General features: G+C 36.2%; 56 protein-coding genes and 1 pseudogene (1 of these 57 running past the window's edge). 15 read left to right on the top strand and 42 right to left on the bottom strand.

Annotated features, from left to right (window positions below):
• From GQR56_RS06135 to GQR56_RS06040, 20 genes are all read right to left on the bottom strand, one after another.
• Positions 1 to 424: the beginning of an NAD(P)/FAD-dependent oxidoreductase gene (locus GQR56_RS06135; RefSeq protein ID WP_024611392.1), read on the bottom strand. It extends 851 nt beyond the left edge of the window; only the first 424 of its 1,275 coding nucleotides appear in the window; it begins with the start codon at positions 422 to 424; the stop codon falls past the left edge of the window.
• Entirely contained in the window at positions 424 to 2,766 is a 2,343-nt protein-coding gene (locus GQR56_RS06130; RefSeq protein ID WP_166109555.1) for an MMPL family transporter, read from the bottom strand. The genes GQR56_RS06135 and GQR56_RS06130 overlap by 1 nt, the downstream gene beginning before the upstream one ends.
• Complete coding sequence (locus GQR56_RS06125; RefSeq protein WP_166109554.1) at positions 2,735 to 3,298, bottom strand: hypothetical protein; 564 nt, start codon at positions 3,296 to 3,298, stop codon at positions 2,735 to 2,737. The genes GQR56_RS06130 and GQR56_RS06125 overlap by 32 nt, the downstream gene beginning before the upstream one ends.
• A complete protein-coding gene (locus GQR56_RS06120) occupies positions 3,288 to 3,716 on the bottom strand; it encodes an acyl-CoA thioesterase (protein WP_024611395.1) in 429 nt (142 codons plus the stop codon). Before GQR56_RS06120 ends, GQR56_RS06125 begins: the two co-directional genes overlap by 11 nt.
• Positions 3,717 to 3,725: 9 nt before the next feature.
• Positions 3,726 to 5,282 carry an aromatic amino acid ammonia-lyase gene (locus tag GQR56_RS06115; protein WP_166109552.1) on the bottom strand — a complete coding sequence of 519 codons (1,557 nt, stop codon included), beginning with the start codon at positions 5,280 to 5,282 and terminating at the stop codon, positions 3,726 to 3,728.
• A 19-nt stretch (positions 5,283 to 5,301) separates the two neighbouring features.
• Positions 5,302 to 6,291 carry a family 2 glycosyl transferase gene (locus GQR56_RS06110; protein ID WP_166109549.1) on the bottom strand — a complete coding sequence of 330 codons (990 nt, stop codon included), beginning with the start codon at positions 6,289 to 6,291 and terminating at the stop codon, positions 5,302 to 5,304.
• 13 nt (positions 6,292 to 6,304) lie between these two features.
• Positions 6,305 to 7,042, bottom strand: a complete 738-nt coding sequence (locus GQR56_RS06105) for a glycosyltransferase family 2 protein (protein ID WP_166109547.1) — start codon at positions 7,040 to 7,042, stop codon at positions 6,305 to 6,307.
• 12 nt (positions 7,043 to 7,054) lie between these two features.
• Complete coding sequence (locus GQR56_RS06100; protein ID WP_166109545.1) at positions 7,055 to 7,411, bottom strand: acyl-CoA synthetase; 357 nt, start codon at positions 7,409 to 7,411, stop codon at positions 7,055 to 7,057.
• The gene (locus GQR56_RS06095) at positions 7,404 to 8,732 is read right to left on the bottom strand and encodes an AMP-binding protein (protein ID WP_166109543.1); all 1,329 of its coding nucleotides are present in this window, start codon (positions 8,730 to 8,732) and stop codon (positions 7,404 to 7,406) included. Before GQR56_RS06095 ends, GQR56_RS06100 begins: the two co-directional genes overlap by 8 nt.
• Positions 8,716 to 9,282 carry a hypothetical protein gene (locus GQR56_RS06090; protein ID WP_010553037.1) on the bottom strand — a complete coding sequence of 189 codons (567 nt, stop codon included), beginning with the start codon at positions 9,280 to 9,282 and terminating at the stop codon, positions 8,716 to 8,718. Before GQR56_RS06090 ends, GQR56_RS06095 begins: the two co-directional genes overlap by 17 nt.
• Complete coding sequence (locus GQR56_RS06085) at positions 9,282 to 9,536, bottom strand: acyl carrier protein (RefSeq protein WP_024611399.1); 255 nt, start codon at positions 9,534 to 9,536, stop codon at positions 9,282 to 9,284. Before GQR56_RS06085 ends, GQR56_RS06090 begins: the two co-directional genes overlap by 1 nt.
• Before the next feature lie 57 nt (positions 9,537 to 9,593).
• Positions 9,594 to 9,851 (bottom strand): phosphopantetheine-binding protein, encoded by a 258-nt coding sequence (locus GQR56_RS06080; RefSeq protein ID WP_024611400.1) that lies wholly within the window; start codon positions 9,849 to 9,851, stop codon positions 9,594 to 9,596.
• A complete protein-coding gene (locus GQR56_RS06075) occupies positions 9,844 to 10,620 on the bottom strand; it encodes a lysophospholipid acyltransferase family protein (protein WP_240920913.1) in 777 nt (258 codons plus the stop codon). The genes GQR56_RS06080 and GQR56_RS06075 overlap by 8 nt, the downstream gene beginning before the upstream one ends.
• Positions 10,620 to 11,348 (bottom strand): beta-ketoacyl synthase chain length factor, encoded by a 729-nt coding sequence (locus GQR56_RS06070; RefSeq protein WP_166109539.1) that lies wholly within the window; start codon positions 11,346 to 11,348, stop codon positions 10,620 to 10,622. Before GQR56_RS06070 ends, GQR56_RS06075 begins: the two co-directional genes overlap by 1 nt.
• 81 nt (positions 11,349 to 11,429) lie before the next feature.
• Positions 11,430 to 11,951, bottom strand: coding sequence for a hypothetical protein (locus tag GQR56_RS06065; RefSeq protein ID WP_166109537.1), 522 nt, complete (start codon positions 11,949 to 11,951; stop codon positions 11,430 to 11,432).
• Positions 11,948 to 13,051 (bottom strand): beta-ketoacyl synthase N-terminal-like domain-containing protein, encoded by a 1,104-nt coding sequence (locus GQR56_RS06060; RefSeq protein WP_166109535.1) that lies wholly within the window; start codon positions 13,049 to 13,051, stop codon positions 11,948 to 11,950. The genes GQR56_RS06065 and GQR56_RS06060 overlap by 4 nt, the downstream gene beginning before the upstream one ends.
• A complete protein-coding gene (locus GQR56_RS06055) occupies positions 13,051 to 13,323 on the bottom strand; it encodes an acyl carrier protein (protein WP_010553044.1) in 273 nt (90 codons plus the stop codon). Before GQR56_RS06055 ends, GQR56_RS06060 begins: the two co-directional genes overlap by 1 nt.
• Positions 13,314 to 14,465: an ABC transporter permease gene (locus tag GQR56_RS06050; protein WP_166109533.1), complete on the bottom strand. Its 1,152-nt coding sequence runs from the start codon at positions 14,463 to 14,465 to the stop codon at positions 13,314 to 13,316. The genes GQR56_RS06055 and GQR56_RS06050 overlap by 10 nt, the downstream gene beginning before the upstream one ends.
• On the bottom strand, positions 14,459 to 15,382 hold the full coding sequence (locus tag GQR56_RS06045) for an ABC transporter ATP-binding protein (protein WP_166109531.1): 924 nt from the start codon (positions 15,380 to 15,382) through the stop codon (positions 14,459 to 14,461). The genes GQR56_RS06050 and GQR56_RS06045 overlap by 7 nt, the downstream gene beginning before the upstream one ends.
• 68 nt (positions 15,383 to 15,450) lie before the next feature.
• Positions 15,451 to 17,475, bottom strand: coding sequence for an NADPH-dependent 2,4-dienoyl-CoA reductase (locus GQR56_RS06040; protein ID WP_166109529.1), 2,025 nt, complete (start codon positions 17,473 to 17,475; stop codon positions 15,451 to 15,453).
• 266 nt (positions 17,476 to 17,741) lie between these two features.
• Between GQR56_RS06040 and GQR56_RS06035 the strand changes: the two genes are divergently transcribed.
• A complete protein-coding gene (locus GQR56_RS06035; protein WP_166109527.1) occupies positions 17,742 to 18,563 on the top strand; it encodes a HEAT repeat domain-containing protein in 822 nt (273 codons plus the stop codon).
• 29 nt (positions 18,564 to 18,592) lie between these two features.
• On the opposite strand, the gene GQR56_RS06030 is transcribed toward GQR56_RS06035, so the two are convergent.
• A complete protein-coding gene (locus GQR56_RS06030; RefSeq protein ID WP_166109525.1) occupies positions 18,593 to 19,039 on the bottom strand; it encodes a DUF2141 domain-containing protein in 447 nt (148 codons plus the stop codon).
• An 84-nt stretch (positions 19,040 to 19,123) separates the two neighbouring features.
• Here GQR56_RS06030 and GQR56_RS06025 point away from each other — a divergent pair, with 84 nt between their 5' ends.
• The 4 genes from GQR56_RS06025 to GQR56_RS06010 are packed head-to-tail and all read left to right on the top strand — an operon-like array spanning position 19,124 to position 22,638.
• On the top strand, positions 19,124 to 20,044 hold the full coding sequence (locus GQR56_RS06025) for a dialkylrecorsinol condensing enzyme (RefSeq protein ID WP_166109523.1): 921 nt from the start codon (positions 19,124 to 19,126) through the stop codon (positions 20,042 to 20,044).
• Positions 20,045 to 20,053: 9 nt separating this feature from the next.
• On the top strand, positions 20,054 to 21,208 hold the full coding sequence (locus GQR56_RS06020) for a beta-ketoacyl-ACP synthase III (protein WP_166109521.1): 1,155 nt from the start codon (positions 20,054 to 20,056) through the stop codon (positions 21,206 to 21,208).
• A gap of 13 nt (positions 21,209 to 21,221) precedes the next feature.
• Positions 21,222 to 21,623 carry a hypothetical protein gene (locus GQR56_RS06015; protein WP_024611412.1) on the top strand — a complete coding sequence of 134 codons (402 nt, stop codon included), beginning with the start codon at positions 21,222 to 21,224 and terminating at the stop codon, positions 21,621 to 21,623.
• A gap of 10 nt (positions 21,624 to 21,633) precedes the next feature.
• A complete protein-coding gene (locus GQR56_RS06010; protein ID WP_166109519.1) occupies positions 21,634 to 22,638 on the top strand; it encodes a BtrH N-terminal domain-containing protein in 1,005 nt (334 codons plus the stop codon).
• A gap of 59 nt (positions 22,639 to 22,697) precedes the next feature.
• Here GQR56_RS06010 and dapA read toward each other — a convergent pair whose 3' ends face one another.
• On the bottom strand, positions 22,698 to 23,615 hold the full coding sequence (dapA, locus tag GQR56_RS06005) for a 4-hydroxy-tetrahydrodipicolinate synthase (RefSeq protein WP_166109517.1): 918 nt from the start codon (positions 23,613 to 23,615) through the stop codon (positions 22,698 to 22,700).
• Positions 23,616 to 23,787: 172 nt separating this feature from the next.
• Here dapA and GQR56_RS06000 point away from each other — a divergent pair, with 172 nt between their 5' ends.
• Positions 23,788 to 24,441 carry a DUF6058 family natural product biosynthesis protein gene (locus tag GQR56_RS06000; protein WP_166109515.1) on the top strand — a complete coding sequence of 218 codons (654 nt, stop codon included), beginning with the start codon at positions 23,788 to 23,790 and terminating at the stop codon, positions 24,439 to 24,441.
• Positions 24,442 to 24,584: 143 nt separating this feature from the next.
• On the opposite strand, the gene GQR56_RS05995 is transcribed toward GQR56_RS06000, so the two are convergent.
• Both GQR56_RS05995 and GQR56_RS05990 read right to left on the bottom strand, forming a co-directional pair.
• Positions 24,585 to 25,349 (bottom strand): 2-keto-4-pentenoate hydratase, encoded by a 765-nt coding sequence (locus GQR56_RS05995; protein ID WP_166109513.1) that lies wholly within the window; start codon positions 25,347 to 25,349, stop codon positions 24,585 to 24,587.
• A gap of 119 nt (positions 25,350 to 25,468) precedes the next feature.
• Positions 25,469 to 25,873: a hypothetical protein gene (locus tag GQR56_RS05990; RefSeq protein ID WP_002958658.1), complete on the bottom strand. Its 405-nt coding sequence runs from the start codon at positions 25,871 to 25,873 to the stop codon at positions 25,469 to 25,471.
• 840 nt (positions 25,874 to 26,713) lie between these two features.
• Between GQR56_RS05990 and GQR56_RS05985 the strand changes: the two genes are divergently transcribed.
• A complete protein-coding gene (locus GQR56_RS05985) occupies positions 26,714 to 29,653 on the top strand; it encodes a TonB-dependent receptor (protein ID WP_166109511.1) in 2,940 nt (979 codons plus the stop codon).
• Between the two features lie 300 nt (positions 29,654 to 29,953).
• Here the strand turns inward: GQR56_RS05985 and GQR56_RS05980 are convergent, their stop codons facing one another.
• From GQR56_RS05980 to GQR56_RS05965, 4 genes are all read right to left on the bottom strand, one after another.
• A complete protein-coding gene (locus GQR56_RS05980) occupies positions 29,954 to 30,241 on the bottom strand; it encodes a putative quinol monooxygenase (protein ID WP_166109509.1) in 288 nt (95 codons plus the stop codon).
• A gap of 81 nt (positions 30,242 to 30,322) precedes the next feature.
• Complete coding sequence (dkgB, locus tag GQR56_RS05975) at positions 30,323 to 31,138, bottom strand: 2,5-didehydrogluconate reductase DkgB (RefSeq protein ID WP_166109507.1); 816 nt, start codon at positions 31,136 to 31,138, stop codon at positions 30,323 to 30,325.
• A gap of 467 nt (positions 31,139 to 31,605) precedes the next feature.
• Positions 31,606 to 31,914 (bottom strand): hypothetical protein, encoded by a 309-nt coding sequence (locus GQR56_RS05970; RefSeq protein ID WP_024611420.1) that lies wholly within the window; start codon positions 31,912 to 31,914, stop codon positions 31,606 to 31,608.
• A 122-nt stretch (positions 31,915 to 32,036) separates the two neighbouring features.
• A complete protein-coding gene (locus tag GQR56_RS05965; protein ID WP_166109505.1) occupies positions 32,037 to 33,002 on the bottom strand; it encodes a sensor domain-containing diguanylate cyclase in 966 nt (321 codons plus the stop codon).
• 441 nt (positions 33,003 to 33,443) lie between these two features.
• Between GQR56_RS05965 and GQR56_RS05960 the strand changes: the two genes are divergently transcribed.
• From GQR56_RS05960 to GQR56_RS05950, 3 genes are all read left to right on the top strand, one after another.
• Positions 33,444 to 33,653, top strand: coding sequence for a cold-shock protein (locus GQR56_RS05960; RefSeq protein WP_024611422.1), 210 nt, complete (start codon positions 33,444 to 33,446; stop codon positions 33,651 to 33,653).
• A gap of 185 nt (positions 33,654 to 33,838) precedes the next feature.
• Positions 33,839 to 34,045: a cold-shock protein gene (locus tag GQR56_RS05955; RefSeq protein ID WP_029880466.1), complete on the top strand. Its 207-nt coding sequence runs from the start codon at positions 33,839 to 33,841 to the stop codon at positions 34,043 to 34,045.
• A 184-nt stretch (positions 34,046 to 34,229) separates the two neighbouring features.
• Positions 34,230 to 34,439, top strand: coding sequence for a cold-shock protein (locus tag GQR56_RS05950; protein WP_006792548.1), 210 nt, complete (start codon positions 34,230 to 34,232; stop codon positions 34,437 to 34,439).
• 740 nt (positions 34,440 to 35,179) lie between these two features.
• Here GQR56_RS05950 and GQR56_RS05945 read toward each other — a convergent pair.
• A complete protein-coding gene (locus GQR56_RS05945; protein ID WP_024611424.1) occupies positions 35,180 to 35,449 on the bottom strand; it encodes a hypothetical protein in 270 nt (89 codons plus the stop codon).
• 242 nt (positions 35,450 to 35,691) lie between these two features.
• On the opposite strand from GQR56_RS05945, the gene GQR56_RS05940 reads away from it, so the two are divergent.
• Together GQR56_RS05940 and ykgO are read left to right on the top strand one after the other, a co-directional pair.
• On the top strand, positions 35,692 to 35,955 hold the full coding sequence (locus tag GQR56_RS05940) for a type B 50S ribosomal protein L31 (protein ID WP_024611425.1): 264 nt from the start codon (positions 35,692 to 35,694) through the stop codon (positions 35,953 to 35,955).
• Positions 35,956 to 35,957: 2 nt separating this feature from the next.
• The gene (gene ykgO, locus GQR56_RS05935) at positions 35,958 to 36,092 is read left to right on the top strand and encodes a type B 50S ribosomal protein L36 (protein ID WP_002958669.1); all 135 of its coding nucleotides are present in this window, start codon (positions 35,958 to 35,960) and stop codon (positions 36,090 to 36,092) included.
• 54 nt (positions 36,093 to 36,146) lie between these two features.
• On the opposite strand, the gene GQR56_RS05930 is transcribed toward ykgO, so the two are convergent.
• On the bottom strand, positions 36,147 to 36,533 hold the full coding sequence (locus GQR56_RS05930) for an OsmC family protein (RefSeq protein ID WP_024611426.1): 387 nt from the start codon (positions 36,531 to 36,533) through the stop codon (positions 36,147 to 36,149).
• 173 nt (positions 36,534 to 36,706) lie between these two features.
• On the bottom strand, positions 36,707 to 37,096 hold the full coding sequence (locus tag GQR56_RS05925; RefSeq protein WP_166109503.1) for a cytochrome b562: 390 nt from the start codon (positions 37,094 to 37,096) through the stop codon (positions 36,707 to 36,709).
• 545 nt (positions 37,097 to 37,641) lie between these two features.
• On the opposite strand from GQR56_RS05925, the gene GQR56_RS05920 reads away from it, so the two are divergent.
• On the top strand, positions 37,642 to 40,494 hold the full coding sequence (locus GQR56_RS05920; RefSeq protein ID WP_166109501.1) for a TonB-dependent receptor: 2,853 nt from the start codon (positions 37,642 to 37,644) through the stop codon (positions 40,492 to 40,494).
• A 616-nt stretch (positions 40,495 to 41,110) separates the two neighbouring features.
• Positions 41,111 to 43,951: a TonB-dependent receptor gene (locus GQR56_RS05915; protein ID WP_166109499.1), complete on the top strand. Its 2,841-nt coding sequence runs from the start codon at positions 41,111 to 41,113 to the stop codon at positions 43,949 to 43,951.
• A 77-nt stretch (positions 43,952 to 44,028) separates the two neighbouring features.
• Here GQR56_RS05915 and GQR56_RS05910 read toward each other — a convergent pair whose 3' ends face one another.
• The 6 genes from GQR56_RS05910 to GQR56_RS05885 form a co-directional block, all read right to left on the bottom strand.
• The gene (locus tag GQR56_RS05910; protein ID WP_166109497.1) at positions 44,029 to 45,807 is read right to left on the bottom strand and encodes a sugar phosphorylase; all 1,779 of its coding nucleotides are present in this window, start codon (positions 45,805 to 45,807) and stop codon (positions 44,029 to 44,031) included.
• Between the two features lie 57 nt (positions 45,808 to 45,864).
• The gene (locus GQR56_RS05905; protein ID WP_024611431.1) at positions 45,865 to 47,085 is read right to left on the bottom strand and encodes a glycosyl transferase; all 1,221 of its coding nucleotides are present in this window, start codon (positions 47,083 to 47,085) and stop codon (positions 45,865 to 45,867) included.
• Positions 47,078 to 48,823, bottom strand: coding sequence for an HAD-IIB family hydrolase (locus GQR56_RS05900; protein WP_166109495.1), 1,746 nt, complete (start codon positions 48,821 to 48,823; stop codon positions 47,078 to 47,080). Before GQR56_RS05900 ends, GQR56_RS05905 begins: the two co-directional genes overlap by 8 nt.
• Positions 48,824 to 48,968: 145 nt before the next feature.
• Positions 48,969 to 50,207, bottom strand: a complete 1,239-nt coding sequence (locus GQR56_RS05895; RefSeq protein WP_166109493.1) for a uracil-xanthine permease family protein — start codon at positions 50,205 to 50,207, stop codon at positions 48,969 to 48,971.
• A 9-nt stretch (positions 50,208 to 50,216) separates the two neighbouring features.
• The gene (upp, locus tag GQR56_RS05890; protein WP_166109491.1) at positions 50,217 to 50,846 is read right to left on the bottom strand and encodes a uracil phosphoribosyltransferase; all 630 of its coding nucleotides are present in this window, start codon (positions 50,844 to 50,846) and stop codon (positions 50,217 to 50,219) included.
• Positions 50,847 to 50,992: 146 nt separating this feature from the next.
• The gene (locus GQR56_RS05885) at positions 50,993 to 51,949 is read right to left on the bottom strand and encodes a kinase (RefSeq protein ID WP_166109489.1); all 957 of its coding nucleotides are present in this window, start codon (positions 51,947 to 51,949) and stop codon (positions 50,993 to 50,995) included.
• Positions 51,950 to 52,327: 378 nt separating this feature from the next.
• Here GQR56_RS05885 and GQR56_RS05880 point away from each other — a divergent pair, with 378 nt between their 5' ends.
• Complete coding sequence (locus tag GQR56_RS05880) at positions 52,328 to 52,879, top strand: outer membrane beta-barrel protein (protein WP_166109487.1); 552 nt, start codon at positions 52,328 to 52,330, stop codon at positions 52,877 to 52,879.
• Positions 52,880 to 53,907: 1,028 nt separating this feature from the next.
• Here the strand turns inward: GQR56_RS05880 and GQR56_RS05875 are convergent.
• The 5 genes and pseudogenes from GQR56_RS05875 to GQR56_RS05855 form a co-directional block, all read right to left on the bottom strand.
• On the bottom strand, positions 53,908 to 54,633 hold the full coding sequence (locus tag GQR56_RS05875) for a hypothetical protein (RefSeq protein ID WP_166109485.1): 726 nt from the start codon (positions 54,631 to 54,633) through the stop codon (positions 53,908 to 53,910).
• A 439-nt stretch (positions 54,634 to 55,072) separates the two neighbouring features.
• Positions 55,073 to 56,117 (bottom strand): annotated as a pseudogene (locus GQR56_RS05870) (transposase).
• A 99-nt stretch (positions 56,118 to 56,216) separates the two neighbouring features.
• Positions 56,217 to 56,573 carry a hypothetical protein gene (locus GQR56_RS05865; protein WP_166109483.1) on the bottom strand — a complete coding sequence of 119 codons (357 nt, stop codon included), beginning with the start codon at positions 56,571 to 56,573 and terminating at the stop codon, positions 56,217 to 56,219.
• 103 nt (positions 56,574 to 56,676) lie between these two features.
• The gene (locus GQR56_RS05860; protein WP_166109481.1) at positions 56,677 to 57,183 is read right to left on the bottom strand and encodes a hypothetical protein; all 507 of its coding nucleotides are present in this window, start codon (positions 57,181 to 57,183) and stop codon (positions 56,677 to 56,679) included.
• Positions 57,184 to 57,398: 215 nt separating this feature from the next.
• Positions 57,399 to 57,671: transposase (locus tag GQR56_RS05855; protein ID WP_206018107.1), on the bottom strand; the 273-nt coding region annotated here is incomplete at its 5' end.

The following is a 57,671-nucleotide window of genomic DNA, read 5'->3' as shown; positions in this document are numbered from 1 at the left end:
CATTTTCGTTAGTTGTGAAGTTTGTAACACGGTTCCCAAAGCGAATTTCAGCTCCTTGATTAATTGCTTCTTGAGCTAATAAATTATCAAACTCAGCTCGTTTTACTTGATACGTTGTGCCAGGACCTTCACTAAATTTTTCTTCAAAATTAAAATTCGTATGATGACCACTTCGGTAAAATGCAGCGCCGTTTTTAAATTGGAAACCCAGTTTTTCAGCATTTTCAAATAAGGTATCGAGCATATTTGCTTGGCGTAAGTAGTCCATTGATTGTGGTAATAAGCTCTCACCAATAGAAAAACGAGGAAACTCATCTCGCTCTACTAAACATACACTTAAACCATGCTGCATTAATAAACACGCAGCAACTGTTCCTGACGGACCAGCACCAATTATAGTTACATCAAAATCAGTTGATATCATTAAATATTCCTTTTCGATACAAGAGTAAGGCGCGGGGCCATAATGAACACCATAACAACACCTATAAATACAGTGAAACCAAATTGGCTCACTGCGGGTGTTGAGCTAACAATTAAAATTGCAAATACAAATAAAGAACTTAAAGCTGAGATGAGCGTGGTTAATGTTATTTTTTCACAAAGACCATGCTCAGCATAAAATACGCAGTAGTCTAAACCCAATGCCAAAATGAGTATGCCCGCTACATAATTAAACACACTTAAGCTGTCAAAAAACCATGCACTAATAACAAGTGCTATTACCATAGCAATTGCCGGTCGGCTTACGGCAATAAACGCATTAAGCAATCCGTACCGTAGCCAAAAAACAAGCATTGCGGCACCAAGTGCAAAAATATAAATTAAAACCAAATGATGCCTAAACAAACCTACCTGTTCACTTACAGCTGATACTTTATCAACAAAAAAAACATCTTTGTAGTTATTTAAGGTCCTTTCGAGCATCTTTGGATCGTTAATACCTTGTAACTTAATAATACTGTAATAACGATTATTAATTTCGACCCATTGATCTGTAAATAAGTGGGATACTTGACTTTTTTGCCACGTCCGAAAATTTAACTGGCTTAGTTCTGTATTATTTTGCGTTTCTGATAATTCTAATAAAGCTTTTAATTGATTAAACAAACCGTCATTTTCGGCTTGCAACATTAACGCTTGCGACTTTTTCTGCATAGCAATTGAAGGCAACCACTGGCTGATACTTGAATATTTGGAAAAGGCATTATTTTGCTTTAGTTGGCTTAAGTCTTCAGCTAATTGTTCAGAGCGTTCCAATGTTTGCTGAGAAGAATCCCCCGCCACTAAAATATATGGGCTGTCCCATTGTGCATTTAATATTTCTGAAATTTTCTGTTGTTGAGTCACTAAGCTAGCTGAGCTTTTATAAAACGTACGCGGATCATCAACATTATTAACCATACTTAAAGCTACTATCGCTATAACTAAAAAACCAGCCTGCCACCAATAGTTTAAGCGTTTTTTAAGGAGTGCTTTTTGCCAATTATTAAGTTGAGTAACAAAGTGAGGAATTACGCTTGGTTTTTTTACAATAAAACCAACAATACTTGGGTAAACAAGTAATACCGTAAGCAAAGCCCCTAATAAACCAGCCATAGTAAATACGGCAATTTGCTTAAATAATACTAAAGGTGTAAATACTAAAATTAAATAACCGACTGTTGTCGTAATAAAACCCAATAAAAGTGACGAACGAATACTGAGTAAGGGGTTAAACCTGTCAACTTTACTAAAGCGTAATTCGCTCAATGCATGAAAACTATAATCAGCAGCAATACCAATTAATGTAACTGCAAATACCAACGTTAATATATTTACTTCAGTAAAAAATAAACGTAATGCACTATAACCGTAAAGCATACTTATAGAGATGACAAATAACGTACAAAAAATACTTAACGTGCTTCTATAAACAACCAAAATCAACAATAAAGTAGCAATAATGGAAATACTGCCAAATACAGTCATCTCGTTCTGAGCCGTCATACTTGCGTCAGCGGTAAAAAATGCGGCTCCGGTAACAAGATAATGTACACCAGATTTTTTCTCGTCACTTTGTTTTTTTATATCGTTAACTTTTGCAGCTATATCTTTGGCTATATTTAAATCTAAGCCAGTATCAGAACTAACAAAATTAATAAGCACATAGTAAATTTTATCGTCAGAACGACCGTTTTTTATCTCATCTTGAGCAATAAGATAACCTTGGTAGTTTTTAAGCTTCATTGAGGGGGCGTATTGTTGATTAAAAAAATCAGCTAAACCCAAATTAGGATCAGAAGCTAATGTTGCTGCCACCCACGGCGACCCCATTTCATTTAATAAACTAAATTGATAATTAAATACGGCATCCGCAGTTTTATTTTGTAATAAGTGTTTATACTTTTCACTCAAAAATGCATATTTATAAGGTAGGTAATCCTTCACTACAGATTGCAGTTCTGGAAGTGCTCCAAAATGAATATTAACCTCAATGCCATTTATGTCCATTAGCGCAAGTGCCGCTTGCTCTGCGTATTTTATCGCGTTACTACGCTTTTTATGACCGACAAGCATGACATGTTGACGCAACTGTTGTTGCTCAACTTTATTAGTCACTAAGCGCACATCCTCACTTTGCTCCACCGTAAATATCTGGTTAATATCTGCCACAATAGCAAAAGGCTTAAATAACCATAAATAACTCAAACCAGCGAGTAAAATAAGTAGTTGTAATCCCCAAAGGAGTAACTTAGTGCGTGAGTTTAACGACATCCATGTCATTTTTTGTCAGCTCCTTGCTGGTAAATACCATCATTATCTCTGTTTTATTATTCTGCTGGTCTGTTAATACTATACTGCGTTGACTTTCATCAAGTGCACACAAGTTAACATTGGTAAATAATGCAGCAACGTCTTTAAGTTTTGGTATTAAGTTGTAACAACGTTCATTGTCTGAAGCGGTTATGTTCCAATCACTTTCATTAATTTGCCCACTAAGGAGCTTTGCAAGTAAACTATTTATTTGCTTATCTTGAGTAAGCGTTTCATATTCTTTTGATGTTTCTAAGCGACGATAAATCCCACTAGGCAGTAACAGCATTTCACTGCTAACCGGTGATATGGTGTGCCAGTAAACATGTTGATCATAAATAACAAATTCACCTTGCGATTTAATCGCCCGCTTTAAAAATGTAAAATGTTTAGCTTGGCTAAACTGTCCTTTACCCTGCGATACTTTAAAGCGACTAAAGTCATTAGCTGCAGCGTGCGTACTAAAAAAAAATAAAAATACTAAAGCCAGTTTATTCAACATAAACCATCACTTTATCAGTAAATATACTTGGCGATTCAAATTGGAGCTCTTGAGTATGTAAGTCCATCGCAACTTGTATCGTATAAGCTTTGGTCAGAACCTTATCTGTATCAAGGCATTCAATACGGTAATCAATTTTAATCCGCATCTCAAATTCAACCAAAGAGGCGTGAATACGTATACGAGATCCAAATACAGCCGATGCAACATACTTTAATCGCATATCAACAATCGGCCACATAAAGCCTGACTCTTCCATCGCATTATAGTTATAACCAATTTTATCTAGCAATGCGCAACGGGCATCTTCTATGTATTTTACATAGTTACCATGCCACACAATTCGCATTGGGTCTAAATCATAAAATGGGACCACCATATCTATGGAGGCACTAACAATTGCTTTGGATTTTTTCATTATTTACCTTTAGCTATTTTGATAAAGTGCCCAACGTTGAGTTTGAATATACTCAATCGTTTGACGTAATATCATATCTGTTGGGCGATCTTCTTCTAATAAATCAAAGAAACTTGCTACATCATCAATCATTGCAGTAATTTCAGGGTTTAACGCAGAAGCATCAATTTCATTATTTAAAATACGTATTCGAACACCTTGCACAGCAGCAAGTAAAGTTGCCGCGAGTACTTGTTCTGTTAATTGTAAAATACGTAAACAGTCGCGTGCAGCAATGGTCCCCATACTCACTTTATCTTGGTTATGACACTCTGTAGAGCGTGAAAACACACTGGCTGGCATCGTTAATTTAAGTGCTTCAGCAGTCCAGGCAGAACAGCCAATCTGAATAGCTTTAAAACCATGGTTAATAAAGTGACGTTCACTTGAAGCTGCACTTAAATTAGATGGCAAACCATTATTCATTTTAACATCAACCATAGTCGCAATTTGTCGATCTGCTAAATCAGCTAAATTTGCCACACAGTTTTTCATCGAGTCCATGGCCATTGCAATATGCCCACCGTAAAAATGACCTCCATGTAAAACATGCTCGCCAATACCATCAATAATAGGATTATCGTTAGCACTGTTAAGTTCATTTTCAATCATATTTCTTAACCACGGTAGGCTATCTTCAAGCACACCTATGACGTGCGGAGCACATCGAATAGAGTAGCGATCTTGTAAGCGGTCTGAATTACGAGGGTGCTCAACATGGTTTAAGTCATGCTGAATACGTTTAGCAACATTTTGCTGACCGATATGTGGCTTAACACTAAATAAAATATCATCAAAGTGATTGCTATTACCTTTGAGCGCAATACTTGCAAGCGCAGTTATACGCGTCATTAAACGACTCGCATACTCAGAGCGGTCGAATGCCTGACATGCTAGCGCCGTCATAACGGCTGTGCCATTCATAATAGCCAGACCCTCTTTAGGGCGTAACGTAATTGCTTTTAAACCCTCAGCAGAAAATGCGTCTAATGAATTAACAACCTGATCTTTATAGTACGTATCACGCTCACCAATTAAGCTACCAGCAACATATGACAGAGGTGTTAAATCACCACTTGCGCCTACCGATCCTTCTTGTGGAATAACAGGAATAATATCGCGGTTGATCATCTCAACTAATAATTTAAGTAAATCCCAACTTACACCGGAATAACCTTGTGACAAAGACGCCAAACGACTTGCTAAAATAAGCTTACCTTGCTCTGGCGTAAAAAAATCACCCAAGCCACAACCATGAAAACGCGTTAGGTGTATTGGCAGTTCATTAACGAGTGACAAAGGAATTTCAACGGTGCATGAATCACCGTAACCGGTTGTTACACCGTATATATGACCTTCTTCAGCTAATAGCTTATCTAAAAAAGCGACGGCAGAATCAATTTTTTTTGCAAAGTGACTATCACCAGAAAGCGCAACTCCGCGCTTATCTTTTACAACACTGATAATGTCTTCAATTGTTAAACGGCCTGCACCAAATAATAGGTGACTTGATGTATTACTTTCCATTTACTACTTCTCCAGATATTTAGCTAGGCTTTGAATCTTTGTCTGTGGCTTTTGGCCAAAAATTAAAAAAATTGTACCATTGATACGGCGCTTTTTTACAATAAAACTCGAGTCGTTGTGCGAACTTAGTAGCCATTAACTGAAAATACGCTTGACGCTCTTTACGTTTAACCTTGATAGGGTCTGCAAATTTTTCAATGTACGTTTTATAACGTCCTTGCTCATTAATACAAAACATTAAAAATACAGGGCATTCCATAATATTTGCAAGAGCAAATGGACCTACAGCAAACGGAGCATCTTCTCCTAAAAACGGCACATGATGTACACTATTTGGGTTATTAACCGATGTACGGTCAGCAAAAATAATTACGGCTTCACCGTCGTCTAACTTTTGCTTTAATTTAATTGTATCATCTGGACCAAAGTTATTGATATGAATAAAATTAATGGCCGCATCTTGGTTAACTTTCTTTAAAAAATTATTAAATGAAGGTGTATGCTCATTATAAGTAATCACGTTAAGCGGTCGTTTGTTATCTCCCATGCTAAAAATAGCACGACAAATTTCCATATTACCTAAATGAGCACTAAAAATAACAGCGCCTTTAGCCTCTAGTAATTGCTGATAACCTTCTGGTGTAGCAATTTCTAAATCTTTAATATTTACTTTACCAAGCCAAGCATCAAATTTATCTAAAATTGCCATACCAAACGAGAAGTACAACTTAAAACCTTGTTTAAATCGCGCCCAACCAGTGCGTTTATCCTCACCCATACTGACATTAAGATTATCTAAATAATGCCAAATAGCTTGACGAGATAAACGACCTGTAACGTAAAAATAAAACATAACTGGTGTTAAAACTATTTTAAACAGCCACTTACCAAATACCTTGTATATAAATACCAATACTTCGATACCCAGCATAGAACCGCGTTCTTTTAATTGTGACCAATGAAATGGTTTATCAACGTCGTTATGTGGTGCTTTTTTTTGCTCTGACACGCAATAAATCCCTCTATTTAAATTTGTTTACAATTAAACGTGGTAAACGCCACAACATGCCAAAAAAGAGTCTCGTATGCATTTTTGAAATTAACACGTTATCGTCCCACACATTAAAGTGTGATACCCCATTCTCTGGGTAATGAACTTTAGTTTTGATAAATTCAACAGGCGTACCTTGCCAATAAAGCTTTACCATTACCTCTATATCAAAATCCATTTTATTGCCCAAACGAGTACTATTTATAAGCGTTATATAAGCATCTAACGGATATACACGAAAGCCACACATAGTGTCCTTTAATGCAAACGATAACGTTTCTATATAAACCCAAAAATGAGTAATAAAACGTCCATAATAACGTCCTTTTGATATTGACTCATCGTAGATAGGTTGCCCACTCACTAATGCTTTAGGGTAAAGCTTAGAGCGTGCAACAAGTTGGTCTACATCGTTTAAGTCGTGTTGACCATCAGCATCAATTTGAATTGCATGACTCCAACCTGCTTGATGCGCATGAACAAGACCCGTTTGTACAGCGGCTCCTTTGCCACCATTTTCAATGCGACGTACCAATGTAACCAAAGCAAACTCTGCATCTATTTCTTCAAGCACATTTTGCGTTTGTTCGTTGCTTCCATCATCAACCAATATAATAGGTAGATTAAAATCAACTAAAGCAGATATCGTATCGTGAATCACTAAATCGTGATTGTAATTTGGGATGACAAATCCATATTTACTCGACATTATAAAGCACTCTTATTCATCATTTAGCACTACTTTGCCTGATGCATGCTGCCCATGCTCTGAGCTGTAACTAAAGCTAAATTTAGTATTTTTAATTTGTTTTAATAATAAATCTACTTCGTAATTTGGTTTAACTATAATCTGAAACTTTAATGCATCAACTGAAATTGCTTTTTGGCAATCTACATTCAAATATTTAGTCAAATAATGCATCACCCAATCAAGTTGAGCTACACCGGGTAAAATTGGTGCTAGCGCAAAGTGACCTTGAAAATAAAATAGGTTTTCTGGTATTTTCAAACGCAAAAGCACATGTTCAGCGCTTTGTTCTATTACTTCACAAATAGGTTTATATACAAAATCAGTCAAACATTTTCTCCAATTGCATTTTTTCGAGTTTACCTTGCGTGTTATAAGGCAATGCCGACAAATAACGAAACTTACGTGGTATCACTAAAGGTTCAAAAAATGCTTTTAAATGACTCTTAAGAGCCTGTGAAAACTTAAATTTACCGTGCTCTGCCAATACAGCTTCACCCTCTTGGGTTAGCACTAATACTGCGGCAATTTCACTTCGTTTGTTTTGCTGCTCACTTTCAAGAAGTAATACATAGCATTCGTTAACCAAAGTGTATTGATTTATCTTTTGTGTTATCTCATCTAATGAACAACGTTTTTCTTCAATTTTAACAATGCGATCTGCTCGACCTAATAAGGAAAACTGATTACTGTTGGTTAATTGCGCTCTATCATCTGTTTGATACCACTGACGCTGATCAACATAAGGCGATGAGATAATAAGTCTTTGTAAGTCATCCGTTTTTATTTTTATAGGCGTAAATGCTTGCCAGATTATAGACTCACTTTGTTGACGCCAAGCTATTCCGCCAGTTTCAGTACTTCCAAGCACTTCAACCGGTGCATAACCAAACTGCTCGCTTAGTAAATTAGCAGCAACTGATTGTAGTGGTCCACCAGATGAAAAACAGCAGCGTAATTTATCTTTAACAGATACTAATACGTTATCTTGAACCAATCGATGATAGTAAGCTGGGCTACTAATTAAAGTAATGTCACTTTTAGCTGTATTTTCAATAAACGAAAGTAAATGCTCTGGGTATTCAAAGCTACTAAAACAAACATTTCGACCAGAGTATAGAGGCCAAAGTACTTTAAATAACAATCCATAAATGTGTTGATGCGACACAGTAGCAACCAAAGTCGTATTTACAATTTGCCCGCCAAATTGTTCTTCAAGTACATCAAGTTCTAAAACTAATTGCTTAAACGTTTTATCTACCGCTTTAGGTTGTCCACTCGAACCCGATGTAAAAAAGCGAATACGTGTAAGCTCGTTAATATCAAGCTCAGCTGTAGTGCTACTTCTTAAATCTGGTGTAAATGTGATGTCAGCAGATGATAAGCTAGCATCACCACAAAATGCATCGGCATAGCTTAAGCATTGCGTGAGCTGGGCAGGTTGTCCATTTTGGGGCAAAACAATTGACTTTTTTGCCACTAATAAAGCAAAAAACAATACGCTAAACTGGTAGCTATCAGCATCAAAAAGCAACCACGTAATTTCAGGTTGCTTAGAAAACTTTTTAGCGTGCCCGTTAACCTGCTCACGCCAAGTTGTAAAGTCATGGTTCTCACCATAAAAATAGTTATTATTATTTGGCCACTTCATTCGATTTATTTTTTGCCTTTTGCCATTTTCTTACAATCAATTCTATGATCATTAATAACCCCATCAGCAGATACGAAATCAAGCCATTATAGGTAAGCCATACTTTTGGATTTGGGTGAAATACGGTTACAGTCGCAATAAAACCATTCAATATAAAAAACACACACCACACTTTAGTTACTGATCGTGTGTAACGCTTTCCATGTTCATCTAGGGTTTCAAATTTGCCTGCAATAATTTCAATTACACTTGGGGGTCTATATAGTGAATAAGCAAACACAGCTAAAAAGCAGCAACTAATAACAACAGGGTAAAACTTTAACGCTAATGCTGAATTTGCAAAAGTAGCAAAAAGTAATAACCCACACCCGCATGCAGTCATAATTTTTAAATGAGGAATTGTTGCTTTACTGTCTTTAACCAACCAATGCCTTAGCAGTAAAACGGCAACAAAAACACCACCAATAATTACCGGTTCGCTGTACTGTAAGCCAAAATATACCGCAAAAGGATAAGTTAATAACAACCCAGCTAACAACGCCTTTTTCATTAAGCCTCAACAACCATTAGCTTTTCAATTGCATCAATTACATCTTGTACAGTACGAACTTGTTTAAAGTCATCAGGTTCTATTTTTTTACCTGTTTGTTCGCGTAATTTTACAACCAAATCTACGGCATCAATACTATCAAGATCTAAATCTTCATATAAACTGGCTGTGCGGGTAATATCCTCAGGCTCTATTTCAAAATATTCCTGTAAAATATCGCTAAGCATAGCAAAAATTTGGTCGCCATTTTTCATGTTTTCATTATTCATATATATATCCAAACACTGTATCGCTTTAAAAAACGCAGTAAGTTACGCCTTTGTTGCAGCTATAAAATCACATAAAGTTTTAACCGAGTAAAAATGCTTTTTACTATCATCGGTATTTCCATCAATTTTCACATCGTATGCTTTTTTAATTGCGACACCCAACTCAAGTGCATCAATTGAATCTAAGCCTAAACCATCAACAAAAAGTGCTTCATCATCATTAATGTCTGCGGCTTCAATATCTTCTAAATCTAAAGTTTCGATAATTAGTTGTTTAACTTCAGTGCTTAAATCACTCATATTTTAATTTTTCCTCGTTAAGATAAGCTTGTAAATCGCGTGTTAGTTTGCGTACCGAATTAGTTATCTGATCGTCTTGTATATAAGGCGCAATCAAATAAGGTGGTAAAACACGCATCTTAAAGGTAAAACGGCGATCAGTTACCTGATACCACTTTTGTCCTTTGGTTAATGTTATTGGGTTTACGTCAATTAAGATTGGTAAAATATCGACTTGAGTTCGAAGCGCAATGTTGCCTGCCCCTCGTTTAAAATGCCAAGGTTTACCTGGTATACTTCGAGTTCCTTCAGGGAACACTATAAGGTTGTTTCCACTTGCAAAGCTTTTTTTGCATTGCCCTAAAAAGTAATCTGGCTCAGCATCATTATTGATATAACCAGTGGCTTTAACTACACCTTTTAGAAAAGGGTTTTTCCATAGATCAGCTTTAACAACACAGTCTGCATGGCGCACAATAGAAATAAGAACAACAACATCAATTAAAGATGGATGATTAGCTATTATTAACTGCCCTTTCGCCCGTTTTATTGCATCGAGCTTATCTATATCCAAGCGTAATATGCCAACTAGGCGCATATAACCAACAAAAAATTTAAATGAATAATGCACAGCAGTACGCGCAGCTTGATTTCGTTTATTTATATCACGACAAATAAGTCGTTGAATTGAAAAAATAATAACAGATAATGCCAAACCACCAGTACTAAACAGTGCAAAGGCACTGCCTGTTGCAATAATACGGTATGCTTTTATCAATTGAGTTTTCATTAGCGCGATAGTTGCCATTGATATCTTTTTGAGTTTATTTCTAACTTATTATTTTTTGAAAAATAAAACTTTAAAAAATCAAGAGCTTGTAAATTAGGTGTTTCGCTTTCTTTTACTTGATGATGACCAGTGCATTTTAACTCAAAACCGTTGCTATTTTCACACGGTTCAATAAGTAACCCTACTGCTATATTGTCAGGTTTTTGTTGTACATAAGGTTGGTAATGTTCAGGTACAGCTTGGTCACTATATACATATAAAATACGCTCATAGCTACGAGTTTTTAGCTTTGCTACAGCATCTACTAATCCCATAAAAAAACTATCCTCGCCGGCGGACATAGCGCAAAGTGGAGCTTTATTTCCAGCATAAATACTAAATAAACCACCCACAGCATTATGAACCGATAATGCAAAGTTAGTTGGAGAGAGCGTATCTTTACTTGCAACATCTGCAATTAATTTAGTTGTCTTGTGTAGGTCGCCATGGCGAGAAGAAAATACACTAGGGATGTCATGCTGAAATGCTTCACTTGCCTCTAAAGCACAGTGAAGTGTCAGTTTAGCAAATGCACTTAAACGTCTTCGCTGCATTGCAGGTATCTGTTTTAATTCAGGAAGCGTTAACGTTTGTGGGTTTACTATTGTTCCGTTTGAGAATGATTGCCAATCCTCAAAATTTGTTTTCCCGTCGCCCCAAGCGATGCATTTTTTGATAATAAATTTCAATGTAATAATCCCTATTACAGCAGTGGTGACAAAAAGAGGCTAGATTCTACAGTCGCACTTGTTTTGATTCAAGGAAAACTCTCATATAACACCACGTTCGCCGAAAAAACCATCATTTTTGATTATTTTCGCCCAACATTCCCGTTGGTTTTCATCTTCTTGCCAAACTAGTAAAATAGCACATTCAATCAACCCTAAGCTCATGTCGGTTTCAGCTAGCAACTCATTTTTTTCTATTGCTTGCTTACTGCTGCCTATAAAAACATTTGGGCCATCAATCGCATAGGTATTGGCTATATAATAATTTGCAGCATTGCCAACACTTGCAACAAAACTTAATGGTTTTATAGGATTACTTTGGTCCACATCAATTAACATCGATTGCATTGAATCACTTGAAAAGTAATCGGCACAACTATATAAACCACTATTTTCACTGAGCTCAATATTTCCTTTAGCACGGTATACTGCAAGTAACGCAATTAATGTAAAAGAGTCCATTCTACGAACCTGTAAACCTGTTTCTTGTTTTACGAGTTGCCTTAAGCTTTTTACATCTAGCTTTTTTTCAAAACTTAAATAACTACTGCCGACTTCTTTCATTCAGTACCCCTATAACGCTGAAAAACCAAAGCCGCATTATTACCGCCAAAACCAAAGTAATTAAATAATACAGTGTTCACTTGTGAAAAATCATTTCCTTTATAAAAAGGCCACATTAAATCGTTATTGTTACTTATATAATCTGGCGGGGTGTACGATTTTTTACTTAAACAATCAGCAAATAATGCAATTTCAATTGCACCACATGCTCCTAACGTGTGCCCTGTAAAAGGTTTGAAAGCAATAATAGGAGGACTCTGAGTTATTTCTGATGTATTAAATAATGCAGTTAAAGCATTGCACTCTGCTTCATCATTCCCAAGCGTAGCGGTACCATGCACTTTAATTAGATCTATATTATCACTTTGGATATTTGCCTGTAATAAACAATCATTAATAACTTGTGCAATATGACTTCCGTCTTCCTGAGTCATTGTTAAACTATAAGTATCGCATGACGATGCACCACCCAGCATTTTGAGAGTACATTGCGCAGTAGGGATAGATGATAAATAAAGGGCTGCAACTCCCTCCCCTAAAATTAAACCAGAACGACCTTTAGCAAATGCAATTAATTCTGTTTTACTAATTAAATCTAATGATTTAAAGCCTTCAACGGTTAAAGGGTTATAAAATTCGCAACCTATAACCAGTGCATGTTCAATTTTTCCGGTACTTATTAAACGCGAAGCATACAAGCATGCATTAGCACTTGCTGTACATGCTGTACTAAAGGTAAATTCCAATTCATTTAAACCGTAGCGTTTTACTAACGCTTGGCTAATTTTATCTGTTTTAGATAGCCATAGCTTATCTTCATCCCCTACTTTCACAGCACTGATATCTAAAGAAGTAGATCCTAAAAACAAATTAGTTTTTGCTAAATCACTAGCTGATAAATTCAACTTTTTAAAAAGAGGATATAGAACAGCATCAAAATAACTTAAAATACTCGTAAAATCGCTACAATTTATTTCTTCTCGGAATGATTTAAATGCCACACTCTCATTTTCAATAGTGTTAACAACACTACTTATTTTATTACTTAATGGTGCCGATAGCACCTCGCTGGCATTTAAATATACATCCCGTTTATTCATTACTTAGCACGCTCTTGAATAATAAAGTCGGCAATTGTATCTATAGACTGTAAATGTTTACGCGTTTCTTTAGAGCCTTCAACTTTAATACCAAAGTTCTGTTTTAATACTAATGAGAGTTGTAAAGCATCTAACGAGTCTAAGTTGATGCGTGATTTACTTCCAAACAATAGCTCTGAGTCAATAATATCAGCGGGCTCAAAATCATCTTCTTTATCACATTCAGTAATAATCAATTGTTTTAACTGTAGTTTTAATTCGGCTAATTCCATGTCAAATTCCTCATTTTTTTATTAAATATATATAGTGCAGCAACAAAGCATAACAATGAAAAACCCCAAAGCGATGCTGTATATTGCCAAAAAGTGTGATCAACTGATTTGCTCATCAGTTGTCGTAATAGTTGAGCTGACCAAAACATTGGTGACCCATTTGCCAGCGCAGCTAAATTATCCGGCATAATTTCAAGCGGCACCATAAAGCCACTTAACGCAGCTAAAATTATATTTACTCCACCACCGACAACAATAGCTTGCTCATAACTCGACACCATACTTGCTAATAATAAAGCAAAGGCAATCGCAGTAAAACTAACTGTTATAAATGTAAATATACTAAGCAATAAACCATGCAGCGGTAGCAAAGGTACATTCAAAAAATAGGGAATTGCAATACAACCAATGATTGCAAGTAAACAGCCTTGTATAAGGCTTACGATTACATAAGCACACGCTTTGTTATAAAAATAGCGAGCCATACTAATTGGATACGTTTTTAATCTAACCAAAGTGCCATTATTACGCTCATTAATAAAAGTGAGCGAAATAGGCAAAACAATAAAATAAATACCAAATACCCACCAGGCAGGAATACTGTTCAACGCTGGGTTGTGTAATGCTTTAGCTGGCGGCTTTTTTAATAAATAACTTACATCAGATGATGCAACAACTTGATTAATTTGCTCAGCTAACGACAAATCCTGAGATAAATCGCCTGTATCAAGCATATACAAATAGAGCTTTAATTGAGACAAGCTTGCTTTGACTTTCTCTGTCATTAGTAATCGCGTTTGCGGCGCGAGTTCGTCACTTATATCTAACCGTAACTGGTTATTACCTTGGCGCATTAAAATTTGTTTATCTACACCGGGCTCTACTGTTAATCTGTTATCGGAATTATTTTTATCTATAGTAAAACCCTGTGCAATTAAAAGTGCGATTAAAATATTGCTATGCGCACTATTCTCTTGCCCGATTACACTGAGAGTAAGGTTAGCTTGTATATTTTTTTGCGACTGACTGCTTGCCATTGTCATAATAACCATAAATACAATAGGCATGAGTAATAATACAGCTAAGCTGTGTAAGTCATTTATAATTAATCTGGCTTCTTTTTTTACCGTATGGATTAACATGATGACTCCGAAAATAAGTCTCGATACAGTTGCTCTATATGGCTATTTGTAAATGTCAGTGTTTTAATATCATGACTTAAATTAGCAAGCACTGTAAAAGCTGATGCTAACTGCTCGCTATTATTCACTTTTAATTGATGCCCACCATTTTCTAAAATGGTTATCGGCTGTGTAAAAAGCGCTATTTGAGTAGGAGATAAAGGCTTAACAGTAGTGAAGTTTAAAGACGGTTTTTGATTATTTAAAAGCTCATTTGCAACGACTTTACCATTATTTAAAAATACGACTTCATCGCAAAGCAATTCAACTTCATGTAATAAATGAGAGGTATAAACTAAGGTTTTACCTTGTTGTTTTAAATCCAATAATAAATTAATTATTGCATCACGCGATAATGGATCTATGCCTACCGTTGGCTCATCTAAAAATATAATGTCTGGCTGTTTGCTCAAAGCAATTGCAATATTCAAGCGACGCTTATATCCACCAGACAACGATCCCGCTTTTTTATTAATAACATCATCAAGCCCGCATGCACGTACAGCCGATTTAATATGGTTTGAATGTAAACTGCGATTTTTTTCACTTATGGACACAAAAAAAGCTAAATTATCGTGCACGCTAAGCTCATGATAAAAGGCAAAATCTTGCGGTACCAAAGCAACTTTTTGCGCGATAGCTTTTTTGGTCGTGTACTGTGAGTAAAAAGGGTAACTAATTTGACCTGTTTGAGCAGTTAAAAGACCACTCATTAATGAAATTAATGTTGATTTCCCAGCCCCATTAGGACCTAAAATAGCAGTGCAGCTACCTTGAACAAGATTGAGTGATATATTATCAACACTCAATGGCATACTTGCTTTATAGCCAAAGCTCACTTGTTTTATCGCCAACATAATAGGCATTAACTGCGTCATACATTTCCCTGTAACATTAATTATTCCTTTATATTTTTAATTATAGTAATAGTGAACGCCGTAACTAACTATAAACCTTGCGCAACAGAAAAAGCATCGCCAATCGCTCTTTGTAAGTCTAATTTTTCAGCATTTAACGCACCACCTATATAACTAACTGGCATTAAACCGTTTAGTTGCTGATGATACTCTGGTAACACTGACTGCTGACCACTACAAATTACAACATGATCCACATTTAATATTCGTTCACGGTTACGTATACTTAAATGCAAACCTTGTTCATCTATTTTTTGATAATTCACAGCAGCAAGCATTTTTACTCCCTGCTGTTTTAAATGCTCTCTGTGTATCCAGCCCGTCGTTTTCCCCAAATCTGCACCATGCTTACGCAGTTTACGTTGTAGCAAATACACTTCATTTGATATCGTTGATTTGGCAGGTTTTTCTTTTATACCACCAGCATTGCCGACGCTCAAGTCAATACCCCATTGCTCGCTAAAACGTGCGTTTGAGGGGGCCATATTCAAACACCGATTTTTCATTGCAACTATATAAGCAGCGACATCAAAACCGATTCCACCAGCACCAATTATTGCAACTTTTTCTCCAAGCTTTACTTTAGCGCTAAGCACTGTTTCATAACTAATCACATTTGGTAATTCAACACCTTTTATTTCAGGGGTTAAACCTCTGACACCAGTAGCAATAACGCAGTGTTCAAAGCGAGTTAAAGCCGCTAAATTGACTGATATATTTAAGCAAATTGTTACATTTAGATTTTTTAAACGGCTTTTAAAATAACGTAGCGTTTCTTTAAACTCTTCTTTTCCTGGTACATTGGCTGCAAGTAATAATTGCCCGCCTAACTCTAATGCGCTTTCAAATAAAGTGACTCGATGACCTCGTTCTGCTGCATAAATAGCACAAGCCATTCCTGCAGCGCCACCACCTACTATAGCAACTTGTTTTACCTTATTAGCTTTAGTAACAGGCATTAGTGTTTCATTACAAGCCTGAGGATTAACAATACACGTGGCTGGTAAGTTAATAAAAATATTATCTAAACAAGCCTGATTACAACCAATGCATGTATTAATTTGATCAGAATTACCCGCTTTCGCTTTTGCAACAAACTGACTATCAGCTAAAAAAGGCCGTGCCATTGAAATAAAGTCTGCATGCTTGTCAATAAGTAATTGCTCTGCAACCTCAGGAGTGTTAATTCTGTTACTTGTAATGACAGGCACCGTTACTGCTGCTTTTAGCCGTTGACTTAGGGATGAAAAAAACGCTCTTGGGACACTCGTTGCAATAGTCGGAATGCGTGACTCGTGCCAGCCAATGCCTGAATTAAGCATATCAACACCGGCATGTTCGAGCTCACGCGCCAACTGTAATACTTCATCAAAAGTACTGCCGTCTGCGACTAAATCAAGCAACGACAAACGAAATATTACAATAAAGTCGCTTCCTAGAGTTGCGCGAACTTGTTTTACAATATTAACAGCAAAGCGAATACGATTTTTATAACATCCGCCCCATTGATCATCTCGATGGTTAGTCGCTTTCACAATGAATTGATTTATTAAGTACCCTTCTGAGCCCATAATTTCGACACCATCGTACCCTGCTTCTTTAGCAAGTTTGGCGCATTGCACAAAATCATCTATTTGTTTTTCTATTTGTTGATGGGTTAATTCTGCAGGGGTGTAAGGGCTTATAGATGCTTGAATAGCTGATGGGGCAACTTGCTTAGAATGATAACCATAACGCCCCGCATGCAATATTTGCATACAAATTTTTGTATCGTGTTTTTTTACAGCCTTTGTAATTAACTTATGTTGTTCAACTCCATCTATAGAATCTAAAACACTGCGGTTAGGCGCTAATATTCCTTCTTGGTTTGGAGAGATACCACCGGTAATAATCAAACCAACACCTGCGCTAGCACGTTCACCATAAAAAGCGGCTAAACGCTCAAAACCTTGAGGTAACTCTTCTAAATTTGTGTGCATAGAGCCCATTACCACACGATTATTTAGTGTAGTGGAACCTAACTGATAAGGCGTAAACAAATGGCTATATAACATAAAAACAACACAAAGTGACTCAAAACCGCGCTAGAGTAACAAGCTTTAATTATGACTGCAAAATTTACTGCAATATTTTAACATTAACGATAGAAGAAGCTTGATTTACAAACAAATAAATAATAAATCTTGTTGTGTAGCAAAGTGATGGCTATGATAGTTAACAAGTTTATTATACTAATTAACTTTCAACTACAGAGCGCTATATTTAAAAAATTAACAATATAGTATTACTCTTTTTTACTCCCTCTATACAAGGAATCGTTATGTTTTCGTTAAAGCCATTATTAGTGGGCCTGAGTTTAGCTGCATTATCAAGTTCTGCATTTGCATTAACAACAAGTGAGCAGACCGATTATGACCGATTAATTTCAGGCAATATTAATCAAGTAAAACAAGCTGCTCAGTCTATAGTATCTAGCAACAACAGTAACCCTGAAGTGTTAGATGTATTAGCCCAATACCTGGCTAAAAACTACTTAGCTGCGGCTGATTATCAATTAGATACAATGGCATGGGCGTGTCGAGCTTTAGGTGAGACAGGAAATGCGCGTTACCGAGATTTACTCTCTACTATAGTTAATAGCGATGCACATAAAAAAATCCGTAAATATGCAAAAAAATCATTAAAGCAACTACCTTCTACTACCGTTGAGCAGTTTGTAATAGGATCTATTGATTTGTCTGACTTACAAAAAAATGCCCCTCAATCAAATATCCCATCGCTCAAAGGTGACGATAAAATATTGTTTGATATAGCTAGCGAAAATCTAACTGAAATTAAGTTGCTTGCGCAAAAGTACACTTCTTCAGGCATTCCATCTAACAAAATAGGCGACACACTTGCGGAATATTTTTCTCAAAATTATAAAACTAGCGAACAACACAAGTTCGATACTTTAGCATGGGTGTGTAAAGGTTTAGCAACCGACACAACCGGACGTTATAAAACACTAATTGAAGAAGCTGAAGAAAATAGCCCTATTCGAGCAGTACGAAAGCACTGCCCTGATGATGTTGACGGTAATGGTCCATATTACAAAGCGGGTGATATTGATTTAGCTGCAATTGAGAAGCAACTCAAATAACATGTTTTATGAATTAATAACGCCGTAATTCAACGGCGTTTTTTATAATTAACATTTACTTTAATAGCTTTGCTACTTGTAAAATCAAACATACTATTTTCAGGTGATGGCAAACCCATCATTAAGTTAGGGTTATTCGAAAACCCAACAGGTTCTTTAGGAATAGAACTCGACGACACATCAAGTATACCGTTTGCATTTAGATCTTGAAAAAAACGTAAACAATAATGACCCTCAGGTAACTCTTTAATCGTTACTTTATGCTCGTAACTGGTTACTGTAAAATTTTGTGCTCGAACCTCTGGTAAATCGTCCCATGCTAGGGCTGTGTTACTGCAATCAAGAACTTGAAAGTGTGATTGACCTTCAACCTGCCTAAACTTGGCGAACGAGACATCAAGAGAATAGGCTTGCTCTACAGCAAATAATTTACAACTAAATAGTACTGTAAAAGCGAAAATAACTATTTTATACATCAGTTAATCATCCAATTTAGTGTGGTTTGAGTTTTTATATTGGGTATAATAGCCGACTATTAGGAAGTTAGAAAAGGTAAAAGGATGCACAAAGTACTCGTTATTCATTATTCTCAAACTGGTCAACTCACCAAAATTGCAGATTCAATTGTAAAACCACTGCAAAATGATGATGAAATTACGGTAGATTACCTTAATTTAAAACCTGAAAAAGAATACCCATTTCCTTGGCCTTTTTTAACCTTTTTTCATGTTTTTCCTGAATGCGTAAAAATGACACCACAACCAATGAAAGTTGTTGAGCCTGATCATAGCGATTACGACTTAATTATTTTAACGTATCAAGTATGGTTTTTATCTCCATCGCTTCCTGTTTCATCATTTATGCAGTCGCCACAAGCAAATAAACTACTCAATAATAAACCCGTTATTACCGTTATTGGTTGTCGTGGTATGTGGTTAAGCGCACAAGAAAAAATGAAACAGCTACTTAAAAATGTAAATGCTAACCTAATCGATAACGTGGTACTTAGTGACGAATGTGGCACTGGCTTTAGCTTTTTAGCAACACCACTTTGGATGTTTACAGGAAAGAAAAAGCCTGTGTCGTGGGTGCCTGCAGCGGGTATCGCTGAGAAAGAAATTATCGATGCTAGCCGCTTTGGTATCGCAATTAAAAAATCAATTAATAATCTACCTAATACCCAACAACTTCAACATTCTGTATTAAAAGGATTAGGAGCAGTTAAAGTAAATGAGAGATTTATTGCCAGTGAACGTGTTGGTCAACACAGTTTTAAGATTTGGAGTAAAATCCTAACAGCTTTGGGACCTATGCACTCAAAGCGTCGAAGTTGTGGGCTTATAATCTATGTGCTATTTTTGCTCACCTTAATTATTACTGTGGTGCCAATTACAGCAATAATAAAAAAATTAATTGCCCCTTTAACAAGAAAAAAGATTGCAAAGCAAAAAGCCTATTTTGCTGAGCCTTCTGGAGAGTAGTTTTACGTTATGGAAAATGCTGTATACATAAATAACTTACATGCTGTTTTACCAAATAGTCCTGTTAGTAATAAAGAAATGGAAGTTGTATTAGGTGAAGTTGGAGGGCAACGTTCGCGCGCTAAACCTGTTATTTTACGCAGTAACCAAATAAAAAACCGTTACTACGCTATCGATCCGAAAACTGGCGAATATAATTACACAAATGCATCACTAGCAGCTGAAGCCGTAAGAGGCTTATTTACTAGTGAGGGTACCCAATTAGAGCAACTAGATTCTTTGGTAGCGAGTACCTCTATGGCAGATCAGATCATGCCTAATCACGGTGTAATGGTCCATGGAGAGCTTAAAAACCCGAGCCTTGAAGTTATATCAACAGCAGGTATTTGCTTGTGTGGAATGACGGCTCTTAAATATGCTTACTTAAATGTTAAAGCTGGTGAAAGTGAGCACAGTGCTGTTGTTGCCAGTGAGCTTGCATCTAATGTAATGCATTCAAGAAACTTTGTCGCCGAAAGCGATTATAAAGTTGATATGCTCAATCAAAAACCTGAAATTGCTTTTGAAAAAGACTTCCTTCGTTGGATGCTATCTGACGGTGCTGGGGCAGCATTACTAAGCAATCAAGCTAACCCTACTGGTTTATCACTTCGTATTGATTGGATTGATATTGTTTCTTATGCAGATAAACTTGAAGCTTGTATGTATGCTGGGGCAGAAAAGATAGATGGAGAACTAAAAAGCTGGACCCGTTTCGACTCTAAAGAACGTGAACAACAATCCATACTTTCTGTTAAGCAAGATGTAAAACTACTTAACGAAAACATCGTTAAATTTACGGTTGAAGATGCGCTCAGTAAAATAATAAAAAAACGCGCGATAAAAGCCTGTGATTATGATTTCTTTTTACCACATTATTCATCGGGTTACTTTCGTGAACGTTTATTTGAAGGGTTAAATAATATCAACTTTCAAATCCCTTACGACAAATGGTTTACTAACCTAACGGAAAAAGGCAACACAGGCTCTGCGTCTATTTTTATTATGCTTGATGAGCTTTTCAAATCTGGAAAATTAATGAATGGTCAAAAACTATTATGTTATGTACCTGAGAGCGGCCGTTTTTCAAGTGCATTTATGCAATTAAGTGTCGTAAGCCAATAGTTTAGAGCCCATTATGAAAAAAGATGAAGTACCTCAAGATAATAGCAAAAGCTATCAAGGTCAAAACAAGTTACTTTACGCGGTAGACGACAGCGGTCATTATCATGGTGTTAAATCATCTGGCTGGGAAGTCGAAAACTTTGCAACCCAGCTAGCGGTAAATGATTTAAACGAACAAACTAGCCAAGCTCTATCAGATGCGCATTCGGGGTTAATTTCTTCGCTTGGTTATCATATGCTAGCTAGGCGCTTTGATGTGGCGACCCTTGCTGCTGCCAGTGGCTTTTTTCAATGGCAAATTAACCGTCATTTACGCCCTGCTATTTTTTTAACGCTATCTGATAAAAAAATTAGCCGCTATTGCGATACACTAAAAATTAGTCGTGACGCTTTATTCTCACTGCCCACACAATAACGAATCCTTCATGCCTGACATTATTTTACCTATTAACCACCTACAATCTTCACATTGTGAAACGGGTGTAGTTGCCACGCTTTTACAAAGTAAAGGCATTGATATGAGTGAGCCAATGGCTTTTGGTCTTGCTTCAGCACTTACTTTTGCTTACTTACCTTTTGTAAAAATTAGTGGAATGCCATTAATTGCTTATCGCATGCCCCCCAAAACAATTATTAAAAAGGTATGTAAAAAATTAAATATTGAATTAGAAACTCGTAAGTTTTCAAATGCACAAGATGGGATGCAAGCTCTCGATGACGAACTAGCTAAAGGTAACTTAGTTGGTTTACAAAGCTCGGTATATTGGCTCCCTTACTTCCCTGAAGACATGCGCTTTCACTTTAATGCACATAACTTAATTGTTTACGGAAAAAACTCTCAGGGCGAATATCTTATCAGCGACCCTGTTTTTGAGTATCCGGTAACGTGTGCTGCAGAAGATTTAAAAAATGCACGTTTTGCAAAAGGTGCACTTGCAGCAAAAGGATTAATGTACGTTATTCGTAGCACACCATCGCATATTGAGCTTAATGAAGTAATTAAACCCGCAATCAAAAAAACAGCAAAAATGATGAATGGATTAATACTGCCTTACTTTGGTCTCAAAGGCATTCGTCATATGGCAAAACAAATACGACAGCTTGATAAAAAAACACCTAAGTATGCTCGTCTTTATTTAGCGCACATTGTACGTATGCAAGAAGAAATAGGCACTGGTGGAGCTGGTTTTCGATTTATGTATGCTAGCTTTTTAGAGCAAGCAGCTGATATATGCCAGATACCTGCACTTAATAAATGCGCTGAGCACACTACTTTAGTGGGTGATCTATGGCGCGAATTTGCAATGGATGCCGTAAAGTATTGTAAAAAGCGAGGTGATATTAGCTTAGACGATATTGCAAAAAAACTTGAACAAGTTGCTGAAGAAGAAGCAAAACTAAGTAAAATGTTACTTTCAGCTATTGCTTAAAATATAAAAGTCACTTTTGGGTGACTTTTAATAAATAGAGTAAATCAATTACTTAATAATTAAGAAAGTAAGGCTATATTTTCTATATCTATACAACTTGCTTTACCACCGACTACATCACTTTGATTAAGCTGATTTATTAATGGCAAACCTACTTTTTGCTGCTCATTGCTAAGTGGTAAATACGGCAATCTAAATACTGGGTTTACTGCACCGGTCATCATCAACGCTGTATTAATAGCAATCGGGTTAGGCTCACAGAATAACCAGTTCATTAGTGGTTGTAACGATGTGTTTAACTTATTGTTTGGCGTATCCATTAATTCACGAAATAAGCCTGGTATTAGGTTAGAGGTAACCGAAATCACACCATGCGCTTTGTACGTATGGCGTGCATCGTGACTTTCATCATCATTACCCGACCAACACGCAATACCTTGTTGTTCATAATGGGCAATACGTTCATTCCCGCCACATTCTTTAACGCCAATAAAGTGCTCATGCTTTGCTAATGGCTCAATAAAATCAGGTGTTAAATCTTGCCCTGTGCGCCCTGCTACGTTGTAGATAAAAGCAGGTCCAATATCAAGCACACGCTTAAAGTGCTCTTTTACACCCGCAATAGACGTACGTCCGTAGTATGGGTTAATTTGCAGTGCTGCATCCATACCACTAGCAAAACCATATTTAGTCGCTTTAATCGCTTCACGGGTATTATTACTGCCTGTATTACCAACTATAATTAGTTTATCGCTATATTTGTTGGCAGTATGCGCAATAAGCATTAAATGCTCTTCCCAGTTCATTAACTGACCTTCACCTGTTGTGCCACCTACAACAATACCGTCAACTCCTGCTGTTATTTGTAACTCAACAAGATGATCATACGTTGCGAGGTCTATTTCACCATTTGCTAAGTAAGGTGTTTTAATTGCTGTAATAAGGCTTGCTTGCTTAATTTGTTCTAGGGTGCGCATAAAAAATCATTCTTTATAAAACTTGCGCTATTTGTACCATATTTTTAGACCTATTTGGAGGTGTAAGGACGTATTTATCAATAAAATAACTTGTATTAAGGTTATTGATAATACAAAATAAACAACTGTACATATAAACAGTGTTTGTATTTTTAATATTAGGCGAGCCTTTATGCGTTTATCTCACTATTTAACAACTCATTTTTATCATACCGATGAGCTATGCCAAGCATTAAACATTGATGCAGATACCCTTCAACATTGGCAAGATCAGAGCATTTTCCCAAAACCGAGTTATTGTATTAAAAATCAAATGAGCTGCAGTTCATATTCTGGTTTATATGAATGTGAAGAATACGATGATTACTACCCTCGCGGATGCGTAAATTGGGGGCAAGGGCTTATAAAACAAAAAATAGACTCATCAAGTCATGCATTTAACTACTTTGCACAGCAATATACAGCAAGTCTAACTAAGCTCGCACAGCAAGGATTTGAGTTTAACGAAGAGTTATTTGGGTGCGAGATAGAAGAACATTTACAACAGGTATGGCAACAGTTTTTATGTAGCAAGTACGGTGTACTTACACAAAATGGCTTAATAGATGAAATAGTTGCTGTAGATATAGGGCGTTTAGTGGTTGACGACATTACAGAGTTACGTACTAAAGCGAGCTTAGAGCAAGACGAACGTACTCAACTACACCCAGCCATGAAACTTTTAAATCGCGCATTGAGCCATGGAGCCGATCACGAAAAACAGCAAACACTTCGTACTCGTTATATAGATGCACTTATTTTAAAATACGACTTATCTATAAAATAGTTATTATCTATTTTGTGGTGTCATTTGGCATGAATAATTTAGTTTTAAATTAAAAATATAAAACTAAAGATAACTAGCTTTAACATGAAGGCGGTATGTAACCGCCTTCATTAAGTTATTCTTAACTTTATAAGCTATTGAGCCTAACGAGCTAAAAACGTAACGTTAAAAGCACCTAAGTTTTCGTAAGCTATATGAGTTTTTTCATTGGTATTTAGCTCAACCACGCCACAATAAGATCCAGTAATGAACACTTGTCCAGCCTTTAAAGTTATTCCTTTACTAGACAAAAAATTAATAGCCCAATAAAGTGGAGATTGCGCAAGCCCACCAGGGTGTTTTCCTGCTAGGTTTAGCTCTTGCTCATCTTGCTTAATATCAATATTCACAGCACTTGCGTCGTATGCCTTTACTTTATCAATTTCTGGTCCGAGGTAAACACCCTGATTAAATAATCCATCAGCAAGTTTTTCAATAAAAGTAGCCTCATATCCCTGCGAAAACCTATTTTGAATCAGTTCAAGTGCAAGATGTGCTTTACCAAAAGCAGCATCTACATCTTCATTGGTATACGTTTTATTACCGTCTAAATCTTTATCTAAAACAAAGGCAATTTCAGGCTCAATTACCGCCTTATTATTTTTTGTATAAAGGCTACAACTCTCTGTTGACTCTATAGGTGCATGAAAAAGAGGTGCTAAAATAATCGACCCATCATCTAACGGCAACATACACTTCCAGCCATATACCGTTTGATTATTTAAATAAATCATTAATTTTTGAACTTCTAATGCATCATCAACAGAATCTAATATTAATTCTTTAGGAAGATCTGAAACGGCAGGGTTTTCTTCTCTTTGTGTTAAAAAATGCGTTGCGACTAATTTAAGTTGTATTGAGTTATTCACGTTTATCTCTTTAAATAATACATTACTGATGAAACAGTAACGAGGAGGAATTACTGTATTAAACGCCAATTTTAGCTATTAATACTCATATTTTATATGCTTATATTTAAATAAATATATCAAGTATCAATAGACTTAAGTGAGCGTAAAAAAAGTCCTAAGCCACCAAACGCTAAAATTATAATCACAATTAAGTCAAACGATGTCATAGTACGCATACTAAATCGAACACTCGATATAACCCCAAAGATTAATGCGGTTAATGAACCTAGAGATAGCACCCAACCTAAAATATTTTTAGAGTTATAAAAAATGAGACCCACACCAAAAATAAACGGGATCATAACCATGCCACCTGTAACGCCAAAGCCACCTAAAGCATTAACACTATAAATGCGAGAACTTAGTCCAAAATTAGAGGTCACCGAAATTGCGTTTAGCAGCATGTAAAAACCACCACACATCATTATTAAACCAATAAAAAAATGCCCTATACCACCTGAGCTTCCACCTGCACCTTTCATTTAATATCCTTTTTATATTGTTATAAACAGTCTTATATCATCAATGTATGTAATTATATGTTTTTCTACTCTCTTTAACTCCATTTTAAATAAATACCATAGTCAATTATCATTTTGACTCTCATTACTCCAGCACTAAAATAATTTACTAGGCTTGTAAAACAAAATTTAAAAACGAACCCTCCACACTTTTGTAAACTTAATCTTACAAAAGTCATATTGATTTGATAACGGGATATTTATTAGACCTAGTCTAATTAAAAATATAAATCTAACTTCTTTATTTAAGTTAAAACATAGAATAATGAAGTCATTATGCCGAATTAATTGAGGTCAGCCAAAATAACTAACAAGTTGTTATTTATTACAATATTGCATAAATAACAAACTCAATTACTATAAAAATGTCTGCTGTAATCATTAATTCCCCTGTAACATTTAATAATAACAAAGTAACTTCTCAGGCATAAATCGTCACTTTTTTTACTATGCTAAAAAATCCTATTTATCGTTAACTAACTTGTATATTAACTCGTTGTTTATTTGTTTTTATTGGTAAAAACAACAATAGTAAGATTCCTTTTTTATCACGTATTACTTTAAAAATCATAAGCTTAAAGTTTAAAATAAATTCTTACCTCCCAATAGTTAAAAACGACTAAATAATAATTAAAATGTCTATTTTATTTGCTCAATTATAGTCAATTGATATGAGGTCACTCATAACATAATTGAGGATATTATATTTATAAGTTCTATCTTGACGTAACCTTGATTTATTTCCCTTTAATGCGTACAAATAACATGGTATTTACAAAAATAACAATTCAGGGGAATTAAATGTCAATTAATAACAAAAGTAACGTTGGTTTTTTTAAAAAATCGACAGTAACAGTCGCACTAAGCAGTGCATTACTAGCTGGTTTTTCATTTCAAGGTATTGCTGCTGAAGATGATGAAGTAGAAAAAGTAGAACGAATTCAAGTGACTGGTTCACGCATTAGTAAAGCTAAGCTTTCTCAGCCAGCTCCTATTGTGACAATTACCGCAGCAGATATTGCAAAAGGAGGCACTCCCGATTTGGGCAGTATTCTGGCTGAACTGCCATCGATTGGTGCAACAGATACGCTAATAGGTAACAATGATAGCAATGCTGCTGCTGGTGTTAGTTCTGCCGATTTAAGACGCTTAGGGGCTTCCCGTACGCTTGTATTAGTAAATGGTAAACGTCATGTTGCAGGAGCACCAGGTTCATCGCAAGTTGATTTAAATTCTATTCCCTCAGCTCTAATTGAAAGAATAGAAGTAATCACCGGTGGTGCATCCGCTATTTATGGTTCAGATGCGGTATCAGGTGTTATAAATGTTATTTTAAAAGACGATTTTGATGGTTTACAGTTTAATGCCTCTGTAGGTAATTCAACAGAAGGTGTTGGCACTGAGAACCATAGCTTTAGCGTTGTGGCAGGTACAGAAATTGCTGGTGGTAAAGGTAATATTACATTCTTTGCTGGTAAAGACCGAATTCGCCAAGTTCTAGCAAATGATTTACGCCAAACAAATGCTTTCGGTACTGTTAATAACCCATTAGATACAGGCGAAAACGATGGTATTGCAGATAGATTAACGGTACCAAATGTTCTTTCTGAAAGAATTAGTGAAAATGGCGTTATTAATCCATTTGGTGATGCTGGAAGTATTTATGGCTTTACTAACAGTGGTGCAGCAGAATTAATGCCAGCTCGTGAAGCGACAGGAAGCTTTGCTTTTGGTAACTTTCCAGACGGATGTGAGCTTTGTGCTAATACACAAGACTATGAAAATGTTTTACCTGAACTTGAAAAAATAACAGTTGGCTCAACGGTAAACTATAATTTAACAGATAATCATACATTCTACAGTGACTTTAAATTTGTTCGTTCAGAAATAGAGCAACAATTTCAACCTTCTTTTGATTTTGGTGGTCTGAATATAGATGTAGAAAATAATCCTTATCTAGATAGCAGTTTGCGTCAACAGCTTCTTAGTGAAGGCACTACAAATGTAAGCTTTTCGAAATTCTTTGGTGAGCTAGGTAATCGTAGCGCCGATAATAAACGTGAATTGTTTCGTTTAGTTACTGGTTTTAAAGGCTTATTCACGCTAAGTGAAACTGATTTTGATTACGATGTTTATTACTCTTATGGTCGAACTGATAACCGTCGTAAAACACTCAATGATTTAATACCTGATAACTTAACCGCAGCGGTTGATGCTGTTATCGATCCTACAACCGGTGAAGCGGCATGTAGAAGTCAAGTAGAGAGTTTGCAAGGTGAGGGTTACACTGACCCTGCAAGTATTAATGGCGACGCATGTACACCGTACAACCCTTTTGGCTTTGATCAAGCTTCAGCGGCAGCAAAAGATTATGTTTCTGCAGACGTAACACGTACAGATAAAATTACCCAAGAATTTATTGGCGGTAGCATAACATTTGATACTAGCGAATTTTTTGAGCTGCCAGGTGGTGCTATTGGATTAGCCACTGGTTTTGAATATCGTGAAGAAACATCAGAAACAATTACAGATGAGCTTACTAAAGCCGGATTTTTATCAAATGCAGCAACTCCAGATGCTTATGGTGAATTTGACGTTACTGAAGCATTTATAGAAGTAAACTTACCATTTTTAACTGATGTCGCTTTTGCTAAAGAACTAAGTTTAGACGCAGCATACAGAACTGCCGACTATTCTCATGCAGGTACTGCTGACGCATGGAAAGTAGGTATACTTTACCGTCCAATTGACGATCTTCGTATTCGAGGTACTTACGGTCAAGCAGTAAGAGCACCAAATATTACAGAAGCTTTTGACCCTCAGTCACCTGGTTTTGCAAATATTAGTGACCCCTGTGATGACGATAACATTAATGATAACCCAAATCGTGTAGCTAACTGTGCTGCCCTAGGTATTGCCTCAGGTTTCCAAGCAAATGATAATGTAAGTATTGATGTGTTTAGTGGTGGTAACCCTGAACTAGAGTCAGAAACATCAACATCATTAACTGCGGGTATAGTATGGACGCCTAGCTTTTTTGAAAACTTTTCATTAACTGTCGACTACTACGATATTGAAATTGAAGATGCGATTTCATTTATTGCAACACAAAGCGTAATTGATAACTGTGTAGACGCAGCTGGCGGACTCGATGCAGGCTTTTGTTCACAAGTTGATCGAGATCCAACAACAAACGATATTGCTTTAGTTCGTTCTGGTTATTTAAATGCTGCGGCTACCACAACTCGTGGTATTGAAGCTGATTTTGATTATGATATGAATTTGGCTGATTACTCATTAGAGGGTGAATTGAAGTTAAACTTATTTGTAAATCACTTGCTTGAGCTTGAAGATTTTGAATTTCAAAGTCGCCCAGATACAGTGAATGTAGAAGATGGTGAAGTTGGTGACCCTCAATGGCAGGCCCGTTTCTCAGCTGTGTATAATTACAACGACCTTACACTTAACTGGACAACTCGTTATATTGACCGCTCAGCGCGTTTTGACTTATCTCCAGATGGTGATATTGAAGAAGATCTAAAACCTGGTTATGTGGGATCTATTATAACGCATGATATTTCGGCTAATTACAATTTATTTGACAACACCAGCATTGGTTTCGGACTTAGAAATTTAACTGACAAATTACCACCTGCGTATATTTCAGCAAGTGGTGGCAATGAAGCTATTTATGATGCTGTTGGCAGACGCTTTTTTGCCAATGTAAGTGTGAACTTTTAAACTAAAAAATCGATTTTGGGTTTTTATTGATTTAAAAGTACAGTCTATCTGCTGTGATTACTCATCGTCATAGACAGTAGCAGTATTAAACTCTAAATATATACTCCCTTAAAGGCTCTTTATCGATACGATAAAGAGCCTTTTTACTGATGATAATAAGTTTTACGAATAGCGTTTGTTCTTGAATAATACTAATCTGCTTATGTATGGGGTCTATTTAACAATAAGAAAATTGTGCCAGAACTAGGAAGTTGTTTTATCTAGTTGTTCTAAATATCAAATTAACAAGGTTCTAATAGTTTAACCAATTGTTTTATACACATCGATACTGCTACTTGTTAAAAGCCCTGTTGCTTGCATGCCAAAAGCTTTAAAATGAGGCTCTTCTTTATGCGCTTCAAAATGCTCGTTTGACGCCCACTGTTCGCTTACTACATAGTCTGTATGTTCAGAATCACTTTTTACCGATAACTCATAGCGTAAGCACCCTACTTCTTGGCGTGATGATTGCTGCAGATTTTCAAGTGCTGTAAGCATTACTTCAGCATCAATATTTTTGCACGACAGTACAGCTATAACCGTTAACATGTGTATTCCTTTTAAAGTTAGGGCGCAGTATGCCTACACCCTATATTAGATAGTTTAACTTTTACTTTTTAAGTCGGTTTATTAATCCCACTGAGGTGCAAAGTCAGGAGTTGCTTGACGATCGTTACAGTCTAAGCCATCAATACGTGCAATGTCTTCATCATCAAGTTTAACGGCTTTGTCGTTAAAGTTATCTTCAAGGTTTTTACGCTTGGTTGATGACGGAATTGTCGTCATACCTTTGGCGTTTTCCCACGCTAAAACAACTTGTGCAGGGCTTGCATCATGTTTTTTAGCGATGTCGATAATAGTTTGATCTTTGAGTACTTTACCTACAACAAATGGCATGTAAGCTGTTACATGAATATCATGCTGGGCGCAAAAAGCGCGCAATTTGGTATTCGTTAAATACGGGTGGACTTCTATTTGATTGGTAAATATTTCACGCGAGTCTAGGGTTTGCATTGCTTCGTTTAAATTAGCAATCGTGAAGTTAGATACACCAATATGCTTGGTTAGTCCAAGTTGTTTAGCTTTGAGTAATTCGGTGAGGTATTCGCTCATTGCCTGGTTGTTAGCAGGCGATGGCCAATGAATAAGTAATAAGTCGACCGACTCAACTTGTAGTTTTTCAAGTGACTTTTTAACACTTGGAATAAAGTCTGTTTTATTTAGTTTGTTATTCCACACTTTGGTGGTTAAAAATATTTCACTGCGCGGAATATTGCTGTCTTTAATGGCTTTACCCACTTGCTCTTCGTTGCCATAAATTTGTGCTGTATCAATATGGCGAAAACCAACTTCTAATGCCATTTTTACTGAATGATAGGCTGTATCACCCTCTAAACGAAATGTGCCCATACCGAGCTCTGGCATCTCAATTACGCGTTTTGTCATGGCTTTGTCCTTATAAAATAAATCGGTTTTAAAATACAAACTTCTCTGAAGTTTTACGAAATACACCTTTTACTTATTGATATATCGGTCACTTAAATTTATGACCTATAACAGGTATGAGGTCATATAATTTAGTTTCAAGGGTAAGGTTTATTGATTTTTTAAAGGTGGTAGTTTATTCAAACAAGTAAACGTTAAAGTAATAACCCCGATGAATAAGTAAAAATGAAGCAACAAAAGTAGGTTGTCAGTCACTATTTGAATAGTAAAAATTTAGTGGCTATACATTCCTATTACTTATTGCTATTAAACAAGCATATTGCATAAGCCGCCAAGCTAATAAAAAATACTAAAAGTTAAGCATGAGAGCTAACACATTAGTATGTAAAGGTATTAAAAAACCAAGCTTTAAAGACTAAACCCCGAAGATTGAGCATAAAATAAGTATTGAGAATTTGTATAAAAAATTAACGAGCTCTAATGCCTAACCAATTCCATACATACGTTTTATTAGCTGCTGGAGTAAATAGCATTGGATCGTTGATAGAAGAGCACTCGATTTTAGACACGGCTCCTGCATCATTCAAGAGCTTTATCACATGCTCAGCAACGTTTTTATCTACTCCGGCAATGAGCACACAAGGTAGCGATTTATGAAGGTGAGTTTGTATTTCTTTTGCATGTTCTAAATTTAAGCAACCAATAAGCCGCAAAGATTTAACAAGTGGCAATGTGTTCCCCGATACAGATATTACACTAACTTGGTATTTATCCATGATTTAACTCCCATAGTAAATTTATACATATTTATGCATAGTAACAGAAGTATTTATCACATTGGAGATACCGTTGTATTGCAATCATGTGACTTCAGGAAACATGTTTACTAATAATTAAATTATTCAGCGCACAGTGCTTTTTTATTTTTATACATTGCTGAATCCGCACCTTGAAGCATTTCTTCAACCGTACTTTCAGTATCATAAGGATAATTCATTACCCCTACGCTATATTGAATTTTGTATGGTTTATTAATAGTGTTATTGGCTTGTTCAATAGCATCTGCAAATCTTTGTAGAACAGTGTTTGCCTTTTTTTCATCAGAGTCACTTAACATCGCAACAAATTCGTCCCCGCCAAGTCGTCCTATAATTTCGCAATCACGAAATGACTCAAGCATAATTTTGGCAAACGTAATAAGTACAAAATCACCTTCATGATGACCATAAACATCATTAATAAGCTTAAACTTATTTAGGTCAAACAGTATAAAAGACATCGGTATTTTATTGCGCTTACATACACTTAGGCTATATTCGGCTAAATTTAGAAAGCCACGTCGATTAGATATCATTGTTAACTGATCTATTGTAGCGAGCTGAATAGATTGTATTTCTTGCTCTACCATCGCGCCTAAATCTTTAAGTAATTGTTGATCTTCTTCTGTTAAATTTCTTGGTTTAGAATCAATAAGACACAAAGTACCAATGGTTATTCCCTGTCTAAGCTTTAAAGGATACCCCGCATAAAAACGAACTTTAGGATCATTTATAACAAAGGGATTATCAAAAAAACGCTTATCTTTTAAGGTATCCGGAATTATAAATAACTCACTTTCATTTATTGCATGCCCGCAAAATGATGTTTCACGAGGTAACTCACAAACATCAAGCCCTTGCTTTGATTTAAACCACTGACGATCTTCATCAACTAAACTTACAAGTGAAATAGACACATCAAACATACGTTTTGCTATACGGGTTACACGATCAAACCTTTCTTCATGTGAGCTATCAAGAATATTTAAAGTTCTTAGTGCATGTAAACGCGCAGCTTCATTTTTTGGAACTTCAGGTTTAGTCATAGTTATCCTGTTATTTAACGTATTTTAATAGTTTGCAGCACATCTAAAATATGCCGTAATTTATCCGCATGTAATTTTAAGTCAAATCAAGCCTATATATAATAAACTCAACACTTTCACACTAGAACATTATATAAAATTAGCAATAGTAATGTTGCATTTTAACCTAATAAGAAAATATAAAAGCGTGGTTGTAAAATTATAGCTAAGTTAAGCCATGCTCGTTGCGTTGTTTAAAAGTATTTTAGAAAAAACTTGCTATACGTTTAAATATGCTGGTACTATCCGTCGCATCGGGTTGATAGAAAGCCCTGTTTATTTGTAAGTACCACGTTGTTATTAGTAATATAATCCTTCGCGCTATCCTCAGTTAAATATGTTTTCTTCCTTGTTTATCGCCTAATTTAGGGCGCAATATAATTATTATTTAGGATACTTTTTATGTCTAATACAACAACTGGTTCAGTTAAATGGTTTAATGAAGCAAAAGGCTTTGGTTTTATTGAACAAGAGTCTGGTCCTGACGTTTTCGCTCATTTTAGCGCAATTACCAGTGACGGCTTTAAAACATTAGCTGAAGGTCAACGTGTACAGTTTACTGTTACACAAGGTCAAAAAGGCCCGCAAGCTGAAAATATCGTTTGCATCTAAATTGTTTTAATTGATGGGTTATAATTAACCCGTCAATATATATAAGTTTGAAAGAAGTTCTGTTTATTTGTACGTACCACGTTGTTATTAGTAATAATTCTTCGCGTTATCCTCAGTTAAATACTTTTTTTCCAGCTCAATCGCCTATTTATAGGCAAATTTTATTAATTTCTAGGATATCTATTATGTCTACAACTACTGGTACAGTTAAATTTTTTAATGAAGCAAAAGGTTTTGGTTTTATCGAACAAGAATCTGGTCCTGATGTTTTTGCTCATTTTAGCGCGATTTCTGGCGACGGTTTCAAAACTCTTGCTGAAGGCCAACGTGTACAGTTTTCTGTTACACAAGGTCAAAAAGGTCCACAAGCTGAAAACATCGTTTGTATCTAACATGTTTTCATTGATGGGTTAGTAATAATCCATCAATATATATAAGCTTGAAAGAAGTTCTGTTTATTTGTAAGTACCACGTTGTTATTAGTAATAATTTTTCGCGTTGTCCTCAGTTAAATAATTTTTTTCGGCTCAATCGCCTATTTCAGGCACATTTTTATTAATTTCTAGGATATTTATTATGTCTAACACAACTACTGGTACTGTAAAATTTTTCAATGAAGCAAAAGGTTTTGGTTTTATTGAACAAGAATCTGGTCCTGATGTTTTCGCTCATTTCAGCGCAATCTCTGGCGACGGTTTCAAAACTCTAGCTGAAGGCCAACGTGTACAGTTTACTGTTACACAAGGTCAAAAAGGTCCTCAAGCTGAAAACATCGTTTCTATCTAACATGTTTTAGTTAATGTGTTTATTTACACATTAATAACTCACTTGTAGTTTATCTATAAGTGAGTTTTTTTATGTCTTCATTTTATTGCTACTTTGTTTATATTCTTAATTTCTACTTTATATTCCAAACTTAGCTTTTAATTTCGTTAATTTATATAAGCTTCATATCAAGACCCTTCCCTCCTAAATACAATTAACTTCCCAAGTAACTTCTCAAAATGATTTTTAATACCAAATTTTTAACACCAAATTACTTAATTAAGTAATTTATTTGAGGTAAGAATACGTTATTGATAAAAAATTCGTTATTCCGTAATTCTCTTTTATTACTTCTGCACTGCTCTACCTTCTGTATTTATACTGTCGTAAATAAGAAGTTTTATGTAGGTAGCGGTCAGGTTTGATGCCTAAAACTGATTAAGTGTTATTACTGACTGGTGTAACATATACACAACCATGTTAAGTATTAGTTTGAATGAATTAGTTCGTTATTTAGAAAAGGATGTCAGAGACTATTTATTAGTGATTATCGATGAGTTACTAGCTATTAGGCACTGCCTATGCGGCATTAACGCTAATTTATAAATGAGGGTACTTCTTTTAGGCATAATTAAAAAACCACCTAACCGTTGTATTTATTACTTACGTTAAGCAAATAAACTAAAATCTTATTTTAGTTACCCAATAAAGCTATATTAAGTAACTAATAATAAGTAAAAAACAAACTTCATATGGTTAGCTTAGTTTTGGTGTTCGTACTGACCCCGATACACTTCAAATACCTTTAATACAGTATGTTGTTCTTTTGACAAGTTATCGAACCAATCATCAAACAGCTCGTCATTATCTTGTTCACTCAATGCCATGTAATGGGCAAGTAGTTCTACAATATCATTATTATTACAACTTAGAGGGTTAAGTTGCTGAGCTAAAACACTATGGTCGCGCTCTCTTAGGGTATCCATTACCCCTTGATCAATTTGTTCTTCTTGTTTTGTTGCGTCACTCATACGTTACCTCTGTGCTCTACTTTTAAATGCGTTTGTTAACGTTTTTAATTAACTTAAATATAGTTATAACAGCCTAAACGGCAATAGCCAGCATTTTTGATCTAAGTGCTTATTTTTTGATTTGTTTGCACAAATAGCCATCAAATTGATGCTTTTAGAAGCTTTTAAAATCATTTGCAAAGTATAAATAAATGAGTTAAATTAAATGATACAATATCACATAACATTTATATAGGTGTATCATGAAACCAAACATTCATCCTGATTACAACGAGGTAGCTTTTCACGACACAGCTGCCGATAGTTATTTCATTATTGGCTCAACTATTAAAACTAATCGTACAATCGAACTCAAGGGTAAAACTTATCCGTACGTGCCTATAGATGTGTCTAGTGACTCTCATCCTTTTTACACTGGTAAGCAAAAGTCAGTTACAACCGACGGACGGGTTGCACAGTTCAATCGTCGCTTTAAAGGTCTTTCGTCTGGTAAAAAGGAAGCGTAACAATGAAGGTACTTAGTTCACTTAAAAGCGCAAAACAACGCCCTGGCTGTCAAATAGTAAAGCGTAAAGGTCGTGTATTCGTTATTTGTAAAAATAACCCACGTTTCAAAGCAGTTCAAGGAATGAAAAAGAAATAGTAATAAAGACACCCAGAGGCTTATAAGGCATAAACCTCTGGGTTAATAAGTAAATTATTTTACAACAACTGAAAACTCAGGAACGGCCTGAATTACTTTTTTAACAGTACATGTATTAACAGCGGCAATTAGTGCTTTTTTATATTTATCAGGAAAACCATCTGGCAAACTGATCTCAATAGAGAATAACTTTTTCCCGTTATCGTCAACATTTTCATTATTTTGTTTAAGAGTCATACCTTCGGTAGAAATATCACGTTGCTCGCAAAATTTACGAGCATAAAATCCGGCGCATAAAACCATACTTACTAAAAAGTAATCAAATGGTTCGGGATGTTCTGCATTACCACCTGCAGCAACACTTTGATCGCTTACTACTTCTAAATCGCCAAATTTTGCGCTTTGCTTTTGACCTTCTAACATTGAAACTGAAATTTCCATTGCTACTCCTTATATAACCAATGTTTTGGTTAAAATAGTTACTTATTTATTAATATGGTTACGTTTACTTTTTGCTAGTAAAGAATTCTAATAGCTATATCTCTGTTATAAAAAAGTCATAGCTGTTAGTAGGAAAAATACTTGCTAAAAAATCTGATTATTTACACGTGTGATTATGAGCCGAATAATAATTCAAAAAATCCCGGTGGTTCATGTAACTCATGATACTTTTTACGTAAGTTATCTATATTTTTCAAAGATGATTTTGCTTCAGTAAGTCCCTGCTCGTTAGCTGATTTTTTAGCAAGCTCTGCTTGAGCAATCACTTTATCAAGACCTTGTAATGATTGTTCAGGCTTTTTGTAAAATTTAGCGGTTTTACTTACTTTAACCAGCTTAATAAACTCGTCTATTGCTGTATTGAACGTAGTAAGATCCGTTGCTTGTACTGCTTGTTTATAGGCAAGACCTGTATTTTTCATGTTTATTTCAAGATCAACGGGCTGATTTGAAAATGCTAATGAACTAAATAGCAGCGTAATAAATATAAATAAAAATTTCATAAACAACCTTATAAATTAAAGACAGCTAATTGTATCAATTATACAAAGGAAAGTACGATGCAAACATTGCTTTTTAACTGTAAAGGGGCTTTACAGTTAAAGTATGAATAGAAAATTATTTTATTGAGATATTATTTATCTTAATATTTCATTTGAGTATATAACAACCTTTGCCCCTCTAAAACGCAACATTAACATGAAATACAATCCCCTTTTTAGAAACAGTTAATTAAGTCATCAATTAACCCCCCATATAATTACCGTAAATTCATGAAGATAACAAAAACAAAAATAAACATAGCATTTACATGTTGATAAAAACAAAACCATAACGTTAACTATTACAATTTTAAGTCATTGTTTTAATTGAATTTTAACAAGTTATTTTATCGCTTTTATTTGTAGGATCAACGAAAATTAATTACCCCAGTCAAATTAAGTGTTAAATCTAGGTACGTAATGTAAATTTTATAGTCAAATAACTATTAACATGAAAATTATGTTGCAAGTAATTTTAAAAACAAACGATTCATCTAGGGGATAACATGAAATCTTACAACAAAATCTCAAGCAGTATAAAAACGGCGCTGTGTTTAAGCGCTATTGGTTTATCACACACAGCTATTGCAGCAGACGCAGATACTCAAAAAATAGAACGTGTACAAGTAACAGGCTCTAAAATAAGCCGCGTAGGAGCTATTGCTCCGGCACCAGTAACTGTAATTACTGGTGAGCAATTACTTAATACAGGTGCAGTAAATATTGGTGAGGCACTAAATAAACTGCCGGCTTTAGGTAATACTTACTCGCTTGCAAACTCAGGTCGCTTTATTGGTACTGCAGGTCTAAATATTCTTGATTTACGTAATATGGGTACCGACCGTACGCTTGTACTTGTAAATGGTAAGCGCCATGTATCAAGCTCTGCAGGTTCTCAAGCTGTTGATACAAACACCATTCCTAGCGTATGGGTTGAGCGCGTAGAAATAGTAACCGGTGGTGCGTCTGCTGTTTACGGTGCTGATGCTGTAACAGGTGTTGTTAACTTTATACTTAAAGATAACATTGAAGGCTTAGATTTTACCGCCACTAAAGGTGTTTCAGACTTAAGCGATTACAATAATGAGAAAGTAACGTTCTCGTACGGTTCTAATTTTGATAGTGGTCGTGGTAATGCTGCGTTTGCAGTTGAATACTCAGCTCAAGAGTCTTTAAATGCATTAGATCATCCATGGACTGATGGGTCATATTCAAGCTTACGAAACCAAGCACAAAATGATTCAAATAAAGACGATCCTAATTTTCCTGATAAAATATATACACCAAATGCAGGTTACTACGCGTTAAATAATGCGGGTGTGTTTGATTTAGGTAATGGTTTTGTTAATACCTTTAATTCTGACGGCTCTCACCGTGATATTTATACTGGTAATAATGTTGATGGTTTATTATGTGCCGATTGTGACTCATTTAATCTAGCTCAATTTGACGAGATTCAACCTAAATTTGAACGTTACAATGTAAACTTTAAAGTTAATTACGATGTGACTGACGATCTTAATGCATACTTTGAAGCTAAATACGTAAACAGTGAAGGCGAAAGTATTGGTCAACCTGCATTCTTTTTCTTTGATCCTGACAATAGCATTAAAATTGATAATGCTTACTTAGATCCGAGTGTAAAAGCTCTTATGGAAGCAGCTGACGACGGTAAAGGCGTTGAATCAATTAGCCTTAACCGAATGATGACTGACTTAGGTCGTCGTATCGAGAATAATACGCGCGAAACTACTCGCTTTGTAGCAGGCCTTAAAGGCACTGTGTTTAGTGATTGGGATTTAGATGCGTCAATAGTGCGTGGTCAAACTGATTTAGAGCGCGTAAATGGCGCAAACATGATAACAGCTAACTACTTTAATGCACTCGATGCAGTTAAAGACGATAGCGGTAATATTGTTTGTCGTAGCGAAGCTGCTCAAGCACAAGGCTGTGTACCAGTAAATATTATGGGCTTTGGCGCACCTAGTGATGCAGCAATTGACTACATTAATACAGTATCAACTGGCACATCAGAAATAACTCAAACTGTAGTATCTGCGTCTCTTGCCAATGGTGCTTTATTTGAACTACCTGCAGGTTACGTTGGTGTTGCTTTTGGTGCTGAATACCGTAAAGAAGAAAGTGAAACAAAAGAACCTGATAATGCTGAAGGTACGTTCTTTAATGCACTTGGTGAAGATAAAGGTGACTTTGATGTAAAAGAAATTTTTACAGAGGTATCTGTTCCACTACTCTCAGATATGCCATTTGTTCAAGATTTAGTATTTGATGCAGCTGTACGATATGCTGACTACAGTACAATTGGTGATGCAACTAGCTGGAAATTAGGTCTTGATTGGAGTCTAAACAACGAGTTACGTTTTCGTCTAACTCAATCAGAAGCACTAAGAGCACCTAATATTGGTGAAATTTTTGGTGCACCAAGTCAAACTTTCTATGATGTTGACGATCCTTGTCAGGCTGATAACTTAAACGACTTACAAAACAGCAGTACACGTCGTACAAACTGTGCTGCACTAGGTGTACCTACAGGGTTTGATTCAGATTATGACTCACAAACACTTGAAGGTTTAAGCAGTGGTAATCGTGAAGTTAAAGGCGAAGAGTCAACAAGTACTACAATCGGTTTAGTGTACCAACCAGAATTTATAGAAAATTCAACACTAACTATCGATTACTGGAAAATTGAAATTGAAGATGCAATTGACTATATTAGTGCGCAGGATATTTTAGATCGCTGTGTAGATAGCGGCTCAGGTATTTCTAATCAATACTGTAGTTTAATTACCCGTGATGCTAATAGTGAAATATCATTAATACAAAATTCAGCACTTAACGTTGCTGGTCAAGAAGCATCTGGTATCGATTTTGAATTAGGTTACGATTTTGATGCATTAGGGGGTAGCTTTAGAACGAACCTCATAGGTACATACTTGATTGAGCGAAAAGAATTCCCGTTCCAAGATGAACCTAGTGACTATATAGAAAACGCAGGTGTTACAGGTGAAGCACAATGGCAAGCTAACTTAAATCTTGAATATAGCTACGAGAATTTATATACAACATTCAGTACGCGTTATATTGAAGAAGTAAGCTTATACACAGATCAAGAATTAAGTGATAACCCTAACCCAAATAGCTTAACTAGCTATGGTACTTACGTTATTTCAGATATGACAGTAGGTTATAACTTTGATAATGGTGTTGGCTTAAAAGTAGGCGTAGATAACTTATTCAATCGTGGGCTGCCTTTTGGTACGCGCGGAGATGGAGAAGGTTCTGCTAGCTACGATAATATAGGTCGTTTTGGCTATATTACTTTCTCATATAGTATGTAAGTTTAATTTATAGTAAAAGGCTCATAAATTGAGCCTTTTTTATGTGTGTCACTCTATTTAGTGACGATTAAATAAATTTTTTATGCATATTTTCACCCAATAAAATGAAATATATTCATATTCCGCATTGTTTATTTTAAATCCCCTAATTAATATGGATTATTTAGCGATTATAAAAAGAGCTATATTTTACACTTAATAAACTTAATTGAGTGATAAAAGATCAGCTATAACGATTAAGTTAGTTACGTATAAAAAAAGTAAATAAATACCATAGCGTTAAAATAAACAATCCTGCTAAATAACGACCTAAACATATATAAAAATCCATCATAACGTTCGCTTCTCAAGCAACAAGTTTAAACCCCACTTTATTAAGGGCTAATACAAAGCCAATTACAATTGCAATAATTGCATCAATAAAAAACAGGTTAAAAATAAATATCCTTAATATTCATTAACATTCGTTAAATTAACGTACTTTTATTCATTATTTCACCGTGCCATAATTGCGCCTTAAATAATAAAATGAATTATAAATAGCGCTATTTATTGTGTTTTAAACACTTTATTTAGTCTATTTGGTTGCACTAAAATAACCGCTCTTGGGAAAACAATGAAACATTCTTTAATTTGTAATAGCATTAAATTTGCTCTAATTACAGCTGCTGCAACAGCTAGTAATTCTGTACTTGCTCAAGATGAGCAAGCAATAACTAAAATTGAACGCGTAGAAGTAACTGGCTCACGTATTTTACGCGAAGGCGCAATAGCACCTGCACCGGTTACAGTGATCACCGGCGAACAGCTTATGAATACTGGCGCTGTTAATATTGGTGAAGCCCTAAATAATTTACCAGCATTGGGTAATACTTACTCTTTAGCTAATTCGGGTCGCTCTATTGGTACTGCAGGATTGAATCTGCTTGATTTACGTAATATGGGCACAGACCGAACACTTGTGCTTGTTAATGGTAAACGTCATGTGTCTAGTTCAGCTGGCTCTCAGGCAGTAGATACGAATACAATCCCAAGCGTTTGGGTTGAGCGAGTTGAAATAATTACCGGTGGTGCATCTGCTGTATACGGTGCTGATGCGGTAACTGGTGTTGTTAACTTTATTCTAAAAGATAACATTGAAGGGATGGACTTTAGCGTTACTCGTGGTTTTGCCGATCTAAGCAGCTACAATAACGAAAAAGTATCTTTCTCATACGGCTCTAATTTCGATAATGGTCGTGGTAATGCTGCATTTGCAGTGGAATATTCTGGTCAAGATTCATTAAATGCACTTGATCATCCATGGACAAGTACATCATTTAGTAGTTTACGTAATACAGCTCAAACAGACGCAAATAAAGATGACATTAATTTCCCTGATAAAATTTTAACTCCTAATGCAGGCTATTATGCAATTAATGATGCTGGCGTTTACGCATTAGAAGATGGCTTTACAAATAGCTTTAACCCTGACAGCTCATCTCGTAATTTATACTTAGGCAATAATGTAGATGGCTTACTTTGCGCTGAGTGTGACTACTTTAACCTTGGTCAGTATGAAGAAGTTCAACCAGAGTTTAAACGCTACAATGTTAACTTTAAAACAAATTACGATATTACCGACGACTTAAACGTTTACTTTGATGCTAAATACGTAAACAGCCAAGGTGAAAGCATAGGTCAACCTGCATTCTTTTTCTATGACGATGAAAATAGCATTAAAATTGATAATGCCTACTTAGCACCTGATATTAAAGCCCGTATGGAAAGCGAAGGTGTAGAGTCAATTATGATTAATCGTATGATGTCTGATTTAGGGCGTCGTATAGAAAACAACACACGTGAAACAACCCGCTTTGTTACCGGTTTAAAAGGCACTGTTTTTAAAGACTGGGAATTAGATACCTCAATAGTATACGGTCAAACAGATCTAGAGCGTGAAAACGGCGCTAACATGATTTTAGCTAACTACTTTAATGCGCTTGATGCCGTTGAAGATACAAATGGCAACATTGTGTGTCGTAGTGCTGCAGCACAAGCAGAAGGCTGTGTACCAGTAAATATTATGGGTAATGGTGCACCAACACAAGACGCTATTAATTATATTAATACAGTGTCAATTGGTACTTCTACAATTAAACAAACTGTCGTTTCTGCATCACTTGCAAACGGCGCTATTTTTGAGCTACCAGCTGGCTATGTTGGTGTTGCTTTTGGTGCTGAATACCGTAAAGAAGAAAGCGAAACAAAAGAGCCTGATAACGCAGAAGGTACGTTCTTTAATGCATTAGGCGAAGATGAAGGCTCATTTAACGTACGCGAAGTGTTTTTTGAAACATCAATGCCTATATTAACTGACCTACCATTTATTCAAGATTTAGTCTTTGATACTGCAGTGCGTCATGCTGACTACAGCACTATTGGGGAAGCAACAAGTTGGAAGTTAGGACTTGATTGGACAGTTAATGACGAACTACGTGTTCGTGTTACGCAATCTGCAGCACTTCGCGCGCCTAATATAGGCGAAGTATTTGGTGCTCCAAGCCAAACTTTCTATAATATTGATGATCCTTGTCGCTCAGAAAATCTTAACGATTTACAAAATGGCTCTACTCGTCGTGCTAATTGTGCAGCATTAAACGTCGCAACCGACTTTAACTCTGACTATGATTCGGCAAGTATCGATGGCTTACAAAGCGGTAACCGAGATGTTAAAGGTGAAGAATCAACCAGTACAACTGTGGGTATTGTTTACCAACCTGAGTTTTTAGAGAACGCTGTACTTACAATAGATTACTGGAAAATTGAACTCGATGATGCAATTGATACAATTGATGCTCAAGATATTCTTGATCGTTGTGTAGATAGCACAACCGGTGTTAATAACCAATATTGTAACCTTATTACACGCGATGCCAATGGCGAAATTTCACTAATTCAAAATTCAGTACTAAATGTTGCCGGTCAAGAAGCATCAGGTATCGATTTCGAACTAGGCTACGATTTTGACGCACTTGAAGGTAGCTTTAAAACACGCTTAATAGGTACTTACTTAATTGAACGTAAAGACTTCCCTTTCCAAGATGATCCTTCGAGTTATATTGAAGCAGCCGGTACTTCTGGTGAAGCAAAATGGCAGACAAACCTATCTGTGAACTACACGTATGATCGTTTTTTCTCTACGTTTGAAACACGCTTTTTGAGTGAAGTAGAGCTATACACAAATTTCTCACTTGATAGCAACCCTAATCCAAGCAGTCAAATGTCTTACGGTAAATATTTTATAACCGATATTACTGTTGGCTATAGCTTTGATAGCGGTGTTGCCGTTAAATTTGGTGTTGATAACGTATTTAATCGCGAGTTACCTTACGGTACGAGTGGAACAGGCGAAAAGAGCGCAAGTTACGACAACATTGGTCGTTTTGGCTATGTTAGCCTCTCATATAAACTTTAATTTAAAGTAATTAATAGTTTTTAGTTAAAAAAATGCCAGTTGATTAAACAAACTGGCATTTTTATATATACGTTAAGCTATTTTATATTACTTAACCACACACTTTGATATGGCTCCATTTCAATAGTGAGCTGCCCTTCTTCTATCAGTTTATCAGCAATTAAATCAAACCACTGCTGTGTATCTATTAAGTTTAAATCAGCTAACTTAAGTGTTTCAGGCTTATCACTAATATTGTAAACACAAAATACACTTTGTTGTCTGTCGATACTTTGGCGCCAAAAACCAAACAAACCTCCCGCTAAGTGCAGTGTAAACTGCGTTGCATTTGGATGAAATGCACTTTGCTTTTTGCGTACCCCCAATAACGATTTAATACCGTTAAATACTTTATGATGATGGCTGTATTTTTCACTGATCGCAGCTAATAGTTTAGATTCTTGCCAACGATGACGGTTAATAGCCCTGTTATGCTGTGAGTTTTCAAAACGCTCATAATCGTTTGTTGTGCCTAATAAACTATGAATATACAAACCTGGTATGCCTTCAAGCGCAAACATAATTGCATGAGCACACATAAATCGCTCAAGCCCAAACTTATCAGGCCCATTGTGCGTACCTTGTAGCGCATCAAATAATGCAATATTGAGTTCATAAGGCGTATGCGTGCCATCGTTACTAGTACGCATAGATACCCGACCACCAAACTGCATAGTGGTTGTAACTAAAGAAGCCACTTCGCTTGGCTGTAGTAATCCCTCAATTGGACGAAGCCCTACCCCATCATGCGATGCAATAAAGTTAAAATAAGCGGTGCCATTTTGTGCAGGCGGCATGCTCATCATCCAATGTTTAAGGGCGGTGCTATCACCACTTAATAATGTATGTAGTAATAATGGCGGCAGTGCAAAATTATAAATAGCATGCGCTTCATTTGCGTTACCAAAATACGATAGGTTTTCTTGATTTGGGATATTTGTTTCGGTAATTATAACCACGCTTGGCTCTACGTGCTCAATAAGCGTGCGCATTAATCTAACAGCTTCGTGTGTTTGCGGTAAGTTAATACAATTTGTATTTAGTTGCTTCCATAAAAAAGCAACAGCATCGAGTCTAAATAAGCGCACACCATTATCTAAATAATGGCGAATAATACCCACAAACTCTTTTAGAACATCAGGGTTTGCAAAATCAAAATCAACTTGATCATGGCTAAATGTACACCATACATGCTTTTCGCCGCTAGGCGTGTTCACAGTATGTAAAAGCGATGATGTGCGTGGACGCACTACTTGGCTTAAGTCATCATTTAAACTGGCTGTTTTAAAGTAATCTTTACCTGGGTGTAAATCGTTTAAAAAGTTTTCAAACCATATACTTCTGCTCGAACAATGATTAATAACTAGATCAGCCATTAGCTTTACGTCTTTGGCTATATTTTTAATGTCTTGCCAGTCACCTAAAGACTCGTTTACTTGCGCATAGTTCATTACCGCAAAGCCTTCATCAGAGCTGTACGGATAAAAGGGAAGTATATGCAGAGCATTAAGTTGCATATCACATTGCTCTTTTATAAACCTATGCAATGTTTTGAGCGGTGCTTCAATTGGGCTTGATACTGCAAATTCGCTATCATCATGCTTAATAATTGAGTCGCCATACGCAATTAAAACAATATCTTGTTCATCCCACCGATTTGTATGCGGTGTAGGGTCACGCAGTGGACTGCTACCTAAAATAATTTTAATCAGTTGCTGAGCAAGCTCAGTAATAGGTAAAGGTAGTTCAACATCGTCATAAATTATCCGAAGATGATGCTCAACCTGTTGTAAAAATAATTCGTTAACTGTACTCACATGCGCCCCTTTTTATTTTTAATTACTTAACCTGACCTCAGGTTACTTATTTTTGGGTTAGCTATATTCTTCGTTATCAAGCTCTACCGCTTCTTTTAAGCGTTCAAGCACGTCTGGCATTGCTGATACAACACGGTTCCAACTTGGCACAAATGGCGCTTCCATCGGGTTGTCTAAAAAGTGTTGACCTGCATTCATAATATTTTGTGCAAACATTTCTACTGCTTTTTCCTCTTGGTGCACATCAAGCGTTAAACCATTCATTATTGCGTCGTTGTGGTAGGTTTCTATAAAGTCTAACCCAATACGGTAATAGGTAGCTTTAAGCGAACGTATTGTTTCACTGGTAAACGTAACACCTTGCGTTGCTAGCTTTCTAAATAATGCTTTGGTGATATCAATCGACATTTTAGATAACCCAGCACTTTGGTCGTCAAGCGATAGTTCTTGATGTTTATGATCGTAGTTATCGGCTATATCTACTTGGCATAATCGGTTATGCGAGTAGTTACGGTACATCTCGCTTAATACGCCAATTTCTAATCCCCAATCGCTTGGAATACGAATATCGTTTAGTACGTCACGTCTAAACGAAAACTCACCCGCTAATGGGTATCTAAACGAGTCCATGTATTCTAAGTAGTCGCGGTTACCTAATATTGTTTTAAATGAACGCAGTAATGGCGTAACTAATAAACGTGATACACGACCATTAATTTTTCCATTTGCTGTACGCGGGTAAAAGCCTTTGCAGAACTCATAGTTAAAACGAGGATGCGCCACTGGGTAAATTAGCTTAGCAAGTAAGCTCCTATCGTAGGTTAAAATATCGCAATCGTGCAATGCTATAGACTCTACTTCCGCCGTTGCTAGCTTATAACCCATGCAATACCAAACGTTTCTGCCTTTACCAAGCTCTCGTGGTGCAACGCCAAGTTCTTGTAGTTCTTTATCGAGTGCTTGCAAGCGAGGACCGTCGTTCCATAATACTTTATGATTTTGATTTAGTTCTTTAAAAAAGCTGAGCGCATGTCGATACTGTGCTTCATCTGCCCTGTCGAGGCCAATTGTAATTTGCGATAAGTAAGGTACTTCGCGTAATTCGCTTACTATATTTTTAAGTGCAGAGCCCTCCAGTTCGCTATATAGCGAAGGCAATATAAGCCCCATTGGACGCTGCTTACTGAACCCTAATAATTCTTTTTCTAGGTCTTCAATTGGTCGGTCAGCAATATTATGTAATGTAGTAATTACGCCATTTTGATAAAAATCAGCCATGAGATATTTTCTCCTCAGTAATACTTAAAATACTATTTATACAAGGCAGTGATGTTATTTCCTCAACCCAACCCAGTGGTGCTGGTGATTGTGAATATCGCGCCTTGTTATGTGACAATTTAACCGGCTTTTTACTCGCCGGATTTGCAATAATAATGGCAATATTTGCTTGCTCTAACATTTGCTTATCGTTATCGCTATCGCCCAATGCTATAACTGTGAGAGGCTTTCTAAAATGATGGGTAAACTGTTTAACTAACCACTGCTGTGCAGCGCTTTTGTCTGTATTTTTGGCAATATGAATAAACCGACCACCTATTTTTATATCGTAACCAAGCGCTTTAACATCTTGTACAAAGGTGTTTAGTAAGTTATCGCTGCCATACCAATAAAGTGGGTCTGAATAATCTCGTGTTTGTGCACGCTTTGCTTGTGCATCGGTTAATCCTGTAAGCTCAGATATTTGCTCGCTTGTTAAGTTACTAAATAATTTATAATGAGCCTTATACTGTGTATCAAGTGACTCTAAATCGCCCAGTAAGCTCGATAAAGGCTTAGCAAGTGCAAAACACCAGTACTCACCCACTTTTTTACAACCAATAGGTTTTAGTTCAAAGTAGTTTTCAGGTATGTAAACTGCCGCGCCATTTTCAACAATAAAAGGTTGTTGAATACTTAACTCATTTTTTATTTCAGCTACTTCACAAAACGTTTTGCTCGTATTAAATACCACAGGAATGTGAGCACTTTGCAATTGTTGTAATAACTCACTCACATTACTGGTATTGTAATCAGCATGGTCGAGCAAAGTACCGTCAAGATCAGTAAAAATAATAGGTTGAAGAGTATCGTCACTAATTAAATGCATGCCACTTATATCGCGATTGCTATCGAGTTCTATAAGTGCGTTTGCTTTGCTACTTAAAGTGTTTAAATTTTCTCGTGTAATACGCTCAAAATGAGAAATAAACCACACTAACTGCTCGTTAGTCATGGTGCCTGTACCCGCACCCTTTTTAGCAATTAGTTTTTGTTCTTGCTCTTGTCGCCATGTAAACACATCACCAAAGCTTGGGGCTTTGAGCATAACGGTATAATCAATTTTATTAAAAATTGCTTTATACTCATTGGCCAAACAGCTGTTTATACAACGGCGCCAAACGCCTTCTTTATCATCAAACTGCTCTAATTCGTTAAGTGGCTCACTCAGTGAAAATAATGGTTGCGGCTCACTGCCTACACACCACCCTTCTAAAATAACAATATCGACAGGCGCTGAGTTAGTTAGCCATTCATTTTTAGGTATGCAATCATCAATATGTTTATTAAAACTAGGTAAAGGCACATTTATTTCACCCGCTAATAACTGCGAAATTGTGCTACTCATTAACTCGGTATCGTGTGTACCGGGTACACCACGAGTCGCAAATAAAGGGTGAACATCTTCAGCTAACTGTTTACGCGCCTGTTTAGTTAAATAAAAATCATCTATCGACAGCGCAACGCTGTTTAGTGCCGTATTTTTTGAAAACCACGTTACTAAAAAATCAGCTAACGTGCTCTTTCCAGAGCCTTGGCAGCCATTTATAGCAACAAAAATAGGAGTTGATGTTTTTTTTGATTCGAGAATGTCATGCGCAAGTGGAACAAAATATTGCTCACTCAAATATTGATACTTTAAAGGCAGTTGGTGCTTTGCTAAAAACGGGGTTATATCCACAATATTGGCCTCTGACATAGTAACTCCTTGCATATAATGCGTTCTGTAGGGTTAAATGCAGGTACTAGACCAATATTATTTTTGTATATTTTTTAATGAGTTAAAAAAATAGCGCATTTGAAATGCGCTATTATGGTGCAAACTAATTAGCTAATGTGCAAAATTAAGCGGTCTCAGACTCTGCTTTTGGTAATACTAAGTTAAGTATAATACCTAAAATAGCGCATAAGCTTACGCCTTCTAAACTAAATTGGCTGCCACCAATATGCATACCACCAATACCACACACTAAAATAAGCGCGACAATACTTAAATTACGCGGTGCAGTTAAATCATCACCCGACTTAACAAGTGTATTTAAACCAACAACGGCAATAGATCCAAAAAGTAAAATCATAATACCGCCCATTACAGGTACTGGTATTGTTTGTAGCCCTGCGCCCATTTTAGCTATAAATGCCAAGGCAATAGCAATAATTGCAGTCCACATCATTACTTTAGGATTAAAGTTTTTAGTTAACATAACCGCACCTGTTACCTCTGAATAAGTGGTATTAGGTGGTCCGCCAAGTAATGAGGCTGCTGATGTGGCTAAGCCATCTCCAAATAAAGTGCGGTGAAGCCCAGGCTTTTTCAAAAAGTCTTTATTGGTTACTTGGCTAATAGCCATCATATCGCCAATGTGTTCAATTGCAGGCGCAATAGCAACAGGCACCATAAATAAAATAGCCTGCCATTTAAATTCTGGTAACGTAAAGTTAGGTACAGCTAACCACTGTGCATTCGTTACAGCGTCAAATTGCACAACACCTAAACCAAGCGATAAGCTATAACCCGCTACAACACCTGCCAATATAGGAATAAGCTTAAATACGCCCTTTCCCCACACTGCAAAAATAAGCGTAACCACTAACGAAAACATCGAAATAAAAATAGCGCTGTTGTAATCAATTAATTGCAAGCTCCCATCGCCGCTTTTACCCATTGCCATATTTACAGCAACTGGCGCAAGCGCTAAACCAATAACCATAATCACAGGTCCAACTACAACTGGTGGTAAAATGTGATGAAGCATTGCCACGCCTTTATATTTTACTAATAAGCTCAACAGCATATACGCAAAGCCTGCCGCCATTAAGCCTCCCATAGTGGCGGGCACTCCCCACATTTGTACGGCAGCAATTATAGGTGCAATAAAAGCAAATGAAGAGGCTAAAAATATAGGCACTTGACCTTTAGTCACTACCTGAAACAACAAAGTACCAAACCCTGCTGTAAACAATGCCACACTCGGATCGAGCCCAGTTAATAGCGGCACAAGTACCAACGCACCAAACGCTACAAACAGCATTTGTGCACCGGTTAAAATAGTTTTTATCGAAAAAGTGGCATTATTTTGCACTTAAAGCTCCTAAACTGTACCAAATATTTTATCGCCTGCATCGCCTAAACCAGGCACTATATAACCTTTTTCATTTAAGTGACTGTCTACTGATGCAGTAAATATTTCTACGTCTGGGTGAGCTTCAAGTGTTTTAGCAACACCTTCTGGTGCAGCTACAAGTATGATTACTTTAATTTCTTTACAGCCTGCTTTTTTAAGCATGTCGATAGTAGCAATCATTGAGCCACCCGTTGCAAGCATAGGGTCAATAACTAAGCTTAATCGCTCATCAATATTACCAACTAGCTTTTCAAAATATGGGATTGGCTCTAATGTTTCTTCGTTACGTTGAAGCCCAACAACACTTACTTTTGCAGCCGGTAATAATTGCATTACGCCGTCCATCATTCCAAGGCCTGCACGTAAAATTGGCACTACCGTAATTTTTTTACCTTTAATATGCTGCACATTTAATTTGTTGCCATCCCAACTGGTAATTTCGTTGTCTTCAAGCGGAAGGTTTTTGGTAGCTTCGTAGGTTAATAATGTACCTACTTCAGAACACAATTCACGAAAGCTTTTAGTACTAATGCCATGCGCGCGCATTAAGCCAAGTTTATGTTGAACAAGAGGGTGAGTAATAACGTGAATAGCCATGATATAAACCTACTGATACAAGAATTTGCAGTATTTTATATTAAAAAAGGTCTTTTGACCTGCAGTTTTAAAGAGATTTTCATACATCGTGCCAAAATATATTGTTTTGCTTGATATTTATGCAAGAGACTAACAAAGCTTGTTTATTAAATGTTACTCGCTAACCAGTTTTTTACCTGCTTAAGCATATAGCTATTAACTTTATAATGCTCAGGACTCCAGCCAGCTAAAAATCGATAAAAATCAGCCCAAGCAGCAGACCACAAACCAAGCCAATCATTAGCTATTTTATCAGCAGGTGCTTTTGGGTGATAAGTAGTAATAGCCGCTTTTAAATTATCAAAATAATATGCAAGATATTCATCCGCACATTCATATAATTGTGCATCACTTAAACAACTGGTCATAAAATACATCACATCAATTATTCCGCTACCGGCACCTATATACTGAAAATCGTAGCCACGTATTTCACCACACTCACTAGCTGCAAAGTTGGCTAGTTTAGCATCGCCATGAATAAGCGTTTTGTACTCACAATTTTGTAACTGCTTATCTATTTTAAGCGCAGCGTGTTTAATATCGGACTTTTTATCATCTGCTGCTTTAAGTTTATTAAACTCATCAGGGCGTGTGCTTAAATGCCAATAATTACCTTGCTGCCATAACCCATCAGCGGGCTTATTTAAGTTAAACGCATGAAAGTGTGCAAGCCATTTTAATATAGCTTTAACATGTTGCTGCCCTGCTTGACTAAACCCATGTTTGGTAAAGTCTTTAAACACCAATGCGTATTCATCATCTTTATTAATAGCGCTTATACAGTCAATACTTTGCGCATGTTTTGGTAAATGCTGGCTATAAAGCTTATAAAAAGTGTATTCAACGTTATAGGAGTACTGCTTTCTTTTAAGTGCAACTTCGCTTTGTTTAATTTTAGGATGATTTATATAGCTGGGGATTTTAATCGCCTTAATAACGCATAGCTCATTATCAAGCTGGCACTGCACAATACTGCCACAGCCACTCCAAAGCGATGTTAGTGTATCGCCAATTTCAATTTGCTTAAAATGAGGTAGTAATAAAGGGATATAAAAGATCATGGGCATATCAAAAATGAGTTTGTTTCAAGTGATTTAACGCAGGTTAATGCTTTTAAAGTAGCTCTACAACAACAGATTAATGAATAAGCCAAACCAATTCAAAATAAAATATTCTAGGTAATAGACTTAGTGTATAGATATCCTATTCGCCATTTAAAATATGGCTATAGTAAAATGCCATAGATAAACAATAACTTAACTATAGACACACAATATACATATAGGTTACTCTCCCGCCGATTTTTATCGGCGGCTGCATTTAAACAACTCCGTAAGTGATTGTTCATTGTTGGGTTTTCAATTACAACAACCGTGTCTCATAAATTATTTTTATGACGCTTTTTTAACTACATTTTAAAATATAAAATAGGAAAAATAATGAAAAAAACATTCCAAGGAACTTTACTTTTATCATCGCTAATATTAGGTTCGCATGCGTATGCAAACGAGCAGGTACCCGTTCAAGAAAAACACTGGAGCATAGGAGCTGGTGCTTATGCTTTTTCATTGGTTAATGATAATAGCTCAAGTGAAGACTTAGATTTTAGTGGTTTTAACATAGCAGCAGGTTACGCAGTTAATAATCATTTTCAAATTAGAGGCACCTATTTTTCATTAGAAAATGATGACTTTTCAAATATAGAAAGTGATGGCTTCGACCTAATGGCTTATGGTGGAGTTGGCTTTTCTAAAAAAGGCTTTAGAGGCTATGGTGGTGCAGGTTTCTTCTCTGACAAGTGGAGTGCTCGAGGTGAGAATGAAACCATGTCTGGCTTCCAGCTTGGTGGTGGTTTAGGTTATAATTGGGGTCCTACTGCGTTAGATTTTGTTTTAACATTACGTCAAGCTGATGAATATGAAGATTTTATGTTTCAATCAGGCACCTATGTTGCGGCATCTGGTAACCTAACTATCTCTTATTTGTTTTAAACACATAAAAAAGCCCCCGCTTGTTTTTACACAAGCGAGGCCCACACTAATTGTTTTCTCATCTATAAAAGCACCGACGCTAGACAGCCTGCCTCATTACTGCCTAGCTTAGCTGTTTTTAGCGACCAGTTTAAATGCTTTGTCTATTTTTCCGGATTGTAACATGCTTAATAAGGCCAAAAGCATTAACACTATTGTTAAAAGTCCAGCGATGAACGCCCAAAATATATTAATAAAACCGAGGTTGTGGACTAACCAACTGTTGTTAGAATAAATAGTAAAAATAACAGTAATTGGGAAAATGTTAATGAGTGAAAATAAAATATAGAAAAAGAAAAACTTTAAATTTTGTAAGTAAAAGTCAATTCTTAACACTGTAAATTTACGGTATTTAGATTTTAGAACAAGTGTTTTACCAGTTCTAGATACCTTTAAAAACTGTCTTCCCTTTAAAAATAATAGAACAGCTTCTGAAGGTGATTCGTAATTTAACAATGCCTTTACTTCATTGAATGAAAAAAACGACCGAAAACGGCTGAAAAAGCTTGTTCAGTTAAAAATTTATGACGAGAATTCGGTTTATTAACATTAAATTTTAGAATGTTATTTATGAGTTCTATTTTTTGAAAACTTACTTTTTTTATTTTCTAAATATTGAGAAAATATAAACCGGATAGCTGCAAAAATAGCAGATAAAATTATGATTCCCAATATCACCTGAGGATAACTTTTAGCGATCTCATTCATAATTGGTAACTCCTAAAAAGCTAATGAGGATGTAGAATAACTCCAACAGCCAAATTCAATTAAAACACGAGCTCCTTTAATTAACTCTAAGCGCTTTTAAAGCATTAGGTAATGCATTTGGAACCCATAAAACAAGCAGTTTTTCTAAAAAAGAGTAATTCTACAGCCTCAACGCCGCATTAAGCGGACTAAAATGATGGGCAGCGAAGCGGAACATAACCAACTGTTTTAGTTGCGTTTAAGTACCTTGCTAGCTTTGCAAACACAATTATAAACTTAATTTATAATGGTGTTTTCAAAGTATACGAAACCTCCATATTATTTGCGTTATGGATAATAAATTTTGCATTTTTATAAGCATAGGTACTTTCTGGTACATAATCTAAAGCAACCTCTTGAGTAAATGCTTCTCTAGCTAGTCCATCAGTGTACTCTCTATATACTAACTTTATTTGCCCCCCAGCAATGCCAGCATATGTAATAGTAGAAACAAATCCATGATTGCTAGAAGCCTGAATAACGTTAGTACTTTTATATTTTGGTAAATCATCAAAATATGCTACATATACCACACCATTAGGAGAGTTCTTAAGTGAATGTTCCCAATGCCAATAAAGCGCTGGTTTTCTTTGTTTTTCATTTGGAATGTAAATTCCACCAACGCCCTTGCGTAAATTCACATCAATAACAGTATCCTCTGCTTCATAAAACTGCCCCTCATTATCTTCAGCAATCAATCTATATAAACCTGGTTCAACAGTTACATTAAACACTTTATTTCTATGAGGTGTTTCAGCTTTAATGGGAGTGCTAATAATAACTTGCTTATGTTCAAGAAGTGGTGCCGATGATGTCATTACTTCACCAACATTTACTGCTTGTTGTACATTAGTTAGAAATACATAATTAGGGCTTATTATTCCACCAATTTTAGTTTGAACAGGAGTACTTTTACAAGCACCAAGAGTAAAGGCAATGATGAAACAGGTCGTTGTACGAAAGATCATGTTTTGGTTCCCTAGGTTTTAATCTTTATTAATAATATGACTTAGTAGATACAGTTATTTTATAAAGCTAACACTTTAGTATTTGTGCGACACGCAGTACAGATTACCTTGAAAAGGTATTGAATTTATAGAAGCTAACTAGGCATATATGGACGCTCCCTTGAAGTCAAAACGAGTTGGTTTGTAAACCTCAAAATTGATGCCTTTATTTTATTATCATGTATCTCATATCACAAACCACAGCTAACTAGACAGCCACTTTAATTAAAAAATAAAACTGTGCCATAAAATCTACTTTTTAGGTTAATTATTTACCTTTCCTACTAGGTTATTTTAATTTCATCCATTTAGTAAGTCATTAGCACCCTTAAACCTAAATTACACGCATGAGAATAACTGCATAATTACAGTTTTAATTTCTTACTAAGAAGTTTAAGTCTTATGCGAGTAGCTTTTCGCAATTACTGATATTTGCCCGCCGCTTTCTGTTTAAATTTTCACAGTAACGTGCTTGTGAGGATGGCCTGCCTACTGCACCATGAAATACACATGTAAATTGCGTGGTGAGTTTTAACCAGTTTTCTGGGGAGATACTCACTCTTTCTAGTAAAGGCAAGTGTGTACTTTCAATATACCCTCGCTTGTCTTCTCGTATACAACGTCCTGTTAATTCAACCAGTTCTAGGTACGATTTAAGCTCAAACGGGAGTCCCTTTGGCATTATTTGGCGTGGCATGCCTGCAAAGCGAAGTAGTTTTTTTGGTTGTTTGCCATCCTTTGCGTGTGTTAAACGTTCTTGGACGCTGGTATGGTCTGGCTCTTCTGGGGTGTTAGCCATTTTAGCTCTAATGGGGTTTAAATCTACATACGTCATACAGGCGGCAAGTGCAGCTTCATCTAATAATGCTTGAGACGTAAAGCGCCCCTCCCACAAAGTTGTATGGAACAACTTTGAACGCCTTAGGCGGCCCGAAGGGTGAGCGCCATGGATGGCAGCGAATAAAATCGTCCTGTGCAGTTATCTTCTTTATTCGCTCTGCGCGCAATGTTTTCATTTAATAATCGCATAAACCAGCTGATGCTTGATAAGCGCTCTCGGTATTGTTTACTGTTTGATTAAAAAAGATAAGTTCAGCTTTACTTAGCTTTTCACCCTGTATGTACTTTTGCGTCAGTACGGTGCCTTTACAGAGTTTATGCCAGCGAATAATAATCGCTTTATCATTCAGCCTATTTGCTTTTTTATCATCAATATACAGTACTAAATGGGTGTGGTTACTCATTACTGCGTAAGCGCATACATCAATACAAAATACCGTTTCTAATTCACGTAGCTTATCTTTAACCCAACCTCGTCGATGTTCGTAAGACTTACCTGTAAAGTGGTCTTCACCACACAGAAAGGCACGACGTACACAGCGTGAAATACAGTGATAATATTTTGTATCAACCAAACTTACCTGACGCTTTCTTGCAATAGCCATAAAACACCTGCTCGCTTTTTAGACTAATTGAAATTTAGTCATTAACCTTAGAAAGTGCAAATTTAGGATGGATGTCTAGTTTATTCCGTTTATTCCGCGTTATGTTTCTATTGCACCGATACCTTTCTGTGTAGCGGTTACAATTAATGCAGACTCGGCTGCAAAATTTTGCGCTCGGTCCCACACTTTTGGATGCTTTAATATTTGGTCTAATTCCGAACTAGCAATTATACGCTCTGACGATACATTAACCATTGAATCAGTCCTTTCATAAAATTGCTCAATTATTTCTATATACTGACTAGCTTCTAATTTAAACAAAGAAGACAAAGCCGTTTTGTACTTTTCAGTAATAGTTAATTCAGGTCGATAGAAATGTATATCATAAATAATTTGGTATAAATCTAATTCACAATCCGATGATTCTGAAATTATTAACCTGTCAATATCGTCCACAATCACCCTGAAACATAACGCTTTTGTCAGTTGCGTTTTGGTTGGAGCGTAGTTTTGGGGTAAAGTGGCGTAGCTACCCCAAAACGAAGCGTAGACCAAAACGTCAACTGGACAAACTTGTTAAATTTCGTTGCTCTACCATTTTTCGGTAGAGGTCTATTTTTTCAATTTCTTCTTTCAGCACACCGGCAAGATGCTCTGATTGATTTTTTGTCAATATTTCGCTTTCGTCGTTTGCCAGATATGATTCCAGAAACCTATTAAAGTCGTCCGCGCTCCACTGGCAGCGACCTTGCTCAGCTATAAGAATCGCAGAACGAAGGAAGTCACTCCAACCAACGTTACCGGATTGAAATTTGATAAATTCTACGCAAACCTCGAAAAATCCAGTTTCTGGGAATGGATACATTTCTTCAAAGTTATCATATGCCTCGCTAAGCAAGCGTTTAACGGCTGCATCTTTATCTTTCAATAAAGCAAGATCCATTATCAACTCGCAAGGCTCATCTTCTTTTAGTATAAGATCATCACAACATGAAATATATTCTTCAGGTGTGATCAAGCCTGCTGATACGATCGAAGCAAATATAACTATTTCTTTATTGCTCATACTTCCTCAGGAATTTAACGAGCCTGTAGATTAACTCGTTTTTTATTTATTTTTATTGATAAACAAACCATAGCTGAGTTCCTATTTTGGTTCAATCGATTACTGTATTTTTACGCAGCATATAAAGAAGTGTTTAGTGTTGTTTAAATTGGCGTTTTGGACGGGATTACGAGTGGTTGAGTGGCTTTTATTTAGGTTAAAAGGGCTTCCCCTTCTTAATGCATCGTGTTTTGTAGTTTTTCTATATTATGAACAAGGCAATACAGTTGCCATTGCGTATTCACTTTCGTTTGACCCCGTAAGGTCAATTTATTCATGTCCTTGTTGACTGTAATATTGCCGAACACGGGTTCAATACAGCCTAATCGCTTACTGTATTGTCGTCGTCCGATTGGGCTGTCTATTTTTACTTTCATTTTGTCTACATAGCTCAGCTTTTTGCGTGATTCATTATTTATAAACTGTACTTGTCGCCCCGTTTTAATGGG

Origin of the sequence: Pseudoalteromonas sp. Z9A5, assembly GCF_011378875.1 — a bacterium.
GTDB lineage: Bacteria > Pseudomonadota > Gammaproteobacteria > Enterobacterales > Alteromonadaceae > Pseudoalteromonas.
Note: the sequence above shows the minus strand (reverse complement) of the source record. Positions and strands in the feature narration are given on the sequence as shown.

Coding starts and splice junctions, on each gene's coding strand:
- GQR56_RS06130 (WP_166109555.1), bottom strand. CDS start 2,766: ATGACATGGATGTCGTTAAACTCACGCACTAAGTTACTCCTTTGGGGA.
- GQR56_RS06125 (WP_166109554.1), bottom strand. CDS start 3,298: ATGTTGAATAAACTGGCTTTAGTATTTTTATTTTTTTTTAGTACGCAC.
- GQR56_RS06120 (WP_024611395.1), bottom strand. CDS start 3,716: ATGAAAAAATCCAAAGCAATTGTTAGTGCCTCCATAGATATGGTGGTC.
- GQR56_RS06115 (WP_166109552.1), bottom strand. CDS start 5,282: ATGGAAAGTAATACATCAAGTCACCTATTATTTGGTGCAGGCCGTTTA.
- GQR56_RS06105 (WP_166109547.1), bottom strand. CDS start 7,042: ATGTCGAGTAAATATGGATTTGTCATCCCAAATTACAATCACGATTTA.
- GQR56_RS06095 (WP_166109543.1), bottom strand. CDS start 8,732: ATGAAGTGGCCAAATAATAATAACTATTTTTATGGTGAGAACCATGAC.
- GQR56_RS06090 (WP_010553037.1), bottom strand. CDS start 9,282: ATGAAAAAGGCGTTGTTAGCTGGGTTGTTATTAACTTATCCTTTTGCG.
- GQR56_RS06085 (WP_024611399.1), bottom strand. CDS start 9,536: ATGAAAAATGGCGACCAAATTTTTGCTATGCTTAGCGATATTTTACAG.
- GQR56_RS06080 (WP_024611400.1), bottom strand. CDS start 9,851: ATGAGTGATTTAAGCACTGAAGTTAAACAACTAATTATCGAAACTTTA.
- GQR56_RS06075 (WP_240920913.1), bottom strand. CDS start 10,620: ATGAAAACTCAATTGATAAAAGCATACCGTATTATTGCAACAGGCAGT.
- GQR56_RS06065 (WP_166109537.1), bottom strand. CDS start 11,951: ATGAAAGAAGTCGGCAGTAGTTATTTAAGTTTTGAAAAAAAGCTAGAT.
- GQR56_RS06060 (WP_166109535.1), bottom strand. CDS start 13,051: ATGAATAAACGGGATGTATATTTAAATGCCAGCGAGGTGCTATCGGCA.
- GQR56_RS06055 (WP_010553044.1), bottom strand. CDS start 13,323: ATGGAATTAGCCGAATTAAAACTACAGTTAAAACAATTGATTATTACT.
- GQR56_RS06050 (WP_166109533.1), bottom strand. CDS start 14,465: ATGTTAATCCATACGGTAAAAAAAGAAGCCAGATTAATTATAAATGAC.
- GQR56_RS06045 (WP_166109531.1), bottom strand. CDS start 15,382: ATGACGCAGTTAATGCCTATTATGTTGGCGATAAAACAAGTGAGCTTT.
- GQR56_RS06040 (WP_166109529.1), bottom strand. CDS start 17,475: ATGTTATATAGCCATTTGTTTACGCCTTATCAGTTAGGTTCCACTACA.
- GQR56_RS06035 (WP_166109527.1), top strand. CDS start 17,742: ATGTTTTCGTTAAAGCCATTATTAGTGGGCCTGAGTTTAGCTGCATTA.
- GQR56_RS06030 (WP_166109525.1), bottom strand. CDS start 19,039: ATGTATAAAATAGTTATTTTCGCTTTTACAGTACTATTTAGTTGTAAA.
- GQR56_RS06025 (WP_166109523.1), top strand. CDS start 19,124: ATGCACAAAGTACTCGTTATTCATTATTCTCAAACTGGTCAACTCACC.
- GQR56_RS06020 (WP_166109521.1), top strand. CDS start 20,054: ATGGAAAATGCTGTATACATAAATAACTTACATGCTGTTTTACCAAAT.
- GQR56_RS06015 (WP_024611412.1), top strand. CDS start 21,222: ATGAAAAAAGATGAAGTACCTCAAGATAATAGCAAAAGCTATCAAGGT.
- GQR56_RS06010 (WP_166109519.1), top strand. CDS start 21,634: ATGCCTGACATTATTTTACCTATTAACCACCTACAATCTTCACATTGT.
- dapA (WP_166109517.1), bottom strand. CDS start 23,615: ATGCGCACCCTAGAACAAATTAAGCAAGCAAGCCTTATTACAGCAATT.
- GQR56_RS06000 (WP_166109515.1), top strand. CDS start 23,788: ATGCGTTTATCTCACTATTTAACAACTCATTTTTATCATACCGATGAG.
- GQR56_RS05990 (WP_002958658.1), bottom strand. CDS start 25,873: ATGAAAGGTGCAGGTGGAAGCTCAGGTGGTATAGGGCATTTTTTTATT.
- GQR56_RS05985 (WP_166109511.1), top strand. CDS start 26,714: ATGTCAATTAATAACAAAAGTAACGTTGGTTTTTTTAAAAAATCGACA.
- GQR56_RS05980 (WP_166109509.1), bottom strand. CDS start 30,241: ATGTTAACGGTTATAGCTGTACTGTCGTGCAAAAATATTGATGCTGAA.
- dkgB (WP_166109507.1), bottom strand. CDS start 31,138: ATGACAAAACGCGTAATTGAGATGCCAGAGCTCGGTATGGGCACATTT.
- GQR56_RS05970 (WP_024611420.1), bottom strand. CDS start 31,914: ATGGATAAATACCAAGTTAGTGTAATATCTGTATCGGGGAACACATTG.
- GQR56_RS05965 (WP_166109505.1), bottom strand. CDS start 33,002: ATGACTAAACCTGAAGTTCCAAAAAATGAAGCTGCGCGTTTACATGCA.
- GQR56_RS05960 (WP_024611422.1), top strand. CDS start 33,444: ATGTCTAATACAACAACTGGTTCAGTTAAATGGTTTAATGAAGCAAAA.
- GQR56_RS05955 (WP_029880466.1), top strand. CDS start 33,839: ATGTCTACAACTACTGGTACAGTTAAATTTTTTAATGAAGCAAAAGGT.
- GQR56_RS05950 (WP_006792548.1), top strand. CDS start 34,230: ATGTCTAACACAACTACTGGTACTGTAAAATTTTTCAATGAAGCAAAA.
- GQR56_RS05945 (WP_024611424.1), bottom strand. CDS start 35,449: ATGAGTGACGCAACAAAACAAGAAGAACAAATTGATCAAGGGGTAATG.
- GQR56_RS05940 (WP_024611425.1), top strand. CDS start 35,692: ATGAAACCAAACATTCATCCTGATTACAACGAGGTAGCTTTTCACGAC.
- ykgO (WP_002958669.1), top strand. CDS start 35,958: ATGAAGGTACTTAGTTCACTTAAAAGCGCAAAACAACGCCCTGGCTGT.
- GQR56_RS05930 (WP_024611426.1), bottom strand. CDS start 36,533: ATGGAAATTTCAGTTTCAATGTTAGAAGGTCAAAAGCAAAGCGCAAAA.
- GQR56_RS05925 (WP_166109503.1), bottom strand. CDS start 37,096: ATGAAATTTTTATTTATATTTATTACGCTGCTATTTAGTTCATTAGCA.
- GQR56_RS05920 (WP_166109501.1), top strand. CDS start 37,642: ATGAAATCTTACAACAAAATCTCAAGCAGTATAAAAACGGCGCTGTGT.
- GQR56_RS05915 (WP_166109499.1), top strand. CDS start 41,111: ATGAAACATTCTTTAATTTGTAATAGCATTAAATTTGCTCTAATTACA.
- GQR56_RS05905 (WP_024611431.1), bottom strand. CDS start 47,085: ATGGCTGATTTTTATCAAAATGGCGTAATTACTACATTACATAATATT.
- GQR56_RS05900 (WP_166109495.1), bottom strand. CDS start 48,823: ATGTCAGAGGCCAATATTGTGGATATAACCCCGTTTTTAGCAAAGCAC.
- upp (WP_166109491.1), bottom strand. CDS start 50,846: ATGGCTATTCACGTTATTACTCACCCTCTTGTTCAACATAAACTTGGC.
- GQR56_RS05885 (WP_166109489.1), bottom strand. CDS start 51,949: ATGATCTTTTATATCCCTTTATTACTACCTCATTTTAAGCAAATTGAA.
- GQR56_RS05880 (WP_166109487.1), top strand. CDS start 52,328: ATGAAAAAAACATTCCAAGGAACTTTACTTTTATCATCGCTAATATTA.
- GQR56_RS05875 (WP_166109485.1), bottom strand. CDS start 54,633: ATGATCTTTCGTACAACGACCTGTTTCATCATTGCCTTTACTCTTGGT.
- GQR56_RS05860 (WP_166109481.1), bottom strand. CDS start 57,183: ATGAGCAATAAAGAAATAGTTATATTTGCTTCGATCGTATCAGCAGGC.